The following is a 57671-nucleotide window of genomic DNA, read 5'->3' on the forward strand; positions in this document are numbered from 1 at the left end:
AACAGAGAAGTTAAGCCCGGCTGCGCCGATGGTACTGGGGTCACACCCGGGAGAGTAGGTGGCCGCCAACCCCAACAACAGGACGGCCCCCGTTTCGCAAGAGACGGGGGCCGTTCCGCGTTTAAGCCCAACCCAACCGCCGCCTAACCGCCGCACCAAGGCAGCCGGCCGAACCGGCAAACAGGGCTGGGCAGCGTGCGCCATCTGCTGGGTCTCCCAGGCGGCGCATGACCCAAAGCAGGCGGCATGGCTAGAACACAGCAAAGAAACCTAACCGGGCCGCGGCAATATAATAGGGCGAGCGACAGTCGGAACAGGCAATGGACGGAATCGTCAGGCTTTGTATGCAGAAGTGAAGTTAATTCTAGCCGGTTTTTAACCAAAAAAATATGAACAAAAAGAAAGGGGCTCATCCATCTATGAGCCCCTTTCATTTTGAATTATAGTTTTACTTACTTTTCTTCCCAGCTACAGCAATTTTCAGTTCTTCAATGTTGAGGTATTGCTGTGCAAGTTCTTTAATTTCTTTCGAAGTCACTCCTCTTATAGCTGTAATATAATTATTGTAGTGCTCCATAGGCAAATCTTGCAGGACAATGCGTTTATACCTATCACATTGTTCAAATATGGTAGCTATGTCATTTAAGAACTTCCCAAGCATATAGTTTTTAACGACGTTTAGTTCGTCATCTGGTACCTCTTCTGTCTGGAGAATCTTGATCTCTTTCTTAATCTCGTCTATTGTATTATTTGTAACCTCGTAATTTACATCTGTACCGATGTAAAAGAGACTATCATGTTCTTTAGGAGATATGGCGGAGAAAATTCCGTAGGTATAGCCTTTGTCTTCTCGTATGTTACGCATCAACCTTGAACCGAAATACCCTCCTAAGATTTCGTTTAATACAACTAATTTATGGTAGTCAGCATGGTGAATTGTTGGAAATTGTTTACCAACCCTAATGGACGACTGTAGACTGTCTGGCATATCCACAAAGTCATAGCTCTCCTTGCCCAAAAGCAGTTTCTTATGGCCTTCGTTGGTATCACCTGCAAGAGTCAGTATTTCAATTTCGCGCTCTAATAGTTGTTGCAAGGAATCATCAATGCTTCCACAGGCAAATACATCCAGGTTTTTTGTGCTAAACCTTGCCTTATAGAAGTTAACAAGCTCTTCCTTTGTTACACCATCCAAACCATTTTCATCCAACCCAAATATATAGGGATGGTTAGCGCCATATACCAGTTTGGTAAAGCTATGTGTTGCCAGGTAACTATTCTTCTGTCGCTGAACTTTCAGGTTTTGCTGATTTCGCTTCTTGAGTAGGTTGAACTCCTCATCCGGGAAAGTAGGGTTCTGAATAACATCCAGTACCAAGGGCAGGAGCTCGGGTACATACTTGCTCAGGCAATACAAAGTAAACTCTGAACGATCATACCCTTGATTGTTTTCAAAAGAAGCCCCATAGAAAGCAACTATTTCAGCGATTTGCTTTGCTGAATAGTTTAGCGTGCCTTCAAAGAGCATTTTGCCTGTCAGGTCCGATATACCCGCTTGAGGCTCGTACCACTTACCGGCCTTAAAAACAAAATCCAGCCTGATCACAGGCTGGGTTTCGCTTTTGATATAATGCAGTTTTGCTCCGTTGCTTAGGTGTGTAACTTCTGCGATCTGTAGTGTTACTGCTTCTATTTCGTGTATTTCTGGTGCTTTGTTTCTATCAAGCATTTGTAAATTGTAGATAGTATTTTTAATCTAAGTTAAGCGCTATGCTAAAACGCATTGTTTCTGCCAGTGGGTTGCCTTGTTCGCTTGGTATTAGGTAAGCAGCATCAATACCAAATTTCTGATAGCGGAGGCCAAGGCCTACCGAGATGTACTTACGGTTTCCCTTGTCTGGGTTTTCGTAGAAGTAACCTGCTCTGGCAGCAAATAGGTTGTTATACCAATACTCTATACCTCCTGAAAAGTTTATCTCTTTCAGCTCTTCGCTAAAGCCGCCTTCTGCATCGCCGAACGAAGTGAAGATACCACTTAATACAGTTTGAGTACTGTCTGCACCAGGAGAAGGAACCAATAGCTTGTTGGCGTCAAGCACAAAAGTAAGTGTATTGTACTGATCCAGATTGTAAGTGATGGCAGTACCCAGTTTTAGGTTGGTTGGGAGAAAATCTTTCTGATCACCGTTGGTATAGGCGATTTTGCCACCAATGTTAGAGATGTTAGCACCCAGACCCAAGTTAAGGGTTTGCGTTATATCACGGTTGTAATACACGCCTACATCCACTGCGGCTGTATTGCCTGGCTTCGATTCAAATGGCTGAGCACCGCCGCCAATAGTCACGTTACCAGCTAAGTTGGAGCGTATAAAGCGTGCGCCTATACCTAGGCTGAAGTACTCGCTAAGTGCTTGGCCATAAGCCAATGAAACGGCATACTCCTTTGGAGAGAACTCTGTGATATCATTGCCATTAGCGTCTATAAACTGGATGTCGCCCAGATCAAAGTAAAGCAGTGACGCAGAAATGGCTGAAGTTTCCGTCAGTTTTTTGTAACCAGACAGGTAACTCAGAGACATATCATCAACGATATTGCGGAGCCATGGCGAATAAGAAAAGCTTACGCTCATGTCGTTTTGCACAAAACCCAATTTAGCTGGGTTCCAATGTGGTGTATTGGCGTCGGGGCTTAAAGCAACGCCGGCGTCGCCTAAGGCGGCGGAGCGGGCATCGGGTGCCACTGTGAGGATCGGTACAGCGGTTGTCACGGTTCGGGAGTCCTGCCCGATAGTGCTCGTCTGTGCCGACGCAACATACACGGAAAAGAATGTAGCCACAAAAGCTGCGGCTTTCACAAGTAAAGTTTTCTTATACATATAAAGGGTGTTGATGCAAAATCAAATATAGAAATATTAGAGGATTTTACTAATTCAATAGAACAAGTTTCTCAATTTTAGCTGTTGAAGCACCATCATATTGAGAACGTACAATGATTCTGTAAACGTATACTCCACGCGCCAGCGTGTCGTTAAATTCATCTTTCCCATTCCAGCTTAGCCCTGCCACATGCGATTGACTCGCATAGCTTGTTGTGTGCAGGGTCTTCACTAATTTTCCTGATACGGTAAATATTTGTATCTGGATATCTAAATTCTCGCCAGCACGGTTGTGATCAAAATGAAACGTAGTGCTGGTAGAGAAAGGATTAGGATAATTTAATATGTGGGATAACGCCAATTTTTCATTATTTGATACAATGAATTCCAAATATTCTTCTGCTGAATTATTGTGTGTATCCCAGGCTTTAAGTCTCAGGGAATGAGGACCAGCCGGTAAGTCCTTGAAAGGGTAGCGTATGCGGCCTGACTGGTAGTTATCCCGTTCTGAGGTGTAGTAATCATTCAAAACGATCGCGTTAGCTGTTCCTTCATCCAGCACGGCAATTATCTCATGGCCCGACCCGATTCCTGAAGTATTAACCCCGTTTTCATCGAAAAGTTTGGCCAGTAGCACGGGGTGTTGGCTGGTGTTGCCGCCAAATATGAAGGACTCATCATCCATAAACAGCCTGATGGTCGGAGGGGTATTATCAGCCAGTATACCTTGGGTTGTTCCGCCAATAACGATGGTTGTATCAGCTCCCAAGGCATCATGTGTATTGTTGCTGGCATACAGGCTGATCTTGCCTGCGCCATACCTGTTATCAATGTCTTTGGGTACGACAAAGTTCAACTCAAACTGACCGGACTTTACCGTAGCTTGCCCATCAAATACAATATTTTCGCGAAGCTTCACAGGAACAGGATTACTGCCTGGGGGCGGTGGACTCTTAGGGTCAACTACAAATTCGGGGGTTTTGTCGCCAAACGTCTGGCGTATCAGTTCTTTTTCATACACCGTCACATGCAGGTTCCCATTAAAGCCGCTTTCAGTAATCCCAGCAAGATTGGTTACTATACCTTTCAACGATACTTTGCCAAGTGCGCCCAGTGTGTCTTTGGCCGTTGCATGCCCATTGATATGGGTAATTCTGGTTTGAAGCTTGGGATAGGCAAGTTGTTGAGAAGGATCTGCTAGCAAGGTGAAATTGCGATTGTACACGCCTCTTGAGCTACTGACATTGTCTGTCAGGCTGTTGTTTTTGGTGAGCTGTACCAAGTCGCCTAAACGGGGCATGCGACCATTCACAGGCGTAAAGGCTGTGCGGAAGAAGTTTCGGTTAAGTATACGGTTATCGCTCGAAAAGACAGGACGAGTGGTTGTGAGCATACCGATAGCACCACCTTGTGGACTTAGTAGCAATAGCTCGGCACCAGAAGAGCGGTTTGGGTTGTCGTAACGGCCAAACTCACAGGTAGCTGTCAGCAAAAAGGTCAGCCGGTCTTTGTTGCGCCAACTGTTCATCTGTGTGGTAGTGAGAATCTGCTCCCAGGCCCAACTCACCTCGTTGCCATGCCCGGTATAGTTTACAATCAGGGAACCCTGCTCCACGGCTTTGTCAATAGCGGCAACAGCTTCCGGGGAGCGTTGCCCGTTTGGCACGGTCTCTTGCCGATACAGATCCAGGTATACCTTATTGGGATTGTAGTTAGGCTGATTTCTCTCTAGATATTTAGCCAGAAACTCTGCGTCCTGCAGGTGCTCATTGTTATCGCCATCATCAGCTACAAACGTGACCTGACTGCGCCATTTGCCAAAGTGGTTCGGGCTGTCATAGGCTATAATTTTATCCACGACTGTTGCTGCTTCCATTGGTGTCTTGACAGGCAAGCGGCCTATACCTATGTCCAGCAACTGGTCTCCGGATATGTTCTCGGTCCACTCACCCTCATGGTCATCCAGAAAGCCATAGTAATCTTCAGAGGAATAGCTGGAAATGGGATGCAGGGATTGGCGTGACTGGTAAACCGGGACAAAATTGGTATTGCCGGGCAGGCGGTTTTTATAGTCGTAGGAAGCGTCGCCCAAAAGCAGCAGGTATAGCACATCGCCACCACTTTTAGCGCTTCGCCTGTAAAGCATGCGCATGTAGTCGCGTATAGCGGTCACGTCCTGTGCACCGGATGAAAACTCATTGTATACCTGTCTGGTCGTGATGACGATGGTGTTGAGGTTGCTGTGTTGCCGGCGGTGCGTTGCCAGCCGGTTCGCCTCGTTAAGAAAATTGGGGTGGGTGAGCACGACCAGATCCAAACGCCCGTCCAGGTTATGGCTATGCAGGTCCTGGTTCGCGACTTTGCCAAATGGCACAGGCTTCAAGCCGGCAGTGTTGCGAAACACGACGAACTCACGCAACACATCGGTGGGTGCGCTAAAGCTGATGTCGGTATCAACAACTGTTTGCTGCACCACAGGACGCAGCGGATTCGTCACGTCCCATACCTGCGCGGTGGGCGGAGCACCTGCGATGCGGAAAGTACTGACCGGAGTGGCCAGGCTAGTAATGGCGCGGAAACTGGTTTGATCGCCGTAAAGTTTAAGCTGGCGGACATAATGAAGTTCCAGGTAGTTAAGGTAGCCTATCGCTGTTGAATTGCCCCCTGTATTAAAATTAAAAGTGGCCTTTAGTTCTGTCGGCTGCCCAACTACCAGCTGGTTCAAGGTGTAGGTTTTCAGGCTATTAACTCCTTCGGGATGATAGGCGTAAGTACCGCGGCCGCTAATAGTTTGGGTACCGAGCAATTGGTTGTTGAGCCTGATAGCAAAGGAACTCTCTGTCGCCGAGTTAGCCATCAGGAAAGCAGATAACCGGATGTCCGAGCCCGGCACAATGTCGGAAACCGGAAAACTGACCTCCCGCGAAGTATTGAAAATGCTGAAGTCTTCGCCATACCATTCACGGCCTGAGTAGACCATATTCCGAAGGTCACGCTCATGGTATAGCCGCTCATTATAACTTGTAAGGGTTTGCCCACTGCTACCTGCCTGACTACGTGCGTGCATGCGGACACCGTTTTCGGTACCTACTCTTATAAAGTAATAAGCTGTGTCGGAGTAGATATTATGCTGGTGCTGGAACCCTTGCGTACCGCCGGTATACTGCCAAGTATGCGGACCTTGTGCATAGAACAAGACATAATCGCCGTCATCGAAACGACCATCTGCTTCGCCTGCCACCCAGATAGCATTCTCGATCAGATCATCCGGACGAGGAGCGCTGATGGCTTGCGGCAGTATTCCGCCGCCATTGCCGAACAACTGCAGCGTGCGTGGGTCCAACTGCTGTGTGTTCATGCCGAGTGATTGCAGCAAAGCTTTGTCAATGCGATGAATGCCTGTATTGGTTACCCCTATTTTGTACCAGTTGCCAGTGCTCAGCACAGAAGCCGTGGCGAGGCCAGCCTGTGTGTTTTCAGTGCTCTGGGTAGCGGCGCTATGGGAGGTATAGGTATAGGAGAAACTGATGAGTTTCTCCAGTTGCCCTGTCTGTGGGTTCAGCCGGATGGGCAGAATCGTGACGATGCTCTGCGGCAGCTTGTTTTGCGTGGCGTTGTTGAGATGGATGGTAGGCTCCTGTCCGATGTCCTGTTTGCGGAACAGCCGCTGGTCCTCCGGCGAGAATGCTTCGTAGCGGGTATCCCGGAGCTGAAAACTGCCCATGTGTGTACCCTGCAATTGTAAGCGGAAGTAAGGAAGCCGCTCAGTATAATCCACTGCAGCACCCGAGAAGACAGGAATCTTGTCTGGAAGGCCGTGTAAGGGAAGCGCTTTTTCATGCCCCTGCCACTGCAGGGTTACAGCCGCTGTTTGTGCCCATGCTCTTCCTGCAGGCAAGCCAAAACCTGATAGCAGGCAGGTATAGAGGAGCAGAGAAAACCGCATAGACAGGCAGGTATAAAAGTAAAGGATAAAGTGCTGTATAAATTTACAGAACAATATCCTTCCAACTAAATAAAAATGCGATTAAGTGCTGAGTCCGATCATGGGGCTTGGGTATCAACATCCTGCGTTTCGTCTACCGGGCCGCCAGTAGGCGCAGGTAGCGAACTTCAGGAAATAGAAGTTCGCTTGACGATGGACAATAAGATGTACAGCACGATGATGAGCGGTATAGCGGCAAATTTGACAAGAGCCAGTAGTATAACCGAAATCCCGAGGAAGATAAAGCGGGTGGCATTGTCCTTCCAGGTCAGGTTCTTGAATTTGAGCGCAAACAAGGGCAGTTCGGCCACCAGCAGGTATGAAAATATTGCCGTAACCGCCAGGAGGAAATAGGGATTCAGGATGATATTGTCGTACAAATTGCCCGATGTAGCCAGGATAAGGGGCAGTGAGCCGATGAACATAGAGCAGGCCGGTGTCGGGACGCCTATAAACGACTCCGCCTGCCGTGTGTCGATGTTGAATTTGGCCAGTCGCAAGGCTGAGAAAATCGTGAGTAGAAAACCAGCGAACGGGAGGATGTCGGCAGGTATACCCAGCACGGAGGCTTCAGCCTGCGAGAGCATGGCAAACATGATCGCCCCTGGCACGGCCCCAAAAGAAACCATATCGGCCAGCGAGTCCAGCTGTTTTCCAATCTCAGAGTAGGCCTGGAGCACGCGGGCCAGCATACCGTCCAGAAAATCGAAGATAGCCGCTATACCTATCAGATAGGCCGCATACTCCAATCGGAAGTTGAAAGCGAAATACAACGCCAGGCAACCGCAGAATAGGTTGAGGCATGTGATGGCGTTAGGTATGTGTTTTTTCATCCGGTTGGCTTAGCGCAGGAAAGGGTTATACTGCTTCTCATAACGGATGGTGGTTTCGGGTCCGTGTCCCGGGTATACCACCGTTTCGTCTGGCAGCGTGAAAAGCTTGGTTCTGATACTGTTGATAAGGGTGTCGAAGTCGCCGCCGGGCAGGTCAGTACGGCCGATGCTGCCTTTGAAAAGCACATCGCCCCCAATGCATACCTTGTCTGGTTCGCTGTAAAATACCACATGGCCCGGTGCATGGCCCGGAGTAAAGCGTACCTGTAGCTCGGTGTTGCCGAATTTAACGGTATCGCCTTCTTTCAGGTAGTTGGCCGAGGCCTCCATGCCGCTATACATCGGGAAGCCATAGTTTGAGGCGTATACCGGCACCGACCGCAGGGTCTGCAAATCGGCTTCGTGTATCTCGAGCTCCACACCATAGGTATCGGCCACAAATTTGTTGCCCAGTACGTGGTCGATGTGGCAGTGGGTGTTGAGCAGGCGCATCACTTTCAGGCTGTTTTTCTCGATGTAGCGCTTCAGCTCTTGCTGTTCGGCCTGGTCATAGCAGCCAGGGTCCACTACCACGCACTCTTTGGTGTCGTCGTGCAGCAGGTAAGTGTTTTCCTGGAAAGGGTTAAATGTAAGACAGGTAACGTTCATGGTGTTTTCGTTCACAGGGTAAGGCGCCACAATTTCGGCTTCTAAGTTACGAACTTCAGGCGTAAGTCGTAAATTGCCTGTATGAATTATGATTACATCGTAGTGGGGCACGGCATTGCAGGCGCCATACTTGCCTATACCTTACGCAAACAAGGCCAGCAGGTGCTGGTGATCGACGAGCCCCGAGCAAATTCCGCCTCCCGTGTGGCAGCTGGCCTCATCAACCCGGTGGCTGGTAAGCGTTTTGCAAAGTCCTGGCTAGTGGATACGCTGCTACCCTTTGCCGATAGCTTCTATGATGAGCTGGAGGACCGTTTCCAGAAAAAGCTTTTTCACCATAAGCCGATCTACAAGATATTCTCTACCATAGAGGAGCAGAACAATTGGATGGCTAAGAGCGCCGGTGACAACTGGAGTGCTTACATTGGGGCTACCCATACCCAGAGCACAGGAGTGGAATCGGTACAGGACCGGTTTGGCGGCATCATGATCAGACAGGGGGGCTACCTGCTCGTGGCCGATACCCTGGACCTACTCACCAACGAACTGTTGGAGGCGGGGCTTCTTTTGCCAGAGCGATTTGACGTGTCGCAACTGCAGTTGACAGAACAGGGGGTATCCTACAAAAACATCAGGGCCGGCCACCTGGTTTTCTGCGAGGGGTGGCAGGTCGTGCATAATCCCTATTTCAGGTGGTTGCCGTTGCAGCCTACCAAAGGGGAGGTGCTGGAGGTGGAGACACAGGATTTTAACCCGGAATGTATCTATAATAAAGCCGTTTACGTTGTTCCGGTAGGTGAGGGCCGCTTCAAAATTGGCGCAACCTACAATTGGCGCCAGGCCGACGAGTTGCCTACCCCCGAAGGGAAAGCAGAACTGACGGAACGATTTGAGCAGATCACTTCCCAGCCGTATCACGTAAAGAAGCATTGGGCCGGCATTCGACCTGCTGTCCGCGACCGTCGTCCGCTCATGGGGCGGCACCCGGAGCATGCCCAGCTGAGTGTCTTCAACGGGATGGGCTCCAAAGGAGTGCTGATGGCGCCATACCTGGCTGATATGTTTGGCAATGCGTTGATGGGCAAGGGGGAGGTGCTGCCGGATGTACAGATTTCAAGATATTATTCGTTATATTACGACTACTTAAAACACCAGAACCACGAACTCTAAGCGCATGCGTTTTACTATAAGGTTATTGTTGCTGTTGCTGCTCAGCGCCCTGGCACGCGAGACGGCTTACGCCCAGCCCAACGTGCAGACTTTTGGCAGAAGCCGGATACAATACAAGGACTTCGACTGGAAGCTGTACAGCACACAGAACTTCAACATTTACTTTTATGAAGGCGGCGACGCGGCCGCCAAAAACGCTGCCGAGTATGCCGAGCGTGAACTGAAGCGCATCACCAGTTTCATCGGGTACTATCCCTACTCCAAAATCACGCTTATTGTCTACAACTCAGTTACCGATCTCAAGCAAAGCAACATCGGTATGCAGCGCGACCAGTTTCAGACTGGCGGCGAAACCCTCTTCCTGAAAAACAAACTGGAACTGGCCTTCGACGGCACCCAAACCAGTTTCAAGCGCGACCTCAGTTACCAGCTCACCGAGCTGCTGCTCAACGACATGATGTATGGTGGTAGTCTGAAGGAGGCCCTGCAAAGCAGTTACCTGCTGCGCCTGCCCGACTGGTTTGTCAGCGGCGTGGCGGCCTACACGGCAGAGGGCTGGAGCATGCGGATGGACAATTACATGCGCGATATGCTGCTAGTAAACAACCAGCCGCGCATGGAAGACCTGCTGGCCCGAAACCAGGAGCTTGGAGGGCAGGCCATCTGGAATTACATTGCCGAGCGCTATGGCTATACCTCCATTCAGAACATCCTCAACCTGACCCGCATAACCCGCGACACCGAGGTTGGCATCACGAGCAGCCTTAACATCCCATACAAACGGTTTCTGCAGGATTGCCACAACTACTACACCCAGATAAACACCCGTGCCGAAAACCCTTTGGTAAACCTGCCTGCCGAGCGAAAGCTTTTTACGAAGAATAAAAAGGGAATTCAGTATACCGAGCCCGTGCTCAACCCAGCCGGCACCTTGTTGGCTTATGCCGAGAATGAGAATGGCAACTATCAGATTGTGGTGAAGGAGGTGGGCAGCAACCGAAGCCGCGTAGTCTGGAAAAGTGGCTACAGAACCGTGGATCAGCGTGTAGACTACAAGCTGCCGGTGCTGGCATGGCGTACCAACACGCAACTGGGCTTTGTGGAGGCACGGCGCGGCGAGATGACCTTGCGCCAGATCGACGCAAGCCGGCGACGTTCCCGCATTCCGTTCTTCGACGACATCAGGACAGCAGCCGTTACGCTTAGCCAATTCTCGCAGGTACTCGCCATGAGCTATTCGGAAGACGGTAATGCGATTGTAATGAGCGCGGTGCAAAACGGACAGACCGACCTATACCTGCTCTCGAGTGGAGGCCGGGTACAGCAACAGCTCACCAACGATATTTACGACGATACAAGCCCTGTTTTCCTGAAAGGAAGCGGTATCATTGCCTTCAGTTCTAACCGTTTTGTAGAAACGACTGGCGAGGCGGCCTCAGGCACCTTCTCCAGCGTTGTGAACAACTATGACATCTTCCTGCTGCCGCGTGATGGCAGCGGTGCCAATGCCCGACAGATCACTTTTTCAATTGCGAGCGAGACGCGCCCAAGGGCTACAGCAGATGGTAACCTGGTATACCTGAGCGAAGAGACCGGGGTTAGGAGCCTATACCATTATGATGTGGCATCGGGTACCAGACGCCCCATCACCAACTTCATCCAGGATATTGAAAACTATGACTACAAAGGAGCCTCCAACACCCTGGCGCTAACGGCAGATGATGGTGCGCGCAGCTTTGTGTACTTGCTCCCGGCGTATACCTCATCAGTGCCAGACTCGCTTCCTAAGACCTCACGGCAGATTATACTGGAGGCACGCTCCCGCACACCTGTAACAACTTCCGCCTCCAGCCGAAATCTGATAGAAGGGGCGGCCCGGAAAAAGACGCAGCGGCAAGGCGAGGTGGACATAGAGAACTACCAGTTTGAGAGTGACCAGCAAGAGCAGCAACAGGCTGATACCAAGGTGCCGGCCCAGCGTGCCCGCACCACAGCAGGTGGCGTGCCCATTGCCGGCCCCGTGGGATATGATTTGCGCTTCAGTATGCAGGAACTCATTACATCGGTGTACTCCGATCCGCAATTGGGCTTCGGGATAGTGGCCGGTGTGAATATGAGCGACCTGTTTGAGAATCACCACATACGGGGGAGCGCCTTCCTGCGCACCGATCTGGAGACGAGTCGTATGTTTGCTGAGTACATGAACCTGAAGAATCGTTTCGACATAGGCATGCAGTACCGCCGCGACGTGATAGTGGGGGAAGTGCCTGAGGTGCCCGGTTCGGTCGTGCGTTTCGGGAAGCATGAGTTTTCGCCTACATTGGTATACCCGCTTAGCTACAGCACCAGCATCCGGATGCAGCCTAAGTTTGTCAACACAAGATTTACGTATGTAAACAGCTTCGTTACGCCTGATAGTGTGACGAATTTTGGCGGGGGCAACGTAGAGATCGTGTTTGACAACTCTGTGGTGCGTGGCGTGAATATGCTGGAGGGCACTCGCATGAAAGCGGGTTTGCTCACCCTGAAAAGCTTTGGCAGTGGCGCGGGTAACTTCAATAAGTTTTATGTTGACCTGCGCCATTATCAGAAAGTGCATCGGCAGATCATTCTGGCTGCCCGTTTAGGGTATGGCGCTTTCTTTGGCAATGCTCCCAAAAACTTTCTCATCGGGGGTATGGATAACTGGCTCTTCGCCTCTGAAGATGACCCGACTGACCGCAATGCGGTGACCATTCGCGCCCCTGCTGACCTTTTTTACTTGGATTATGTGACTCCTTTGCGGGGCTTTAACTTCAATACGCGTCGTGGGTCCAAGCACCTGCTGGCTAACGTGGAGCTGCGTGTGCCCATCGTGCAGTACCTGTACAATGCGCCAATACCGTCGGGTTTCTTCCGTAACCTGCAGTTTACAGCCTTCGCAGATGCCGGGTCGGCCTACAACGGTTCTAACCCTTTCACGGGCAACAACTCCATTAACACGCGCGTGATCGGTGGACGTATCGACCAGACTTCTACCAGTCCGTTTGAGATCACCGTGATTAACTATCGTAATCCTTTCCTGCTGGGCTATGGCTTTGGTGCCCGCACCACCCTGTTTGGGGTATACGGCAAGGTCGATCTGGCCTGGAGCGAGGAGGACGATGCGCGCAGAGGGCCTAAGTTCTACATAACATTAGGCTACGACTTCTAAACAAATAAATGAACCGGAAAACAAAACGCTTCGGTCTGGGGACGGTGCTTGTTTTGGCGTTGCTGGCTGCCTGGCTGCATATGGCCGACAAAAACTACGTTTACAAGGCCGTTTACCACAACTTCGCTGACATAGACGATCATCTCATCTTTCACCAGCGTAAAATCAAAGCGTCTGAAAAGCCTATACCTTGGGCTAAATCAAAGCAATACAACCAGCTGGAACTGCCGGCAGCATTGCAGCAGCTCCACCAGGATCTTCAATCGGTCGCATTTTTGGTCGTAAAGAACGACTCCCTGCTGTATGAGCAATACTGGGATGGTTACTCAGAAGAGTCGCTGAGCAATTCTTTTTCGATGGCCAAGAGTATCGTGAGTGTACTGATAGGTATAGCCATAAAAGACGGCGACATCCGGAGCGTGGACCAGCCTGTAGGCGACTTTCTGCCGGAGTTCCGGGAAGGGGCCAAGGCCAAAATCACACTACGGCATTTGCTGTGGATGAGCTCCGGGCTGAACTGGGACGAGTCCTACAGCAATCCGCTTTCCATGACCACAGAGGCTTACTATGGCTCCAATCTTAAAAAAGTGATCGGCAGGCTGGAGGCGGTGGAAGAGCCGGGGCAGAAGTTCGAATACAAAAGCGGTGACACGCAGGTGCTGGGCTTTGTACTGGAGGCTGCCACGGGCATGAACCTAGCCGATTACGCAGAACAAAAGCTGTGGCGCCCTTTGGGAGCCGAGCAAAAGGCAGAATGGAGTGTAGACCATCTGCGGGGAAATGAGAAAGCTTACTGCTGCTTTTTCTCTAACGCACGGGACTTCGCCCGTATCGGAAAGCTATACCTCAACCAAGGCATCTGGAACAGTGACACGCTGGTGGCACCGGATTACGTGAGGGCCTCCCTCACACCCAGCGGGTTGCCATCCGCTACCACGGGCGAAACTACTGATCACTCTGGTTACCAATGGTGGTTGCTCCCTAACTATAAAGGCCAGTTCATCTTCTATGCACGCGGCATACTGGGCCAATACATCATCGTTATACCTGAAAAAGAACTGGTAATAGTGCGACTTGGCAAAAAAAGGGGCGAGCGCATCAACAACCACCCCAGCGAGGTCATGGCCATAATCGATGCTGTCAATACAATGGTTCCTTAGGGTACATGCTGTTGTTCGTGCTTTCATGGATGGTCGCAGTTGAACTCCGGGAAGACCATCATTTCAAATCAAATGACTCAAGCTCAAAATTGAATAAACTTTGCATTCCCGCTGCATAGGTATCTTTCGGGAGCTTTTGCAGGCATGGCTGCGTATAAGTGAGGAATTATACCTAATTTGCAGGAACACCATACATACAAGTGCTTATGTTGCAGTCCATGACAGGCTACGGCAGTGCCCGCCTCGATACTGACCAGTATTCTATTAACGTCGAAATACGATCGCTCAACTCTAAAGGGATGGACCTTAGCGTGCGCCTGCCGCGCTTTCTGTCGGAGCGGGAGTATGAGATCCGAACCATGCTCACCAAGGCACTTGTTCGTGGCAAGGTAAGCATCTGTGTAGACTACTCGAGAAATAAAACCCAAAAAGCTAAGAGCAATATTAATAAGGAGCTGCTGAAGGCTTACTATGAGGAGCTGAATGAGGCAGCCGATTTAGTGGGAGGGGCTAAGAACGACCTTTTCCGCCTGGCCTTGCACATGCCGGACGTGCTGCAGCAGGATCAGGGCGACGAAGAGTCCGGAGAAGCCGACTGGGAGGTGGTACAACCACTGGTACAGCAGGCACTCGACAACATCAATTCTTTCCGTGCCGACGAAGGTAAAGCCCTCACAGCCGAAATCATGTCTTATATCGACCGCATCCGTATTCTTTTGGCTGAGGTGGAGAAGCATGACCCGGTGCGTATGGAGCTTATCCGCAACCGTATCAAAAACCATATCATCGAAGTGTCAAGCTCGGAGCATTACGATCAGAACCGTTATGAGCAGGAGATGATCTATTATATGGAGAAACTCGATATAGCTGAAGAAAAGGTTCGCCTGATCAACCACCTGCATTACTTCACCGAAACGGTATACCTGCCAGAGCCGACAGGGAAGAAGCTTGGCTTTATATCTCAGGAGATAGGGCGTGAGATCAATACGATCGGCTCGAAGGCGAATGACGCTACCATACAGCATCATGTGGTGGAAATGAAGGAAGAACTGGAGAAGATCAAAGAACAGATCAACAATATACTCTAGTATACTGAAATCTGAATTGTGAAATGCCTGCCGTTCCAAAAGAGCGGCAGGCATTTTTTGTCTGTATATAAGTAGCTGATAGTCAGTGTGGTGAATTTTGTTTAAACACTGATGTGCGGGAAGACAAAACTTGAAAAAAAATTAAAAATTTTTCAGAGAAATTTTTTGCCCGTTTTTGCAACTGAGTTTCTTAAACATGTCAAAATTCTTATATAAGTTACATTTAATGTTTTTATTGAACAGAACTTTTAAAGAGATGAATTTATGTAGTTAAAACATTGATTTTTAGCAAAGTAAGTGTGTTGCGTGTAATATAGTTTTGTTATATATTTCAGCATGTTTAACTTAAAATTATTATTAATGAAAACAACACGTTTACTTGCTCTCATAGCTTTTGTAGCTATGTTCGTTTTCTCCTCTTGCCAGAAAGAAGAAGGAGAAGTAACAGCCAATGAGGTTTCGGCCATGACCCTTGCCAAAATCTCCAACTTAGGTTTCAATACAGATAATGTGCAGCGCGTTGACGGAGGCTACTTGGTCGAAGGTGACATCATGCTCTCTGACAGTGACCTGAATGTATCGGCTAAGACCCAAGCCCTACGCGTAGGTGACGCGGAGCAGTACCGCACCACTAACCTGGTGAGCGTAGGCTCAAGCCGTACTGTACGCGTTGCCATCACCACTAGCCTTCCTTCTGCCTATGTGTCGGCGCTGGACGAGGCTATCCGCCGTTACAATGCTGAGAACCTGCTCATCAAGTTCCAGCGTGTGTCTTCTAACTACGAGGTGCTTTTCTCTAAGGCACCAGCTGGGTCTTCTTACCTGGCCTCTGCTGGTTTCCCTTCAGGCGGCAATCCTTACAACAGTGTGAAGGTAAACTCTGACTACCTGGGTTCTAACCCTGGCACGAACTACCTGGCCACTATTCTGGCGCACGAACTGGGCCACTGCATCGGTTTCCGTCACACCGACTACATGGACAGAAGCTACAGCTGCGGCGGTGCTTACTACAACGAGGGTGCCTCTACTGTGGGTGCTATCCACATCCCGGGTACACCGACAAGTGCTGACCCTAACTCATGGATGCTGGCCTGTATTGGTACTGGCGTAAACCGTCCGTTTAACTCCAATGACAAAACAGCCCTGAATTACATCTACTAGTCATTAAATTTTTTAGGGAAATTTACTGAAAAAAGAAGCCCTTGCAGTTCGCTGCAAGGGCTTCTTTTTTTATTGTCATATACCAGACCCAAGACTGTCGCCGGCGTGGTATGGCGATAGGCATTTATAAACAAAAAAATATAGTTGATCGGTAATGTTTTGGCTGGTAACTGGTTGTGAGTTGTGTAAGGTGCAGGTATTCAGTGCTATAACCCTGCGCAGGGGTTGGCCTATAGTGAACTGTCGGCGTATACGTGTAGCATGTCTAACTTAATTTTCTGAGTCCTATGTTTACAAAACGCTTACTGTTCTTCGCTCTGGCAGTTTTTGCCATCAGCTTTACTTCCTGCCAGCAGGAGGAAGACATCGCGACTAAAAATGAGGTTTCACCCATGACACTGGCTAAGATTGCCAAGCTTGGTTTCAATACCCAGCAAGTAGAGCAAGTAGATGGGGGCTATGTGGTGGAAGGCGACATTTTCCTGTCAAATGCCGATCTGAACACTTCTTTCAAAGAGATGGCGCTACGTGTAGGCGAATCGGAGCAGTATCGTACCAGTAATTTGGTATCGGCCCCAAGGACCATAAGTATCAGTATCTCCAATCAATTACCGGGTTCTTATGTGGCGGCGCTGGACGAGGCTATCAATCGCTACAATGCCCAGGGGCTGGAACTCAGCTTTCAAAGGGTCTCTTCAAAGGGAGACATCAGCCTGACAAAAGCACCTCGGACGGCAAATTACCTGGCTTCTGCCGGCTTTCCATCGGGTGGCAAGCCTTATAATTCAGTAAAGATCAACTCAAACTACCTGGGCTCTAACCCGGGTACCAATTACCTGGCTACCATCATCGCGCATGAAATCGGCCATTGCATTGGTTTCCGCCACACCGACTACATGGACAGAAGCTACAGCTGCGGCGGCTCTTACTACAACGAGGGTGCCTCTACTGTGGGCGCTATCCACATCCCGGGCACGCCAACCGGTCCGGATGCGAATTCCTGGATGCTGGCCTGTATTGCCAATGGCGTGAACCGGCCATTTAATAACAACGACAAAACAGCTTTGGGTTATCTGTACTAGCAAGAATAGGTATAGTAAACAGCAACGCATCGCTTCTGTCGTGGCAGGAGCGATGCGTTGCTGTTTTAGGTATAGGCAAGGCTATCGGTTGAGTTTGCAATTAGAGCACCAGCACTTTTCCTGTCAGGTATGTGCCTGATTCGGATTTCACCTTTACAATGTAAAGGCCGCGCTTAAGGCCATTGGTGCGTACCTCTTTGAGCACCCCAGCCTCGGTGGTTTCGAGCACAAGTCTTCCCATTTGGTCATATAGTTGTATTTGGGCCGAGTCACTTGCTACTGCTATGTAGAATGGCTGCCCCGCTGTAACCGGGTTCGGGTATACCTGCACGAAGTTTTCACTCGCATAGATCACTTCCTCTTGCTGGCTGTAAAAGGTTTTCCCGTCCGTGGTGCTTACCTTGACCCGGTAGATGTTACGTCCATTTTCTGGTTGGCTGTCAGTAAGCACATGGCTGAGTTGCGAGACCGGGTTTAGGGTCTGGATGGTGGTGAAGCCGCTCGTTTTTCCTTTCCTTTCCAAACTGATGGATGCAAGCTGGTAAAGAGTGCCGATCGCAAGGTCAAGCTTAACTGTGTCCATCACTAATTGGCGGGCCAGGAAGCTGGTAACGTAGCATCCGGCGTCAGCACTTTCTAAAGCAACAGACGGACTGTTTTGCGCATTCAAGCCCTGCACGATGGGGCTTATGGCTACAAAATCGCTTTGCAAAGCCCGCTTGTCAAACACGGCCAGTGTGTCTGTAGTCGTGAGCAAGGGTTGCAGGTGGGTGTCGCCCAGATAGTATAGTTGGTACTGCTGCACATTAGGAAGCGCCGGCCACTGGAACATGACTTGCTCGTCGCAGTTGAACCCTACCTGCAAACTGAGTGGCCGGGCAACCACGAATTCCTCTGATACGGCAACTTTGTTTCCTGCCGTCAATCGGAGTTGTGCTATTGCCATGGTATCGGGTGTTTGCCAGGTATAGCCGGGACCGTCCAGTGCTACGTTGGGGTCAATCAAGTGCCAGGCTTCGCTCCCGGACAAACGGTACTCCAGGCGGCCCAAACCAGCTTGGGCGACACCCTGCCAGGCGAGGCGGTTTGCCTGACCTGCCACAAGTGAACTTCCGGCCGCAGGGTATAGCCACTCCATGCCTTGCTCAAACTCATAGACCAGGCTAAACTCCTGTGGCCCCTTTGCTACCTGATGGCCTGATACCGTTAAGGTATAGACACCTGCCGATGGTGTGAGGAGTGTGATCTGCTCGACGTTGTTAAGCCTGTCTGTGCCGCGTCTGGCTGGCAGCCGCAAGGAGTCAGGATGGGGATGTGAGCTGAGAACCCAAGGCTGCCACGTTTTGCCGGTAGCCTTGTGTCGCAGGGTCAGGTCGAGGTCATGCAGGAGGGCCTTCTCCGCATTGGGCTCGGCCTCCGGATCGTGCCAAGCAATGGTGGCCTTGACTAAGTGCGTGCCGGCAGGTATAGTCAGCTGGTATGTTTTTGTCTCGCCTTGCGCCACTGCGCCTAAAACAAAATGGTTATTTTCAACAATCCTGATTGCGCCCAGTGCGTCTGCATTTCCAAAACCGGATTCAAAGTCAGGCCCGGGCCTGCCAGTGTCTTCTGCGCTATTGATCAGGGCGGCTTTCACAAGCGAGGCGGGCGGCAGGTTGCCATGTTTTTCTTTGTAAGCCTGTTGCACCAGCAGGGCTATACCTGACACTACGGCTGCAGCCTCAGACGTGCCGCCCACACCGTGTGCAACCAACTCCGGCTTGATGCGCCCATCGTAGGCCGGCCCCCTGGAGCTGCGTATGCCTACCTGCCCGTTGGGCTCCAAGGCGCCCACGCTTATCGTGTTTTTGGATGTCTTGAACTGGCCGGTGAGGTTGGCTATACCTGGGAGGTTGGCATACGTGCCGGTTGTGTCGGACTTGTCGCCACTGTTGCCGGATGAGAAAACATGCAGCAATTGCGGGTTCTGAAAAGCTTGCCGATCGTACGCCTGCGACTCTAGTCCGTAATAATTTTCCACGCCCACGCCATACGAGTGGTTTTGCACGCTTATACCTTGGCTCAGGAGCAATTCGCTATCATCGGGGTATAGGTCTGCAAAATCGGAATGCGCCAGCATACTTTTCCAGGTAACGCCCTTGCCGGCGGGGCCCGTGTTGCCTGCGCCGGCAATCAGGGTAGCCATGGTGGTGGCATGCACGCTGTGCTCATTGCCTACTGCTCCCAGCACGCGCCCCTGCAGGTCCGGGTCCTGTGGGTTAAACGGGTTTTCCTTGACTGACACCGTCATCCCTTCGCCGGTAAGGTCCGGAAACCGTGCCTGCGCTGCATAAATGTTGTTAGCGACAAAGTCTGCGTCTTTCAGCTCCAGCTCTTCCTGTGCTTGACGGCTGGCTCTGTCCACGTAAATAACGGAAGGCGAAGAAAGGAGCAGCAGGAGTTGTGAACGGCTTATACCTGACACCACCATGATATTGCGATAGCCGGCCACCTCTGTAAGCTGTGCTTTCCATTGCTTATTTTGAAGCCAGGCACGGAAGTCAGCTGTGTCTTTTACCTGCACACTGTAGCTGGCAAGGGAACTGCCTGCTGCGGCATGGCGCAGGGTTGGGGCCAGTTTTTGGTCAAGCTCTTTCTGGAACACAGGATTTTCGGTCTGCTGTGCCTGAATTCCAAGTGGGAGTAACAGCGCCAGAAGCCAAAGCGCAGGTACCCAATGCGTATGTTTAAGTTTGTAGAGTGGCGGCATACAATAACGCTAAAATAAAGGGTAAATCTCATCCGATAACCTGGACAGAGACGCACTAAAGCTAAACAATAGCCAGCACATTGGCAAGCAGGATAGGAGGCTTGTTCGCTGGAATTCAGACGGATAAGGTAAATCCGTGCCGCTCTAATTTAAACACCAGCTGAAGGGAGGGTTATACCTCTCAATTGCCAAATTGGAATCTGCTACCGGGCATTAAATTGGGGAAGCACCCGGTATAGAAAAGCGGGGTATATGGGAATGAATATGGCTGACCGAACTGATATTTATTGCTGATAGATCCACTTGAAAAGCAGAATACCGATGAGGCAACCAATGGTATTGCTGAGCACATCGATGATGTCGCCCTGGCGGCCCAGGATGAAGAAATGCTGCATCAACTCTATTGAAACTCCAAACAGCGTGCTGACAACAAGGGAGGTGCGGATGGCGAAGTGCTTGACCCGGGGAAAGGTATACTGTTTTTTAAGGCCCACGATCATGAGGTAGGTGAGCACGGCAAACAGAAAGGCGTGGGCAAAAGAGTCGAAAGAGAAGAGCTCCCAAATGGAGAGCGACGGCATAGAAGAGGAGGGCAGCAGCGTCGTAACCATGATCACTGCTGCCCACAATAGGGTAAAGAAGTTATACCTTAATATCAAACCTGCTTCTGTAAGGAAATTTACTGACCGATCAGTTCGCGGTAAGCTTCAGCAGAAAGAAGGCTTTCTACTTCGCTCTGGTCGTCGATAGACATTTTGATGATCCAGCCGTCGCCGTAAGGATCAGAGTTTACCAGTTCCGGGCTGCCGTCCAGCTTGTCGTTAAATTCCTGCACGGTGCCGCTCAGTGGACTGAACAGGTCAGAAACCGTTTTCACCGCTTCCACAGTGCCGAACACCTCATTCTGGCCAATCTGCTTGTCCACCGTGTCGATGTCCACATACACGATATCGCCCAGCTCGCTCTGTGCGAAATCAGTGATTCCTACATAGGCTACATCGCCTTCCACGCGTACCCACTCGTGGTCTTTTGTATACTTTAGGTTCTCAGGTAGATTCATTTTTCGCTTGTTTTTAATGAAGTCCAAAAATACAGTGTTTTTCGCAATGCCAAAATATTATTGCAAACTAACTCGTAACTGTACTCCTCCTTCCGACACACTGTTACGGAACGAGGTCGAAATTTTTGGATCGGACACGGTGCGCAGCAGGTAGAACTGGATATTCACGCGCTGGCTCAGCACATAGTCCACGGTTGGGCGCAACTGCAGTTGCATGGTGCCGTTCGTGATCTGGTTCTGGCTTATCTCGTTGCCCTGCTCGTCCCGTGCAATGGCCCGCTGCACCGTTTGGTTGTCTCTTACCGACATGTCCAGACGCATGGTCATCTCATTCTCCAGCGTGCGTCGCTCCCCGCCAATCCGGAAAGGTATGCGGAAGTTGGTAGTGCTATACCCGAAACCGAAGGTATAGTCCTTCACGTTGGTTTCGGTTACCTGGGCGTTGGTCAGGTTAAGCGACAGGTTACGCTCCAGTTTGTAACCCAGTCGGCCAGTCAGGTTGGTGTTGGTTCGGAAGTTCACACCCAATAGCTCCAACCTTTCTGATACGGTGAGTTGGTTGACGATGTAGTAAGGTATAAGCTGCCCGAACTCATTCTTTTGGGTCGGGAAATCGCCCGGATTGTTCTCGTACGCCAGCGAGGTCGTGAAGCTCGTCACGTTATAGCTGGAGTTGTACGAATGCGTGAGGTTTACCTGGCTAAACCATTGCTTGAAGAAGGCGAGTTGCGACAGGCCATTGTAATCCACGCGCCAGTTAGGTATAGGCAGGCGCTTGAACGGGTTGCCGCCCTTCGCCTCGAAGCCACTGGCATCCCGGCCCTGGTATGCATACAGGAACGACTGCAGCAATACGTCCTGCGAGTTTAGGGTATAGCCCGAGTCGCCGGCGGCGGCATTTGCGTTGGTCAGTCGCTGTCGTATCTCATAGCGGTTCCGGATAAAGTTGTCGAAAGCGGCCGAGGTGCCCTGTGACATTGACTCAAACATGGTGTTCAGGGCGAAGAACGAGGTGCTGAACGAACCGGTGTTGATTGGGTTCTGGCGTTCGTTCACCGTGCCTATATTTCCGAAATCATCAAACTCCTTGCGGTAGAACACTTCCTCGATCTCTGACAGGTTTCGGCGTGCATCCAGCTGCAGGTTGAAGCTACGGAAAGGCTCCAGGTTGGCCCGTGCCGTAAAGGTCTCGGTCTCGATACCGCTGAATGGCGTGTTCAGGTACTGGCTGCTGTCGGTATACCAGCCATTGGTAAAGGCGCGGTTATACAGTTCATCCAAAGGATACTGGCGACCCAGTATGAATGGCAGGCCCGGTGCATCGAAGCCCTCATCAAAACCGAACATTTTGGTGCGCGGCAGGTAGCCCGGCAGCATGGTGCCCTGGTTCTCCAAGTAGGTGAAGTTGATCGAACGCGTCATCATCAGGAAGCGGGCTATACCTTTGGCAAACTTCATTTCAGACCGCTTCTGTATCACCGTATCACCTGGGGGCGGTACCGGCGGGCGTCCTTGCGAGGCTGCTGCCGGACTGTTGACGTCCTTCAGGAACTTCACCTTGTTGTAGAGCTTCACCATGTCTATGCGTCCGTTCACGCTGAACTCCGTGTTGTTCTCGGCAGTGTTACCCAAGCGGAAATTAGCATCCTGGTTCAGGGCGGTGGAGCCTGCCGTCCAGATATAGGTCACGGCATAGCGGGTCTCGGCGCCCAGCCAGTCGGTGAGCGGAAACTTGTCTAAAGGTAACTTGTAGTTGGCGGCTACCAGTTGGTTGAAGTTGGTGTTACGGCCGAATCGGCGCAGGTTGTCCCAGATCACCTCATTCTTATACCTGAGTGAGTCCACGTCGCGGTTAATGCGGTAGTCCGGCTCGTCCACCACGGCACGGTTGGTGGCGGTGTAGTCCAGCGACAGGCTTTTGCTGACGTCCCACTTCAGGTCGTAGATGCGGTTGAAGAAGAAGTATTTTTGGAACGTCGGCTCTATGCCTCTGCTTGTGATCAGGCCCGTGCTTGGGTCGCGGCGCTGCAGGAACGTCTCGTTATACCTTCTGTCCAGGTCGGCGCGGAAGGCGAAGCGGCTTGGCAGCGGTGTAAAGTTCAGGTCTTTGATCAGGCGCATGTATGGCGACTTGAGCGACTCGCTTTTGGCGAAAAACTCGTAGTTGCGCGGGGTGTTGGTATAGGTATAGGCCACCGCACCTGTGTAGGAGCGGGTGAAGTCGCGGTCGGTCTCGATGTTGGTGAACAGGCGCTCGGCATAGGAGTAAGAGAAGGAGAGGTTCTCCACGTCGTATGGCCGTACCTTGGCCTCCGGGTTGGTCCGTTCCTTGCGTACGTTCAGCAGACTCACACTCTTGCGGGTCTCACGGGTACTCACTTCCTGCCTGTATTCCCGTTGCGCCTCGGTTGTCTCATATCTGGTCAGGGATTGCTCCAGCGGTACATCCTTGTCAAGCGGGTCAAATTGCGGGGCGCTGTTCAGGGTGCCGTACTGCACCGATACCGGTACTTTTATACCTAGCTTCTCAGGCAGGAACTTGTCGGCCACAATGTTGGCGCTCACATCAAACACAGCCGTGTTCTCACGGGCCCGCTGCGCGATTTTCTGTTGCAGTGCTCCGAAGCCGATGGTCGTGTAGCTACCCGTGGCCGTGATGTTGGCGAAGTCAGCCAGTTTAGTGTTCAGGCGCGCATTGGAGGCCCAACCCGAGTTGTTGCGGAAATCCGTCACACGCAGCTCATTCACCCACATGCAGACAGATTGTGGCCGGGCATCCTCGCCAGGCTTGGCAGGATTACGGAGACCGATCATCACGCTCTGCACTTCACTGAAATCCGGGTTACCTACCACACGAATGAGTTTGCCATCGGCCAGCGCCACTTCCCAGGGACGGCGGTTGTCATAGCCGGCTATTTTGTTTCGGTCTACCTTGGCGTTCACAAAATCTTCCAGGGCGATGTCAATCTGGTTCTCGGCTAGCCAAATACCATCGCGGCTGGTGGTGCCCGGCGGTGTAAGCTTAAGCGGCACCACGTATTCGTAATAGTTTTGGGTGTAGTCTGTACCAATTCTGATGAATGCCTGCACATCGCCATCGCGGGTGTTCGGGTCGCTGCTTTGGGCGTGCAGGAACAGCTTCAGGCGCTTGTAGATGAGCATGTCGATGGACAGGTTCTTGTACACCGCCTTCGAGAAGGAGTCTTTCAGATCTTCCACGCAAAGCTGCAGTGACTGTTCATTCTGGCGTCGGTTGTTGGTGGCGGCATAATCGCGGAGGCGCTCTATACCTGGAGGCATTACGTATGGTATAGTCGTCTCGCTTCCCTGTCCGTTCTCCTCGATGTTCACAGTAGATACCGTGAAAGCTCTCGCGTCGTCGGTACAGTTCAAGCACGGGTTGCCGTCGGTGATGGGTTGCAGGAAGGTACGCCACTGGTTGGCCACAAACTGGAACTGCACAAAGCGCAGCACCACCGGGTCGGCAAACTCGGTCATGTACATACGCATGAAACGGATAGACTTAAAACCGTTGATATTGCCCACATTGCCCGTCGGCTGGCGTACCGGCACCCGGAACTGGTACCAGGTCACGCGGTCACCGTTGATGTCTGGCTGCACGATCTGGTCCACGATATAGTTTTGGCCCACGTTCAACTCACCTGGCTGCAGTCTGATCTTATACTCATAGTACTGCTCCAGGTCGCTGATCACGTTGTCGCGGTTCAGGTCTTCCTTGTCCGGGAAGGCGTAGTTGGAGAAGCGGCTTTGCTCCGGCGAGTTGTTCTCCATGCCATTGAAGCGCTTGTAACGAGCCAGTATACCTGCGTTCTGAGAGTCGTAGGTAGCGTCCAGGTGGTGCAGGAAATTGTCAGCCGACGGGTCAGATAACACAGAGGCGGGTGGCCCGCCAAGTATACGCCCCAGGAAAGCGTTCTGGAAAAATTCACGTTCAGCCACATCACCCAGACCGTCCAGGCCAATATCCTGGAAAGAACGGGCACCCGGTACAGCCGAGAAGGCATCGGTCAGGAACTGCTGTGTGGTCACGCGACCCCAAGGGGTGGTCTGCAGATTTTGATTGTCGGTAGCCGAAGTAGGAAGTCCGTTCTCGAAAGCGTAACGGTTGTCCTTCAGGATATCTTCCGACACATTGCCCAGGTTCAGCACCAGCTCACCTCCCTCGTTGCTCACAATTTGGTTGCCGAACTCATCTTTACGGCCGTTTGGCCCTGCAATGAAGGGGTCCATCAACCAAAATTCCACATACTCGATGTTGGCATTGTCGAAGTCCGTGTCGAAGGTAATCTCACGGCTTATGCCACCCCAGTTTTTGCGCGGATCGCTCTGCAGCCTGCCTTGTGCATCCAGGTTCGGGTTGTAGTTATACTGCCCGCGCTCGCGTGGATAATAGGCCATATCGAAGGTATACTCGAAGGCGTTGGCCACCTCTCGGTCGCGTCCCGGGAATACCTCATACCTCGGAATGCCGCGCACATAGTGGTTTGCAAGGTCTTCTTTTGTGATATTGTTTGGTTTGAGGCCCTCGCTGTCGCGATAGAAGATCTGATCGATGGTGTACCAGGCCACACGGGCACGGTTGTAAGCATACTCCAGGCCATTGCCCCTTGCCAGCGGTGCCGGTGTGGCGGCCAGTCGCCAGGTTGTGTTGTTGAAACCACCCAAACTGAAAGGTGTCTCGGCTCCTTCGAAATCATCCAGGTAAGACGTGCCGTCTTCATTCACCGGTGACTTGGAATTGGCTGGCACCAGATGCGCAAACTCCCCGTTGAAAGTAATGCTGGAAGGCACTTTGGTCTGTATGAACGGAATCATGTCCGTCATTTTAGTCAGAAAGCGTGACTCCCGGTTGAAGTTCACGTCCAGGCCGTAAATCGTGTTATTGGTAGGCTCGTCGCCAATGCTCACCCGGTTGATGTAAGGCCGCTCATTCAGGTGCAACACCGTACCGCCCAGGTTCAGGTCGTTGTTCACGCGGTAGTCGAAGCGGGCACCCAACAGGGAGCGGGGCTGAATGTTCAGTAGCTCTGCCTTTTCGTACGTTACACGTAGGTCGCTGGCCGAGGCAATGTAGCTCGGATTCAGAATTTTGATACGGCCAAGGTCATAGAACACCTGGTAGTCGCTGCCTTCCTCCAGGCGCGTGCCGCCAGAGTATACCGCCACCGAGCCCTCGGCAATCCTGAAACCCGGTAATAGGATTTCATCGGTCGAACTAGCCTGGAAACGCCCTTTCAGGTAAAATTTGGCTTTTAGGGTATTCTGCTGCGCGTCTGTTTGGGTCTGTTCGTAGAGTTCCTGGAATACGTAGCGGTCTATGAGATCCTGCCGCCCTTCGAACTTACTGGCCAGGTAGGAACCAAAAGGCTCAACCACCGGGAAGAAAATGCGACCAGTCTCAGGATCAATGGTGATGCCCTGCAGGAAGTCAAAGTTACCGTCCCGGGGCTTGTCGTTGTTAGTATTGACGTTGTCCAGGTTCAGCACCTCGATCAGAGGTACATTCTGGATTGGGCTTGGCTCTTTCAGGCTGGTGATGTCCACGCCGGTTTCATCGTCTTTGTAAACGATCTGCATCTGGAAATTCTGACGGTTGACCTGCGTGGCGTCCAGGCTGTACACGTTCTTCATCATCAGGTCCCAGGTGGGGTAGTCCAGCGCCGGGTTGGTCGCCTTCAGCAATTTCATGTGGATCACCTGTTCGTCGCGCAGGTTTTGATAATCCTCCATGAGTTCCCCCACCTTATAGGTACGGCCGTTAAAGGTATACTCAAAGGCTACACCCAGCACCTGGTCTGGCAGCAGGGATGTAGTTAGGGAAATATAGCCTAGCTGCGGGTTGAACTTGTACTCGCGCGGATCCAGCCTACGGGCACGCACGTGTTCAAAATCCACGGCTTTCTGCAGGCCCAGGCTATTCAGGTAGGCGTCTACCTGATCGTTGTTGCGGGCAGTGGGGTTGTTGGCGATCAGGCCGTACAGGGTGTTGGCATCATTGGCAGCCGGGGCCATCGGGTTGCGCTCAAACTGATTACGGAACGGGTCGGCCTCACCCAAATCCATGTAGGCTACCATATTACGCAGGTTCTCGGTGCTGCGGTTGTTGTTGGTCACATAAAGCTCCAAGCGGCGAATCACTATACCTGAGTTGACAAGCGGCAGGTTCTGGAGCGTGCGGTTGTAACGATCCCGGAAGAACTGCGACAGGAAGAAGTGGCGATCCCGGTCATATTTGTCAGCCCTGATCTCGAATGGTTTGTTCTGGGCTCCGTTCTGGATCACGATCTCGTCGTTGCGGCCACGCACGTTGGCGGCGATGGTCGTAACTCCCAGGCGGCCAAACTGCAGCTGCGTTTTGATGCCAAACAGGTTTTGGGCTCCGGTGATGAGGGAGTTGTTGAGCGGCAAGCTCACGTTGCCGGCCTCCACCTTGCGAATGATCTCTTCCTCGAAACCGGTATAGTCCAGCTTCATGTTGTTCTCAAACTCGAAGTTGGCGTTGTTATCCCAATTGAAATTAAGCCGCATTTTCTCCCCGATCTTGCCTACCAGGTTCAGCGAGATGTTCTGGTCGAAGTCGAAGTCGCCGGTGCGCTGCTGACGAAGTGGTATAGATGGATTCTCGTTGCGGTTAAAACGGGCCCCGAATTTCAGATTTACGTTGCCATTTGGCTGTATGTCCACAAAATTGCCCCCGAAAATCCGGTCGAACATCGGACTGATGTAGATCTTCGGCACCAAGCGGCGGCCACTTACCACACTCTCCCCATCCAAACCGGCTGACTTGCTGCGCCAATAGTCGCGGATGGCCTGTTGGCGTTGGTAACGGGAATACTCTTCCCAGGTCATGGTAGAGGGCAGGCGGTAGTCTATACCTCCTATGCGTTCGTTAATGTTGTACTGCTTCAGGCTGTCGTCCAGTTGTATCTCCAGTTCAATGTTGGAGGGCTGGCCAAGCAGGAGCGGAGAGGAGCTGGAGCGGGTACCAAAAGGACTCCCGAGCCGGTCGCTTGGCTTAAATGTTGGGCGTCGGCTCGGGATGTAGGGTTGGAGTCTGGCAGAGTCCCGTGGAATGGTATCCTGCGGGAACAGACCTGGAAGAATGATGTTACGGAATCGGCTGTGCGAACGCAATTCTTCAGCCTGCGTCCACCATGCCAGCATAGTGATAGCAGCAACCGTTGCAAACAGCAGGCTGTTTTTTTTACTTTTCCAGATCAAGGTGGGCTCTACCGATTAAGAAGACTTTAAGGCGAATTTTATGAGTTCCTCTACACTAAGGCTTCGATCCTCCCGTTTGATGATCGCATCAAGGGTTTTCTCTGCCACATTCTTGGCAAAGCCCAGTGTAACTAATGCTGATAACGCTTCTGCACGTGCTGTATTGTGCGCAGAAACAGGAACTACGGTGCTACCAGCAATCATTGTTTCTTTCTTTATTTTGTCTTTCAACTCCAGTATAATGCGCTGGGCAGTTTTGGCTCCTATACCTTTCACGTTTTGTATGGTGCGCACATCTTCGCGCACAATTGCCTGCTGAATCTCATCCACCGAAAGCGAAGACAAGATCATCAGTCCGGTATTGGGGCCTACACCCGAAATAGAGATCAGGTGCAGAAACGCGTCCTTTTCTGCCGCCGTCGTGAAGCCGTACAAGGTATGGGCATCCTCCTTGATGTGCAGGAAAGTATGCAGCTTGCAGCGCTCCCCGTCAGGCAGCGACGAATACGTGCTCAGCGAAATCCGGATCTGGTAACCTATGCCATTGACATCTACAATGACATAGGTCGGATCCTTCACGACTAGCTTACCGTCAATATATGCGATCATCTATATATGTTGGTTATTATAGTTTTGAGCATCTACGACAGCAATGGCCACCATGTTAACAATTTCACGGATAGAACTTCCAAGTTGCAGAATATGCACCGGCTTGCGCATACCCATCAGTACTGGCCCGATCGCTTCGGCCCCGCCAATCTCCTGCAGGAGCTTGTAGGCAATGTTACCGGATGTCAGGGTAGGGAAAATGAGCGTGTTGGCACCTTTCTCAGCCAGTTCACTGAACGGATAGTGCTCGCGCAGAAGGTTCTTGTTCATGGCGGTGTTAGCCTGCATCTCGCCGTCTATCAGCAGGTTAGGGTAGCGCTGCTTCGCTATGCGCACAGCCTCTGCTCCTTTGTTAGGTATATCGCCCCGCACCGAACCGAAGTTGGAGTAGGAGAGTACCGCCATGCGTGGCTCGGTGTCGAAAAAGCGAACGGCACGGGCTGTCAGTCCGATAATGTCCACCAATTCCTCCGCTGTCGGGTTTACGTTAACCGTGGTATCGGCAAAGAAATAAGGCTCTTTCTTGTTCAGGATAATGTACATACCCGCTACCTTGTTTATACCGTCTTCCACCCCGATCACCTGTAGCGATGGCAAAATGGTTTTGGAGTAATCACGGGTAAGACCAGAGATAAGGGCGTTTGCTTCGCCAGTCTCCAGCATCATGCTGCCGAAGTAGTTGCGGTCGCGCATCAGACGGCGGCTATCGAACAGGGTAAGGCCTTTGCGTTGGCGTTTCTTATAGAAAAGCTGCGCAAACTCCTCGCGTTTCTCATCTTCTTCATATGGGTCGATGATGGTGCAGTCCTGCAGGTCCAGGTTCGTTTCTTCGATGATCGCCGCAATTTTGGCTTTATTGCCCAACAGGATCGGGTTGGCTATACGCTGGTCCTTGACAATCTGCACCGCCTTTAGAATCTTGTAATGGTCTGCTTCCGCAAATACCACCGTCTTCGGGTTCTTCTTGGCTTGGTTGGTGATACGGGTCATCAGCTTCTGGTCAATGCCGATGCGCTCCTGCAGTTCCTGCTCATAAGCTTCCCAATTGGTGATCGGGTGCTTCGCTACACCACTTTCGATGGCAGCCTTCGCCACAGCCGGCGACACGGTTGTAATCAGTCGTGGGTCCAGCGGTTTCGGGATGAGGTAGGTACGGCCGAAAGCGATGGTGTTGTCGCCGTAGGCCTTGTGCACGATATCAGGCACAGGCTCTTTGGCTAGCTTGGCCAAGGCGCGAACGGCGGCCAGTTTCATGGCCTCGTTGATTTCCGTGGCGCGCACATCAAGGGCTCCTCTGAAAATGTAAGGGAAGCCGAGAACGTTGTTCACCTGGTTAGGATGATCCGAGCGACCGGTTGCCATAATCAGGTCTTCGCGCGTTTCCATGGCCACCGCATAAGGAATTTCCGGATCTGGGTTAGCCAGTGCGAAAATGATCGGGTCGTGTGCCATTAACTTCACCAATTCCGGAGCGAGTACGTTACCAGCTGAAAGTCCGATAAACACATCAGCACCTTCCATTGCGTCGGCCAGGGTGTTGATCTTGCGCATGGTCACAAACTGCGCTTTGTAAATATCCAGGTCGTTGCGCTCCGGACGGATGATGCCCTCTTTGTCGAACATCACGATGTTATCCATCTTGGCACCCAGGGCCACATAGAGTTTCGCACAGGCAATGGCGGCAGCACCGGCACCGTTCATCACGATCTGCACATTCTCTATCTGCTTGTTTGTGATTTCCAGTGCGTTAAGCAGGGCGGCAGCCGATATGATGGCCGTGCCATGCTGGTCGTCATGCATGAGCGGAATGTTCATCTGCTCCTTGAGAGCGTTCTCTATTTTGAAGCTCTCCGGTGCCTTAATGTCTTCCAGGTTAATACCGCCAAAGGTGGGCTCCAATGACTTTACGATGCGGATAAACTCTTCCGGGTCGGTGCAGTCGATCTCAATGTCGAATACGTCTATACCTGCGAATTTCTTGAAGAGGACACCCTTGCCTTCCATTACCGGCTTCGAAGCGTCCGGACCGATGTTTCCAAGTCCAAGCACGGCGGTTCCGTTTGAGATAACGCCTACCAGATTTCCTTTGGCGGTGTATTTATAAACGTTCTCTTTGTCAGCGGCTATTTCTTTGCAAGGCTCAGCAACTCCAGGAGAGTATGCCAGTGCCAGGTCATGCTGGGTGCTCAGCATTTTGGTCGGCACTACTTCAATCTTGCCGGGCTGCCCCTGCATGTGATAGTTAAGTGCGTCTTCTTTGTTTACCTTAATCATTGTATGCGTTGTTGTGTTGAATCGGATCAGTGTCTGATACCAGCTTTAAAAGACAGTGCGCCTGCCTGAGGCTAACAGCCAATTTGATAAGATTTTATGGTTTATCAAAGCTGGAACCGACAAAGATACATGCTGAAAATACTTTATGTAACAGAATGTTGCGTTTTTTATTTAGCGGGCGATGCTTGTTAAAAGGCTACAGTCTAATATAGTAATAATCTTATAATTTAAATCGCCTTAAAATGAAAGAAGCACCCTTCTGGAAAAGGGTGCTTCTTTCTTGCTATACCTGACTGGTTAACCCAGAATCAGCTGCTGACCTGGTTTGATGGCGCTATCCTTGAGTTTATTCAGTTTCTTGATCTGCTCCACTGTCACACCGTCGTGGCGCTGGGAGATGGTCCAAAGCGTATCGCCGGGCTGGACATGGTATATGCGTTCCCGAAGCGCTTTGCTGGTCGGGGTTTTGCTAGCTGCAGGCTTGGCTTTGTCGTTTGCTAGTGCCTTTGCTGAGGCAAGCATAACAGGCGCTGCTTCTTTAGCAGGCTGCCATACCAGTAGTTTCTGTTGGGCCATGATGGTAGCTCCCTCCAACTGGTTCCACTCTTTCAGCTCAGCAACTGTCACGCCATGTACTCGCGCAATCTGGGTGAGGTTATCTCCTGGACGCACGATGTAGGTCTTTTGCTCCAAGCTGTCTTTCCTTGAGTTTTCTGCTGAAGCAAGCAGAATAGGAGACTCAGTGATTAATTGCTGCTTGGCGGGAAGTGGGGTGGGAGCTGCAGCCAGTAAAATGCAGCTTTGGTCTAATGCTAATAATTTTGCCGCTTGTGCCGGTACCCGGAGCTTGTACTTGCGTGTGGTTTCCGGAAGACTGGCTTTCTTGATCTCAGGGTTCAGGGCAAGCAGCGCTAAGGTATCCACGTGCAGTTCTGCCGCCAGCTTATTCAGGTCAATGGCCTGGTTTACCTCCAAATGGGTATAGTCTGCAGCGTATAAGATAGAGTCAGAGAAGATGTTATGCTCCGGGGCGTACTTCATCGCGTAAATCACGGCCGTCATGGACGGTACATAGCTGCGGGTTTCCTTTGGCAGGTATGGGAAAATTTCCCAGAAGCCCTTTTGGCCACCGCCCGCTTTTCTGATAGCCTTGTTCACATTGCCCGGGCCACAATTGTAAGCCGCCATGGCCAGTTCCCAATCACCATAGATACGGTATAGTCTGCTCAGGAAGCGCATAGCCGCATCTGTAGACTTCTCTACGTCCATGCGCTCATCTATATGCTGGTCCTGGTTCAGGCCATACTCTTTGCCGGTTGTCTTAATGAACTGCCAGGGGCCAACGGCGCCAGCCCAGGATGCCGCCTTTGGGTTCAAGCCCGACTCTACAATAGAGAGGTACTTGATGTCCTGCGGCATGTTGTATTTTTTAAGATACTTCTCATAAATGGGGAAGTATACATTCTCACGCGAGATCATGGTGCGCGTATACTTTCTGTTGCGCACCGTGAAGTAATCGATGTGGTTGCGAACGAACTTATTGAAAACCAGTGGGATATCCGCTTCAATGCAGTTTAGCCTGTCCTGTATAACCTCATCGGGCTCATAAGGAATATGCTCTACGAGTAAGGCAAGCTCATCGTCCGTAAGGAAAGCGGGGTTAGGCTTGGGCTTCTTGAGCGAGTCTTCGGCTGCGGACCTTTCGAACCTGACATTATTGGCAGAAGCCTGGGCATGGATTGCCCACATACTCCCAACCAATGCTGCCAGTACTGTAAAGAATTTGAACTGCGTCATTATGATTTATGCTTCAACGGTTAGCTTGTCCAGTATGTAATTCGAGAAAGCGAGCAGTTGCGGCTCCTCGAATGAGCGGGTCATAAGTTGCAACCCGATGGAAAGGCCATTTGAATCGCGACCAACCGGTATAGAGATAGCTGGTACGCCTGCAAGCGAGGCCTGAACCGTAAAGATGTCAGCCAAATACATGGCCAATGGATTTGCTGTATTCTCTCCTATTTTGAAAGCGGTGGTAGGAGCAGTAGGCAATATAAGAAAATCATAATGCTGCAGCAACTCATCCGTCTTCTCTTTTATAAGTCGGCGCACACGTTGAGCCTTGGTATAGTAGGCGTCGTAATAGTCGGCGCTCAGCACAAAAGTACCGAGCATGATACGACGCTGTACCTCCTGGCCAAAGCCCTCTGCCCTTGTTTTCTTGTAGAGCGAAGTCAGGTCAGTTGCGTTTTCGCTCCTAAAACCATATTTCACGCCGTCGAAGCGACCCAGGTTAGAGCTGGCCTCTGCTGTGGTTAGAATGTAATAGGTCGGCACCATGTAGTCCAGGTATGGGAATTCCACGGCTTCTACCTGGTGGCCTGCATCTTTGAGCATGTCTTTCACACCCAATATGCTATTTTTGACTTCGCTGTCCAGCCCTTCGCTCTCAAAGCAATCGCGGATATAGCCTATTTTATATTTTTTGTCGCTCTGCAGCATGTCGCTGTAGGCTGGCACAGGGCGGTGACTCACGGTACTGTCGTACTCGTCGCTGCCGGCCATCACCTCCAGTAACAAGGCGGCGTCTTCCACACTTTTAGATATAATGCCGATCTGGTCGAAAGATGATGCATAGGCGATCAGGCCATAGCGGGAAATGCGGGAATATGTAGGCTTTAGACCCACCACACCACAAAAAGAAGCTGGCTGCCGTACGGATCCTCCTGTATCGGAGCCAATGGAAGCCAGGCACAGATCCGCCTGTACTGCTACAGCAGAGCCTCCTGAGGAGCCACCGGGTACACGAGTATGGTCATCGGCGTTGAGGGCCGGACCAAAAGAAGAGTTCTCATTAGAGGCACCCATGGCAAACTCATCGCAGTTCTGACGACCGATCAAAATCGCGTCTTCTGCGAGCAGGCGCTGTACGGCCGTGGCGTTATAAAGGGATTTGAAACCATTTAGAATCTGGCTGGAAGCCTGCAGGCTGTGTCCTTCATAGGCCAAAACATCTTTCAGTCCGATCACCATACCTGCCAGTTTACCGGCCGTGCCAGTGGCCAGTTTCTTGTCTACCGCATCGGCCTGCGCCAGCGCCTCTTCTTCGAAAATTTCGAGGAAGGCGTTCAACGTTGGCTGCTGTTTGATGTTATGCAGGTAGTGTTCTACCAATTGTCTGCACGAAAGCTGCCCGGAGGCAATGTCGGTGCGAATATCACGTAGTGTAGTGTATGGTTTCAAACTATTCAGGCTTATTAATGTCCTTGATGGAGCGCTCGATCTCGTCCTTGATCTGTTTCTTGGCGTCATTGAAGCCGCGCATTCCCCGTCCTGCGGAGCGGGCCATACTCGGGAGCTTGTCAGCGCCAAACAAGAGAAGTATTGCTGTTAGTACAACAAGCATTTCTCCTCCCCCCAGGTCTGCCAGGAAGAGGAGAATTGTACTAAAAATCATAAATGCTTATGCTGGAAGAACTACTTTGCGCGGTTGTCGTCTTTAACGGAGTTCTCAATGTCGGTCTTGATTTCCTTGGTGGCATCTTTGAACTCGCGGATACCACGGCCCAGGCCTTTAGCCAGCTCAGGTATACGCTTAGCGCCGAATAACAACAGGATAGCAAACAAAATCAGGACTACCTCTGTGCCTCCTAAACCTCCGATCAATGCAAAAATGTTGGTAATTACCATGGTCTTAAAATTTTAAGATGAATCGCTGCAAAAATAAAGCTTATATTTTAATAAAACCCACAAAAGGATACATTAGTTTAACTCCCAACTATTCTGTTAGTGCGACTTATGTAAAAAGGCGGGTAGAGCAGTTATGGGAGATTGCCTGATACTAGAGGAGCTATCTATCGTAACTTAGCAACTACTCGTATACCTGAGCGTATAAAAGGGCACTGTCTCTCTGCATGCTTTCGTAGGAAGGGCCGACAAGATCTTGCTTTTTGGCGTGATTTTTCCCAAAATGACAATTTTCCTTCCAGTATGTGGAATTTTCGTCTCTATGCCAATTTGTTTAGTGCTGATTACCAGCTGATTGAGTGAATCATGTTTTTTGGCAGGCTAGTTGTAATATACCTTTTGCAACTGAGGCAAAAGGATATAACACTCCAAAAGTCAAATGTCCCCCAGCCGGTTTATGCAGGTCTCAATATTAAGTTTTTTTAATTAGATCTTTGTGAATCTGGTAATTAAGTTGTAATTTAATTGTAGAATTTTAACACGGCCCTCCTGCTTAGGAGCAAGTGCTTAAATATAATTTTAAGTTTGTTTTCATAGCTTGGAAAGGCACCCTGCTTTGTAGGGTGTTTTTTCTTTTTGGGGTATTGGGTAATATTCTATACGCTAAAAAGTCAAATCACCCCCAATAGGTATAGCAAATCAAAAAGCGCAGGTTCTTCCCATTGAGGAAAAACCTGCGCTTTTTTTATGAATTTACAGGTAGCTTATTTAGATCTGATCCAGCTCTCGGGATTCAGGTTAGAGTTGTTTTTCCAGATTTGGAACTGCAATTCGGTGGTGCCGTTGGCATCCGTATACACAGTGCCGATCACATCCTTTGCCTTCACAGTCTGGCCCTCGGTAACACTCACCGTTCGTAGCTTGGCATATACGGCAAAGTACTCGCCATGCTGCACCATCACAATGTTGTTCATACCCGGCACACTGGCCACGGTAAGCACCTTGCCTTCAAAAATAGCGCGTGCCGCTTCTCCCTGGCTGGTCTGTATGTCAATGCCCCTGTTCTCAATCACGACTCCTTTCAGCACCGGATGGTTGTGGCGCCCGAACTTCTGGGAAATAAAGCCACGGTCGACTGGCCAGGCGAGGCGTCCTTTGTTACCGGCAAATGAAGACGATATCAGGGCTGCCTCTGGAGTAAGCGTGATTTTGCTGGAGCTTCCACTGGTGGCGCGACCTTCCTCGCGGGCGGCACGGGCTGCACGGGCCATCTCCTCCCGCACGATATCCGCAATCAGGTTATCCAGTTTCTTGATAGCCTGCTGCCGTTGCGCCACTTCCTGCTTGAGCGTTTCTTCCTGCTTGCTCAGTTTCTGGATCATGCTGTCCTGCTGGGATCGGAGACTCAACAGGTTTTTGTTTTCCTGCATCTGCTTATCCAATAGATTCCGTTTTTCCTGACGCTGGGATTCCAGCATGCGTAGCTGGTCGGATAGGGCGGTCTGTACCTTGTTAATCTGCTCCACTTGCTTTTTGCGAGCCTCCGAATATTGCTGCAGGTAGCGCAGGCGGCGTACCATTTGGTTAAAAGAGTCGGCTGCGAAAACAAACATGAGTTTGTTATAACTGTTGGCTGTTTTGGACGCGGCATAGACCATGGTCGCGTATTCCTCCTTCAGGTTGTCGAGGTCACTTTGCAGTTCGCCTACTATACCTTCGGTTTCCCTTACGCCAGACTCCAGTAATTTTATTTCACGCGAAATGGTGCTGATAACGCCTTTCTGAACGGATATCTTTTCCTGAATTACATTGAGTTGACCAATAGATGCCTCTTTCTGCACCTTGGTCTGCTGCAGAATGCGGTTTGCTTCTTTAATACGGTTCAGGTTCTCTTTCTTTTCTTTCTCAAGCTGCGCCTTCGACTTCTGTTTCTGGGCATGGGAGACCAGCGGCAAAAGGAGCATCAAAAAGAAAAAGGCGGATTTGTAAAGGGCCTTCATCAAAAATGGGTTCGTCTACTCTTAGCTTACAAATATGGCAAAACTAAACGGCAGGAACCAGTGCCACAGGGATTTTATTCATTTAAAGGCGTTTGTAACCAGAGGGTATGCTGAACGGGAACTCCAGCACTTCGTCTGTCACGGTTACCTTGCTGTGGTTAAGGCTGAAATCGGAAACCTGACCGGATTGCAGCACTTGGGCAGCCAAAGCGTGCGCAAAGGGAACGGTGCCTATCGGCTGGAAACTGTCGTACTGTACCGTAATTGTGTTGCCCGTACCCTGATCCTTTACATTGAGCTGCTGTAGTTTTAAATTGCTCCCGTTAATGAAGTAATCGAAAAGCAGGTTTTCACGGAGCTGTTGCACATGTTGCATCTGGCCTTGGTTCATGGCTTTTTCGGAGCCGTTTGCCTGGTAATTTCCCAACAGTATGGCTTGGACCACGCTGAAGTCCAGGTCCACGTTAAAGCGCTTGCTCAGGAAATCGTAGCTGGTGGCTGTGTACTCTTTGTGAATGCGGTTCATCACGTACACGGAGTCGCGGGTCATTTTGAAACGAGCGGCCTCTATTCCCATACCCGGCAACACAGATACCCATATAATGCTGTCCTTCTTCATACGGAGTGCATAACCCGAGGAGGTGGTTTCGCCTTTGTCCTCCAGTTTGAGTTGCCCCCTTGCATTGAGGTACGTGAATTCCAAATTCTGGACAGATACATTGTCGACAGTTTCGGTGGAAGCGGTGACCGCAGCAGGTATGGTTTCTTTTTTGCAGGCAGAAAACAGGAGCATGCCGAGAAGGCAAAGCAGAAGCTGTTTATTCATAGAGTTTTTTTTCTTTTATCTTTCTGTCAATGAAGGCGGAAGCCTCACCTTTTAGCTTCGCTTTTTCCCACTGCCTGACGGCTTCATCCCGCTTGCCGAGCTTGAAGAGCACATCGCCGTAGTGCTCCACAATGGCGGCGTCTTCTGAGTAGGCGATGGCCTGCTCGAGGTACTTCAGGGCGCCATTGTAGTCTTCCATTTTGTAGAGCACCCAGGCGTAGGTGTCCAGGTAGGTGGGGTTAGCGGGATGCTTTTGAACCAGGCGCTGGGCCATGGCTTTGGCTTTGGGCAGCTGTTCGCCACGGAGCGACAGAAAGTAGCTGTAGTTGTTGAGCACATGCTCGTTATCAGGGTCATGGGTGAGCACGGCCTCGTAAGCTTCATCTGATTTCTTGTATTCTTTCAGGGAGTTGTAGCCATCGCCCAGCTGGGCATTAAACTGGGCCGCCAATTCAGGTTCGCTGGCTGACAGGCGCTTGCCATGCTCCAGCGACTTCACCGCTTTCGCAAAGTTCTTCTCGATCAAATGACCGGTGCCATTGTAAAACCAGAATACGGCTTGGTTCGGGAACAGTTCCAGTGCCTTCTCCGAGTGAATAACCAGCGAGTCGGACTGGGCCAGCTCTGCGTCAAGTAGCACGATTTGCTGCCATATCTTGAAATGGGAATCATCCAGTTTCACGGCTTTCAGGTAGTTTCCGCGTGCCATTTCCTTCTTGCCGGCAATGGTTTGCAGGTCGCCGGCCACGGCATAGGCTTTTGCCTCTTCCGGGTGGGACGCAATAGTCAGGTCCACCAGTTGCAGGGCCACACCCTCTATCTCAGGGTTAGGAAGCTGCCGGATAAAATCCACCAGGATGCGCACCTTGGTATCAATATCGAGGTCAGTACTCGCGAAGGCCTGTTTTACCTGCTTCTCTGATTCGGCCAGGCTTCCCTTCTGGCGGTAAAGGTCTGCCAGCATGAGGTGCGCAAATGGGTTACCAGGCTCCAAGCGCAATGCCTGGTTCAGCGTCTCAATGGCGATATCAGTTTTTTTGCTGGCGTTGTACAATTCGGCCTGGGCAAGCAAATAGCGAATTTCGGTTGGGTTGGCGGCAATCAGTTTTTCGCCTTCTGCTATCGCCTTGCCTACGTTCTTTTGGCGCAGGTATATCTGCTGCCGGTTCATGGAGAGTTGCTCCAGCGCGCCATACCTTTTCTCGATGCGGTCGTAGGTCTTGAGCGCGTCGTCATATTTGGACTGCGACAGGTATAGCTCGGCCAGGTTAAAGAGGTACTGCTCCGTATCCGGCACGTTGCGCATCAGGTCGTTGTAAGCCTGGGCAGCCTCGGTGTACTGTTTTTGTTCGGTGTGCAGCTGCGCGAGCAGCAGATAATAGTAAGTATTCTTCGGGTTCTGGGTGGTGGCAGACTGGGCAAAGGGCAGGCCGGCTTTGGGGTTATCGAGCAGCAGGTATGTCTCGGCCAATTTATAGTTCAGGGCCGCATTGTTGGGGGTAACCGCGTACGCCTTCTGGAAAAAGCCGAGGGCCTGCTTGTAGTCCTCCAGCATAAAGTATTTGAGCCCATCCAGAAACAGTGCTTCGCTCAGTTGTTGCTCCTGCTCACTGGGCTGGGGCTGCGTGGCTGGCACAGTAGCTTGTGCCGCCTCTTTTTTCGCCTTCGCTCTCTTTTTCTTAGACTGCGCCTGGCTTTCGCCGGTGGCAACCAAGGCAAGGCAGCAAATAGCGAGAACAATGTTTCTGAATCGGGTCATAAAAATGGGTATGCTATTCTGTAAGCGTATTGTAGTCGCCAAGGCTCAGGTCCGACTGGCGTCCTTCATAGGAAACAAAATTACCTATCATTGAGTTTGCTATGTTCCCGTTTTTGATGGTTGAATCCTTCTGAACGATGGAGTTGCTCACAATAGAGTCGTGTACGCTTGTATTGTCTCCTACTGAAACGTGCGGGCCTACCACCGAATTGTGGATAACAGCATTCTCTCCGATATACACCGGCGGGATAATCACGGAGTTCTGGATATCGGCCGAGGCTGCAACCAGATCTTTTTCATCTTTGATATACTCTAAATAGCGTTGATTCGTGAAAACAGTTGCGTTTTTGTTGCCACAATCGAGCCATTCTGAGATAACGGCAGGTATAAATTTCGTGCCTTTGTTTTTCATGTTCTCCAGCGCGTTCGTCAGCTGGTACTCGCCCTTGTCTTTGATGTCGTTGTCGAGCAGGTATTGCAGTTCGCTGCGCAGGTAAGCACCGTCCTTGAAGTAGTAAATGCCAATAATTGCCATGTCCGAAACAAACTCCTGTGGCTTCTCCACAAAGTCGGTGATTTCGTTGTTGTCGTTGAGTTTAATCACACCAAACGGACGCGGGTCTTCCACACGCTGCACCCAGATGGTACCGTCGGCGTTGGTGTCGAGTTGGAAGTCAGCTTTGAAAAGCGTGTCTGCAAAAGCGACTACTACTTTGCCTTCGAGGGAATCCTGTGCGCACATAATGGCGTGCGCCGTGCCCAGTGCCTCCTCCTGATAATAGATACTGCCTTTGGCACCCACTGATTCGGCAATGGCCTTCAGGTCGCTCTCAACGGCCTCCCCGAAATGACCGATAATGAAAGCCACCTCTTCTATAGGCTCGTGGCATACTTTGGCGATGTCCTCTACCAGGCGTTGCACGATTGGCTTGCCTGCGATAGGTATAAGTGGTTTAGGAACAGTGAGTGTGTGCGGGCGCATACGCTTGCCCATACCTGCCATAGGTACAATAATCCTCATAGCTATTGATTTATTGATTGAAAAATGCTGCCAGACTTGTTGCCCGCCAACTTTTGGTTTTGGTTAATACTTGATTTCGGATGTTAGGTTTAAGCACACCTGAAATAGAAGGGAACAGGTATGCTGTACTTTACAAAAAGAAGGTTACTTCGTGCCGGTGCTGCCGTAGCCGCCTGCCCCGCGCTCAGTATCAGTCAGTGCCTGTGCCTCCGACCATTCCACGCGCTCGTACCGGGCTACTACCATCTGGGCCACGCGTTCCCCATCTTCCACCACAAAGTCCTGATCCGACAAGTTTACCAGTAGCACTTTGATCTCGCCGCGGTAGTCGGCATCGATGGTGCCCGGGCTGTTTACAATGGAAATACCATGTTTATAAGCCAGGCCGCTGCGGGGCCTGATCTGCGCCTCGTGGCCTTCGGGAAGCTCAATAAAGAGGCCGGTAGGTATAAGGGTGCGTTGCAGCGGCTTAAGTGTAACGGGTGCCTCTAGATTTGCGCGCAGGTCCATACCTGCCGAGTGCGCTGTCTGATATGACGGGAGCGCATGCTTGGATTGGTTAATGACATTAACCGGTAAATTCGTCGTGTTCATCTATTAAAGATAAAAATTATTTCTTAGAAAGGAAGTAGGCCCGCTCCCTGAACCAGACTACCACCAGGAAAACGCCGCTAAGCACCAGATGGTATACATGGCGTAGCCAGAAGTTCTCGATCGGAACATAAAGCGCAGCCAGTACCAAGCCGGTTGCCAGCAGCACATAGCCTAAGATGGTTTTGACAGGGTAGGGGATCGGGTAGTGCACATTGCCCAGCAGGTAAGTTGCCAGCGCCATGGCCAGGTAACAGATAAGCGTAGCAATGGCCGAGCCCATATACCCGAGCACAGGTATAAGCAGCAGATTGAAGACAATGGTGATAGCCGCTCCGCCAAAGCTGATGTATGTGCCGAAATGCGTTTTGTCCGTTAGCTTAAACCATACCGTCAGGTTATAATACACGCCCAGAAACAAGTTTGCCAGCAGCAGGATGGGCACTACCATCAGTCCATCATGGTACTCCGGGCCGATCAGGAGCGCAAAATCCTCCAGGTTGGCCGAGATGAAAAGGAAAATGAAGGCGCAGCAGATCACAAACCATTTCATGACAGTCGCGAAGGCCAAGGGGGAGTCTTTCTCATTCGCTTGTGAGAAGAAGAAAGGCTCGGCCGCATACCGGAAAGCCTGTATGGTGAGCGTCATGAAAATGGCGAGCTTGTAGCAGGCGCTGTAGATGCCTACTGCGGCCATGTTGCTGGTACCAGGATAGAAGCCTTCGGGTAAATAGCGCTCCAGCAGAATACGGTCGATCACCTCGTTCACCATACCTGCCAGCCCCATAAAAAGCAGCGGCCAGGCATAAGCCAACATGGGTTTAAGCTGTGATACATCCAGCCTGAAGCGGAAAATGCGCAGTTCTTTCCAAAGCATTGGAATAAGCAGCGCATTGGCTACCAGGTTGATCAGAAAGATATAGCCTACCCCGAAATCGGGATCGTACAGGGAGTTAACCAAGGGTTGTAGGCTTTGAAAGTACCGCCCCTCATAAATGTGCCGGAACAACACCAGGAAAAGCAGGTTGGCACCAACCGTGATCAGGATGTTGGCGAGCTTGATGGAAGCGAACTTGATGGCCTTGTTCTGGTGGCGCAACCAGGCAAAAGGTATAGCCACAACGGCATCGATTGCCAAAATGATCGCCAGCCAAATGATATACTCTTTTTGCTCAGGATAGCCGACGTAGCGGGCAATGTTGTCTGCAAAAAGCAGGAGTATACCTGTGAAAACCGTACTGCTGACGAGAATAGAACTCAGTACGCGGTTGTAAACTGCCTTAGGGTCTGTGTCCGGCTTGTTTGCAAACCTGAAAAAAGCCGTCTCCATACCATAGGTATACACAATGTTGAAGAAAGCCACAAAAGCATACAGGTAGGATACCACCCCATATTCCTCAGGCAGGAAAACCCGGGTATAGACCGGTACGAGCAGGTAGTTGAGCGCACGGCCCACGATACTGCTCAACCCATAGGCAGCCGTTTGCCCGACCAGTTTTTTGGCTATGCTCATGTGTTTGTTTTAAGAGCAGGAAGGTATAGGTATAAGCTGAAAAACACAGAACGCGCTATACCTGCCTTTTATGTTAGGTATAGCGCGTAGTTGCAGGTATAATGTTAAGCCCCCTTAAAAGCAGGCTTGCGCTTTTCCAGGAACGCATTGGTACCTTCCACAAAATCCTGGGAAGAGCAGCAACGCGCAAAGGAGTTGGCCTCTGTCTGGTAGCCATCCTCATCTTTGTCGTACACGGCGTTCACGCAATCGATCACCAGGCCAATCGCCAGTGGGGCTTTTGACAGGATCTTGTTCATGATTTCCAGGGATTTTGGCATCAGTTCCACAGCCGGCACTACATGATTTACCAGACCCAGGGCCTTTGCTTCGCCGGCGCCAATCATATCGGCGGTCATCATCAGTTCCATGGCCTTGCCTTTGCCGACTAGTTGCGTGAGGCGCTGCGTGCCACCGTAGCCCGGTATCAAACCCAGGTTCACTTCCGGCTGTCCGAAACGGGCACCTTCGCTGGCTACGCGCATGTGGCAGGCCATGGCCAGTTCGCAGCCACCGCCCAGTGCAAAGCCGTTCACGGCTGCGATCACCGGCTTCGTGCAGCGTTCGATCATGCTGAAAACCTCCTGTCCGCGCTCTGCAAAGCTACGGGCATTCACCTCGCTCAACTCCGCGATTTCGGCAATGTCGGCACCCGCTACAAATGCTTTATCACCGGCACCGGTAAAGATAGCGCCCTTCACAGCCGGGTCGTCATATACCTGCTGTATGGCGGCTTTGATTTCCCTTATGGTGTCAATGTTTAGCGCGTTGAGCTTGTCGGCACGGTTAATGGTAATCACCAGGATTCCATTCTTGAGTTGCAGCAGCAGGTTTTCGTATATAGACATAGTTTATTGGGCTCTGTGTTGATGTTTTTTCAGGAGCAAATATAACAGTGATTTAGTTAAATCCCTAAAGTGCAATCCTACAGTGATCCTGTTCAACAGGTATGGCAATGGCCGACTGTTTAGCTTTTGCTATCTTTGCGACCAGTTCTTTTTCAAACCCCGTTTACGTTTCCTTGCCATGAAGAGAGTATTTTGGTGCCCCTTATTTTTATTTGTCTGCTTCTTCTATTGTGGAGGGTTTTGCGCCACCGCCCAAGATTTGCCAGTCGATACCGTAGCCAACCGCAATAGCTGGAATTTTGGAGGAACCGGGACGGTCAACTTCAGCCAGGTTGGTTTGAGCAACTGGGCAGCAGGGGGGCAGAACTCCATGTCGGTGCTGGGAATACTTAATTTGTACGGTAATTACAAGAAGGGTAAAAATACCTGGAACAATACGCTGGACCTGACTTACGGTAGCGTGAAACTGGAGGAGCAGCGCCTCCGGAAAAGCGATGACCGCCTGGAGCTGAACCTGAAGTACGGCCGGCAGGCATCGAGCAAGTGGTTCTATACCGGTCAGCTGAACACGCGCACGCAGGTTAGCCCAACCTACTCGCCTGCCCGCGACTCCGTCCTTTCCAATTTTATGTCACCGGCCTTCATTCTGGCGTCTATAGGTATGGACTATAAACCGAACCCAAAGTTATCTGTCTTTCTCTCCCCTTTCACGGGGAAGTTTACGGCTGTGCTAAGCCAACGCATGGCAGATCTGGGCGCTTTCGGTGTTCAGGCGGCTGACCGCGACATAGAGGGAAACCTGATCCCAGGAACAGGGGAGCGACTCCGCAAAGAGTTTGGTGGGTTTGTGAATGTTCGCTTTCGACATGAGATATTTAAGAATGTAACCTTACAGTCTAAGGCCGATTTGTTTTCCAACTACCTGCACAACGCCAAGAACATTGACGTGAACTGGGAAAACCTGCTTGATTTGAAGGTAAATAAATTTCTGTCAGCCAGTCTCTTTCTCCACATGGTCTACGACGATGACATCCTGATTGATGTGGATCGCAACGGCGATGGTACTGTAGACGGAAAAGGCCCCAGATTACAGCTTAAAGAGACGATGGGAATAGGATTTTCCTATAAATTCGAATAGTAAACTTTTGGATTGTTTTTCTTGTTATTCGCTAAAAATGTATACTTTAGCATAAGGTGTACGTTTTATACTTACATCAATAAAAGTGGATTCATGAAGAAAGTCATATTTTCTATATTTTGTCTCGGATTTGTCCTATTTTTATCTGAAGCCATGGCCCAGAATTCGACTTCGAGCTCTACCCTGAATTCGGGAAAAGATGAATTTTGGGGCACAGCGAAGGCGCAGGATAAAGGGAGCACTACGGATGCCGTAGGAGTACGGGCCTCTGGTCTGGATACACGCTGGAATGCTTATGAAAACTCGAATCGCTCCCGCTTTACAAAAAATCGTGTGAAGGGCAGTAAGCGGATGGAAGCTATTTTGAAAAAGGAAAAGGCAATGCATAAAAAACACAAGCGTGACAAACGCCGCCTGGCCCGGATGTCCTATTAAGACTTCCCAAAACTTTAGATATAGGCCCCGTCTGTTCAAACAGGCGGGGCTTTTTCATGTCTGCTTGGTGGCTTACCACTACATTTTGTGCCATTTCTGTCTCTAATCATTCCCTGTTCAGAAACTATACCTACAGGCTCCGCTACTTGTCTATTGGAACTGGCTATACCTGGGTCGCCTTATGTGAGATAAGCATACCGTAAAGCAAGAAAGGCTCCCACGTTAGCAGGAGCCTTTCTTGTTTTGTGAAATCAGAAGGTACTACAGGGTACGCTTCACTTCTTTCTCTTCGTAAGCTTCGATGATATCACCTACTTCTATGTCGTTATAGCCTTTCAGACTGATACCACACTCGTAGCCTTGTCTTACTTCTGCGACATCGTCTTTGAAGCGTTTCAGTGCCAGGATTACGCCATCGTGAACGACAATACCATCACGTACCAAGCGTACCTTCGCATTACGGTGTATGTTGCCATCTGTTACCATACAGCCTGCAATTGTACCCACTTTGGTAATCTTGAACACGTCACGTACTTCGGCGTTGCCTGTGATCTCCTCCTTCATGGTAGGAGCAAGCATGCCTTCCATGGCGTCTTTCACTTCATTGATGGCATCGTAGATGATCGAGTACAGACGAACATCGATTTGTTCCTGCTCGGCCAACTTACGTGCATTCTGCGAAGGACGAACCTGGAAGCCAATGATAATCGCGTCAGAAGCCGAGGCCAGCAACACGTCTGATTCTGAGATGGCACCTACGCCTTTGCTGATAATGTTCACCTGCACCTCGGCAGTAGACAGTCTCAGCAAGGAGTCAGAAAGTGCTTCCACGGAACCATCCACGTCACCTTTCACGATCACGTTAAGCTCCTTGAAGGTACCGATTGCCAGACGACGACCGATCTCATCCAGCGTGATGTGCTTGCGTGTACGCAGGCTTTGCTCACGCTGTACCTGTGCTCGGTTGGTAGCGATTTCACGAGCCTCGCGTTCTGTCTCCATTACCTGGAACTTGTCGCCGGCTTGCGGTGCGCCGTCAAGACCGAGTAGCTGTACCGGGGTTGATGGGCCTGCTACTTTCATTTTGCGGCCACGGTGATCTGTCATGGCTTTTACTCTACCGTAGTGAGAGCCTGCTAATACTACATCACCTATGTGCAATGTACCTGTTTGTACCAGCATAGTGGCTACATAACCTCGGCCTTTGTCCAGAGACGCTTCTATCACGGTGCCCACTGCATTTCTGCTTGGGTTCGCTTTAAGTTCGAGGAGTTCAGCCTCCAGCAATACTTTCTCCAGTAGGTCAGGTATACCTGAGCCTGTTTTGGCAGATACTTCCTGTGCCTGATACTTGCCACCCCATTCTTCCACGAGGATGTTCATCTGAGCAAGTTCTTCACGCACCTTGTCCGGGTTAGCACCTGGCTTGTCAATCTTGTTCAGGGCGATAATAATTGGTACGCCCGCTGCCTGTGCGTGATTGATTGCTTCTTTTGTCTGAGGCATCACTGAGTCGTCAGCTGCCACTACAATAATGACAACGTCTGTTACTTTGGCACCACGGGCACGCATGGCCGTAAAGGCTTCGTGACCCGGCGTGTCCAGGAAGGTAACGGTACGGCCGCTTTCAGTCTGTACCTTGTAGGCACCGATGTGCTGGGTAATACCACCCGCCTCACCGGCTGTTACATTGGCATTGCGTATATAATCCAGGAGGGAAGTTTTACCGTGGTCAACGTGACCCATGATGGTCACGATTGGGGCACGCTCTTCCAAGTCCTCCTCGTTTTCTTCTATTACTTCTTCCAGAGCTTGCTCATCCTCAGACGTGATGAACTCCACTGAATAGCCAAACTCATCTGCAATGATGGTGATCGCCTCCGCATCCAGTCGCTGGTTGATGGAAACGAACATGCCAAGCTGCATGCAGACCTTGATGACTTCGTTCACGCTTACGTTCATAAGAGCTGCCAGGTCATTGGCAGATACGAACTCGGTTACACGCAGTGTCTTCGACTCTGCCTGTTCCATGAGACGACGCTCTTCGGTAGCATCTGCTATAGCTGAGCGCTTCTCACGGCGATACTTGGCGCGATTTCCACCACCACTTTTGCCACCACTTAGTTTGGCAAGCGTAGCTTTGATCTGCTCCTGAATTTCTTTGTCAGTAACCTCCGCTTTTTCTGCGCGAGGAGCTGGTGCATTACGAGGGCCACGACCACCAGGTCCGCCACCAGGACGCTGTCCCGGGCGATTGCCTTGATAGCCACCACCTCCGCCGCCAGCATGCTGTATCGGGCGTGACTGTGGGTTAGCTGTACCTTGTTGTCCTTGCGTACCGCTCTGTTCTGTACCGGCTACGATAATGCGCTTGCGCTTTTTCTTTTTACCGGCCTTCCTGTCATCGGAAGACGCTACCGGCTTAGTACCTTTTCTACGTGTACTGTCTGGCAATTCAATCTTGCCAAGTACCGTAAGGCCTTTCAGCTGGTCGGCTTTTGCTGTAATTGTTTCTATTGGTTCTGATCCTTTTTCAGCAGGCGTTGTAACCGGTTGGTCCGGAGCCTGTGGTGCCGCCGCTTGCGCAGGAGCTTTTTCTGTTTCTATTGTCTTTTTTTCCGCAGCAGGGGCAGGAGGCGTTGCCGGCTGCTGTGGTTTTTCTTCAGCTTTGGGAGTCTCCGGCTTTGGAGTCTCAGCTATTGGCATTGCAGGAGCTTTTTCAACTTCGGCAGGCTTCTGCTCAGCAGTAGGTTTCTCCACCGGGGCCGGAGCGGCAGGTTGCGCTGGCGCTTTAGGCGCAGGGGTAGCTACTGGCTGCTCCGCGGCTGGTGCTTCTTTGGGTTCTTCCGGTTTAGGAGCTGGCTTAGGCACCGGACGGCCTTTGGCGTCCAGCTCTATTTTGCCAAGCACTTTTATACCTGGCAGCTTTGCCTCAACGGGTGCTGCGGCCGGCTGTTCAGGTGCTTTCGGCTCCTCTGCCTTAGGCTTGTCCTCGGGCGTTTCCGTTTTCGGCTGATGCACGCTCTTGATCAGGATTTCCTGCTCAGGCTCAGCTGGTTTTTTCACCTCGTGGTGCGGCTCTGACTCGACAACCTGGTTGCTTTGAGGCTTCTTGCCGATATTGAGTTCCTCCGCCTCAATCTTGTCCTTCAAAGAGGACGCGAATTCTTTAGCCAGCATACTGAACTGCTCCGCCGTGATTTTGGTAGTGGGTTTGTTTTCCACGTCAAAGCCTTTAGCAGAGAGGTAATCTACAATGGTAGCTGTACCAATGTTTAAAGTAGTTGCAACCTGTTTAAGCCTCCTTATTTTGTCTTCTGCCATGTTCTGATATGCTGTCTTTATTATTCTTTAATATGAGTAATAGTTACCTGCCAGAGGTATGGAACTGAGCCCCGCTCCGAATTTTTTCAAAATTACAGGAACAGAGCTCAACTCACAACTATTGGTTATCTTCTTCTTCCAACTCTTCGCGCAGGATAGAGAGCACGCTCTCAATTGTCTCCTCTTCCAACTCTGTTCTGCGAAGCAGGTCTTCTTTCGAAATGGCCAGTACGCTCTTGGCCGTGTCCAGACCGATGCGACGCAGTTCTGCAATCACCCAATCCTCGATCTCGTCTGTGAATTCTTCCAGGCTGATGTCTTCTTCGTATACCTCTGACTCACGGAATACGTCGATTTCCATGTCCACAAGTTTGCTGGCCAGCTTAATGTTCTGTCCGCCTTTGCCGATCGCAAGCGATACCTGGTCAGGCTTCAGGAATACAGAAACTCTGCCGCTCTCCTGGTCAATCTTCATGCTGGTGATCTTAGCCGGGCTAAGCGCACGCTGAATATAGAGTTCCAAGTTGTCGGTGTAGTTGATCACGTCGATGTTCTCGTTTTCCAGCTCACGCACGATACTGTGTATACGCGAACCTTTCATGCCCACACAGGCACCCACTGGGTCAATGCGGTCGTCAAATGATTCTACGGCTACTTTGGCACGTTCGCCCGGCTCACGCACAATTTTTTTGATAGCGATCAGGCCATCGTAGATTTCCGGCACTTCGTTCTCGAACAAACGCTCCAGGAACGCAGGGGATGTACGGGAAAGAATGATCTTCGGGTTTCCGTTTACGATCTCAACACGCTGCACAACGGCACGTACCACGTCGCCTTTGCGGTAGCGGTCTTTCGGGATCTGCTCTCCTTTCGGGATCAGCAGTTCGTTTTCCTCCTGGTCAAGCAGCAGCACCTCGCGGTTCCATACCTGGTATACCTCACCGGAGATGATCTCGCCAACCAGGTCCTTGTATTTCTGGAACAGCAGTTCCTTTTCCATGTCTTTGATGCGCTGGATCAGGGTCTGGCGGGCAGTCAACACGGCGCGGCGACCGAAGTCCTCGAGCTGTATCTCCTCCGACACCTCTTCGCCTACCTCAAAGTCAGGCTCTATTTTGCGGGCCTCTGTGAGGCTGATCTTGTCATGGTCCCAGATGTCCTCCGAGTTGTCGTCTACGATTTCACGGTTGCGCCAGATCTCCAGGTCACCCTTCTCCACGTTCAGGATGATGTCAAAGTTCTCGTCGGTACCCCACTTCTTGCGGATCATGGTACGGAACACATCCTCGAGGATGCGCATCATAGTCGGGCGGTCTATGTTCTTGAATTTCGCAAATTCAGCGAACGACTCGATCAGGACTGAACTGTTCATTATTTTATCATTTAAAAGATATTACAACATTTGCTTTCACAATCTCCCCGAAAGGTATTTGCACAGGCTCATACGTTGCCTTCTTGCCTTTTTGTTTGATTTCCTCTGTCAGGTTTATACCCGCTTCGGTTACTTCCTCCAGCTTGCCGGTCTTCTCGGTGCCGTCCTGCATTTTCAGCTTCAGGTTGCGTCCGATGTTGCGTTTAAACTGCTGTGGTTGCGTGAGCGGGAAATCTACACCCGGTGAACTCACCTCCAGCACATAGGAAACCTCCTCGCCATATTCCTCCGCTATTCTCGCATTGACACGGCGGCTGATCGTGGCGCACTGGTCAATGGTGATGCCCTGCTCGCCGTCGGCCAGTATCGTAATCTTAGGTCGAACTGCCGAGTCAGACACTGCCACATCCACAAGGAATAGGTCGGTTTCCGGAAGGCTGGCTTCCGCCATAGCGCGTATAGATTGGGCCGTTATTACCATAGTCAAATTTAAGAAAATAAAGAAGGGGACCTCGCGTCCCCTCATCTCCCTGGAAATAATGTCACAAATTTACTATAAAAACATTATATAAACAACAATATGTGTTTAAGTGCGCTGTAAATATATCGTTTAGGAGATTTCGGGCGGCAAGTGCCGGCTACCGGTAGGGTGTTGTCCTGGTAACAGCGTGTCAGCCTTCAAAAGTTCTGCCGGACTGCCCTTAACTGGGGTTTCAGGAAAGATATTCTAAGCCGTGGGGTGATATTACTACACACATAATTTGTAAGTTTGCCACCGTGGCAGGTACATTCAAAGAAATACGCAAAAAAGTCTGGCTGATTCTGAACATCCTGGTGGTGCTCTGGCTGCTGTTGGGTGTGCTGTGCCTGCGTGTGCCCCCCTACGAATTCTGGCCGGCCGGATTCGTCGCCTTCTCGCTTCCCGGAGCTTTGGTGCTTAACTTTCTGTTCTTGATTTATTGGCTTTGGAAGCGTTCCTGGTATGTTTTTCTGCCCCTGGCCGTAATCGGATTAGGCTGGAATTACTACGGTCGTCTGGTAGCAGTTAACTGGGAAAAGGAGCTGCCGCAGGGGGCGAAAACCCTGCAGGTGCTGAGCTTCAATGTGCATATTTTCAATGCCTATGAGAAGATCGTGAAAGGTGTGCCGGAGGTGTCGGAAGAGATGGTGGATTGGGTAGCCACGCATCCGGCCGATGTGTTCTGTCTGCAGGAATTCTACAGCCGTGTCAACTCCACCGAGTTCAATAACTTTAACCGGATTGGTAAAAGGTATAACCGGCATGTGTTTGCCTCCACTTACAAAAGCGACCGAATCGTTTCTGATGTCGGTGTGGTGATCTTCTCAAAATACCCAATTATCAGGGGCAACACGATATACTTTGCCAATACATCCAAACGCAGCGCCAACCGGGCCGCATGGGTGGATCTGAATGTTAACGGCGATACGGTTCGGGTATATGCAGTGCATATGCAATCGATGAGCATAAAAGCGGAAGACATAGAAAACACGTACTCTGCCATCGGGGACGAGGCAAGTTTCAAGAAGGAGAGCCGCAACCTGGCCCGCCGTTTGCGCATGGGCTTCAAGGCGCGGGCCATGCAGGTGCAGCAGTTGCTGGAACATGTGCAAGCTTCGCCTTACCCGGTCATCGTGACGGGTGATTTCAATGACATTCCGTTCAGCTATACCTACAGCCAGCTATTGAAGGAGATGAACAATTCGTTTGAGGTGGCTGGCACAGGTATAGGAACAACTTATAACGGGGTACTCCCTTTCCTGCGTATTGATAACCAGTTCTACAGCAAAGGACTGGAAGCATATGACTTTACGACGCATTACGATATGCCCTTGTCTGACCACTTCCCGATTTCGGCCACTTATGTCATCAAGCCGAAGGGAGAAGAGTAGACTGGATAAGGCATAATTTTTTAGTTTTGAACTTCGGCCCGTCGCTTTGGAGCGGGGGTGCTATTTTAATCTTATAAAAGAAGGGATGCCCCGGCGGTATTCTGTGCATAGCCATACCATGCAACATAAACTGAATCTTTATAACACGCTCACTCGCAAAAAAGCCGTATTCGAACCCCTGCACGCTCCCTTTGTGGGCATGTATGTCTGCGGTCCGACGGTATATGGTGAGCCTCACCTGGGCCACGCCCGCAGTGCCGTGACTTTTGACGTGCTGTATCGCTACCTGAAATATCTGGGTTACAAGGTGCGCTACGTACGCAACATCACCGATGTGGGCCACCTGGAAAACGACGCCGACGAAGGCGAGGACAAAATCCAGAAAAGAGCCAAGCTGGAGCATCTCGAGCCCATGGAAGTAGTGCAGCACTATACCAATGTATACCAAAAGGACATGGCCACGCTCAATGCCATGTCACCTGATATTGAGCCACGCGCTTCCGGCCACATCATCGAGCAGATCCAGATGATCGAGGAGATACTGGCGAACGGGATGGCTTACGAGGTGAACGGATCGGTGTACTTTGATGTACCGGCCTATCACAAAGACAACAACTACGGCAAACTCTCCGGTCGCATTATAGAAGACCTGCTCAGCAACACCCGCGACACGGAAGGGCAGGGGGAGAAGCGCTCTCCGCTGGACTTCGCGTTGTGGAAAAAGGCGTCGCCGCAGCACATCATGCGCTGGCCTTCGCCGTGGAGCGATGGCTTCCCGGGCTGGCACCTCGAGTGCTCGGCCATGAGCCGTAAGTACCTGGGCGAAACCTTCGATATACACGGGGGCGGACTGGACCTGATGTTCCCGCACCACGAGTGCGAGATTGCGCAAAGCCAGGCCAGCAACAGCCACACCGATGCGGCCCGCTACTGGGTGCACAACAACATGATCACGGTGAACGGTCAGAAGATGGGCAAGTCCCTGGGTAACTTTATAAACCTGAGTGAGCTTTTCAGCGGCAATCATCAAATGTTGGAGCAGGCCTATAGTCCGATGGCCATCCGCTTCTTCATTCTGCAAGCGCACTACCGCAGCACGCTGGACTTTAGCAACGAGGCCTTGCAGGCAGCCCAGAAAGGGTATAGGAAGCTGATGAACGGCCTGCGCGTGCTGGAGAAGATGTCGTATCCGACAGAAGGTACAGGCACGCCGGACGAGAAGCTGAACGACGAACTGCTGAAACTGACTGAGGACTGCTTCCGGGGTATGGATGATGACCTGAACACGGCCCGCACCATTGCCTCCCTTTTCAACCTGCTCAAAAAGATCAATAGCCTGTACCTGGGGCAACTGCCCATCAGTTCGCTTACCCGTGGCACTTTCGATACTGTTCGCACTACCTATACCGCACTGGTAATGGATGTGCTTGGCCTGAAAGAGGAGCCAGCCGGCGACATGGAAGAAATGCTGGAACTGGTGCTCGGTTTCTACAAAGAAGCGAAGGAAACGAAAGCCTACGACAAAGTGGACGCCATCAGGGCAGAGCTGAAAAAGCAGGGCATTGTGATCAAAGACCTGAAAACCGGAATAGACTGGGCTTATGAAGAATAATATGAAGTTTCTGGCTATTCTGTTGCTCAGCGCCTTGGGCTTAAACAGCTGTGACTCTTCGGAGCGCAGTGGCAGCAGCGAAGCTGTCGGTGCTACGGAAGAGGAAGCCGCCGTTGTGCAGGCACCTAATTTCAACCCTGACTCTGCCTACTATTTTGTGGAGAAGCAGGTGGCTTTCGGGCCGCGTGTGCCGAACACGGCGGAGCATTATAAAACCGGAGAATGGCTGATTGAGACACTCCGTGGGTATGGCGCAGAGGTGCAGGTACAGAGCTTTCAGGCAAGAGCTTTCGATGGCAAAATGCTGAACCTGCGCAACATCATCGCCACCATCAACCCAAACGCTACGAAGCGGGTGTTGTTGGCAGCGCATTGGGACACGCGCCCATTTGCTGACAAAGACACCAAGGACCAGAACAAGCCGATTGATGGAGCCAACGATGGGGCCAGTGGAGTTGGTGTACTGCTAGAGATAGCTCGCACCATACACACAGCGCAGCAAAAACCAGGTATAGGTGTGGATATTATTCTGTTTGACGGCGAAGACTATGGTCAGCCTGATGAGAGCGAGTTCCCTTACCAAAATGACTCCTGGTGTCTGGGGTCGCAATACTGGAGCAAGAACAAACATGTGCCGAATTACAAGGCGCATTACGGTATTCTGCTGGACATGGTGGGAGCCGAAAACGCCAAGTTTGCTCGGGAGGGTAACTCCATGCAGTATGCCCGCAACATCGTGGACAAGGTATGGCGTGCCGGCAACAAGATCGGTTATTCCGATTATTTCAAATATGTCAACGCTCCGGCCATTACCGACGACCATTACTATGTGAATACCGTGGGCGGCATCCGCATGATCGATATCATTGAGTACAACATGGCCGACCCGGACGATTACTTCGGGCCATACCACCACCGCCACACCGACACCATGGACGTCATCAGCAAAACCACACTGAAGGCAGTGGGACAAACAGTGCTGCACGTGCTCTACAATGAGTAGGCTATACCTGCAACAAATAAAAAAAGGCGCTTTAACAAGCGCCTTTTTTTATTGTCTTATCTGTGCTGAAATTACATTGTCCTCGCTCATCTTCTGGACCGTGATCTCCGCAAACTTGGCGGCAGCCCGACGCAGACTGCCCGGGCTGTATGACCTGGATTGCGCTGCCCAGACCAACTTGTCGGTTTGAGCGTCATACAGGTTTGTTTCCAGATAGTATACTTTGTCTTCGGTGTAATAGCCCGGGTCGTACAGCGTCGGGTACCAATAGGTATAGTACCCCCTGAAGCTGCCATACCACATAAAACGGGTCATCGGACGATAGCCCACATTCCCGGGAACGTAGCGTGTCTCGGTTTTCTCATCTACCAGCGCCGCCGTCAGGATGGCGTCGTGGCCGTTCTCTTTTATCCTGTCCAATAGTAGGTTCACGTCAGGGCCTGTCTTTGCGCCCGCCGAAGGGGGGAACAGGTCGATGCTCTTGGACGCTTCGATTCCACGAAGCCGGAGTTGCGCCTGCAAATCGTTTTCCACCTCCTGCCGGGCCAGCACATTGTCCGTCAGTGCCGCCACCACGATGCGCTGATATTGTTGGGGAAGGGCTTCTGGGCTTTTCCAAGATCCGGTAATCTGGGTAGAGGAGGCACATCCGTAAAGGAATAGGCTTAGAATGGGCATAGCTGCTGCTAGTGCGATTCTTGTTATTGCTTTTGAAAGAGATAGTGTCATCGCTATAACATTTTGTATGTTACTTATAACGGTTTTGGGCACTTTAGGATTAGATGGAGAGGGTGTAAGTGATTCGGAGTGTGCTTATTAATGTTTAACCGCGTTCTTTTCTTTTTGCAATAATTTTATTTAAGTTAAGGGATTCATCTTCACTACACCTTTCCACAACTCATGAAAATCAATTCAAAGCTTTGGGTCACACTGGGGCTATCCTCCTTGCTGGGCGCTGTGCCGGCCCTGGCGCAGGACCAGCCGCATGTGTTTAGAGGCGCCCGGATAATCCCTGTCGCAGGTCAGCCCATCGAAAACGGCGTGCTGGTGGTACACCACGGAAAAATTACAGGTATAGGTGCCGCCAGTCAGGTCAAGGTGCCGACTGGCGCTAGGGAGTTCGATATGACGGGCAAAGTAGTCATGCCGGGGCTGGTGGATACCCACTCGCATCTGGGCGAAGGCTCGGGCGGAGATGCCTCAACGCCACTGCATCCGGATGTGCGCATCATCGACGGCATCAACCCGATCAGCGACTCCTTTAAACGGGCACTGGCCGGCGGTATCACAACCGTAAATGTTATGCCGGGCTCCGGACACCTGATGAGCGGCCAGACGGTATACCTGAAAATGCGTGAAGGAAAGACCATTGGGGATCTGACCTTTTGCGATGATGTGCAGAACGGTATTTGCGGAGGGATGAAAATGGCCAACGGCACCAACCCAATGAAAGCAGCGCCATTCCCCGGCACACGCGCCAAGTCAGCGGCGATGGCCCGGCAGCTCTTCCTTGATGCGCAGGCTTACAGCAACAAGATAAAGGCGGCCAAAGGCAAAGCAAGCAAGATGCCGGAGCGCAAGCCCAACCTGGAGCCGTTGGTAGAAATACTGGAAGGCAAGCGCGTGGTGCATTTCCATACACACCGCTACGACGACATCCTGACAGCACTCCGACTAAAAGAGGAGTTCGGTTTCAAAATGGTGCTGCACCACGTCAGCGAAGCCTGGAAAGCAGCCGACGAAATAGCCAAAGCCGGTGTGCCAGCATCCATTCTGACCCTAGACTCGCCGGGGGGCAAAGCAGAGTCTGTAGAACTGAGCAATACCAACGGTGCCGCTTTAGAGAAGGCCGGCGCAATTGTCGGGTTTCACACCGATGATGGTATTACTGACTCCAGACTGTTTTTACGCAATGCAGCCTTTGCCGTACGCTCGGGCATGAGCCCAGAAAAGGCAATTGAAGGACTTACCCTGGTGGGTGCCCGCATGCTGGAGCTGCAGGACAGGGTAGGGTCGCTGGAAATAGGCAAGGACGCTGACTTCGTGGTGCTTTCGGGCGAGCCTTTCAGTGTGTATACCCGCGTGGAGCAGACCTGGGTAGAAGGCCAGAAACGTTTCGACCTGGCTAATCCGGACGATAAAAAGTTTGCGGTGGGAGGCTACAACACCTACAATACAGAAGTGCACTACCACGCACATTAGAAAGTTAAGAGTGTAGAGTTACGAGTAGAGGAGTATAGCGCTATACCTTCTGCTTATACCTTTCAAATGTTTTTGAGCAACAACATGAAAAGAAATATAAAACTGGCTGGGCTTATACTGGCCGGAGCCATATTGGGGATACAGCAGGCCGAAGCCCAGATTGCCGTGCGTGGCGAAACCGTTTATACCATGGCCGGTACGCCCATCAAAAACGGCGTAGTGCTGATCAATGATGGCAAGATAGAGGCCGTCGGGGCAGCCAATGCGGTGCAGGTGCCACAGCACTACAAGAGCTATACAGCCAAAGTGGTCACCCCAGGCTTTGTGGATGCCCGCACCTCGGTGGGACTGGCAGGTATACAAAATGCCCCGGTTGACCAGCAGCAACTCGAAAAGACAATACCTGTTCAACCTGAGCTCCGTGCTATTGATGCCTACAATCCGCAGGAGGAACTGGTGAAATGGGTGCGCGACCATGGCGTGACCACCATCAACACGGGCCATGCGCCGGGCGCACTCGTGAGCGGTCAGACCATGACAATCAAAACTCTGCCAAGTATGGGCAACGGCACTTTGCTGGACACCACTACCATGGTGGCTTTTACCATTGGCGCTTCGGTGGGCGATAACTACAACTCTCCCAAAACATCAGCCAAGGGCGTGGCCATGCTGCGTTCCGAGCTGCAGGCAGCACAGGTATACGCCGGAAAGGCAGCCAACAAAGATGTGAGTAAGCGCCCTGATCGCAACCTGAAGCTAGAGTACCTGGCGGGCGTATTGAACGGCAGGTATAAAGCGGTGGTGACGGCCAACAAAGCCAACGACATCCTGACGGCGCTGCGGCTGGCAAAGGAGTTTAACCTCAACATTATCCTGGACGGTGCTTCAGAAGCGCATATGGTGGTAGAGGAGATCAAGGCGGCAGGCGTGCCTGTTATTCTGCACCCAACCATGGCCCGTGCGCATGGCGAGAACAAGAATATCTCTTTTGAAACAGCTGCTATTCTAACGAAGGAAGGTATACCGGTGGCCATACAGAGCGGGTTTGAGCCTTATGTACCCAGAGCCAGAGTGATTCTTTTTGAGGCGGGCGTAGCAGTTGCCAACGGACTGAGTACAGAGCAGGGCCTGGCGACCATCACGACCAATGCTGCCCGCATCATAGGGCAGGAGAAGCGCATTGGCTCTCTTGAAAAAGGCAAAGACGCCGATGTGGTACTGTTCGACGGAGACCCTTTTGAGTATACCTCTCATGTCTGCACA

At 51.1% G+C, this 57671-nt stretch carries 39 protein-coding genes (1 of these 39 running past the window's edge); 13 read left to right on the forward strand and 26 right to left on the reverse strand.

Annotated elements, in window-relative coordinates; all coding sequences use genetic code 11:
* Nucleotides 1–448: 448 nt before the first annotated feature.
* The 5 genes from H9Q13_RS05025 to H9Q13_RS05045 form a co-directional block, all read right to left on the reverse strand.
* Nucleotides 449–1729 (reverse strand): M16 family metallopeptidase, encoded by a 1281-nt coding sequence (locus H9Q13_RS05025; protein WP_191182694.1) that lies wholly within the window; start codon nucleotides 1727–1729, stop codon nucleotides 449–451.
* Between the two features lie 22 nt (nucleotides 1730–1751).
* Nucleotides 1752–2876, reverse strand: coding sequence for a type IX secretion system outer membrane channel protein PorV (gene porV / locus H9Q13_RS05030; RefSeq protein WP_191182695.1), 1125 nt, complete (start codon nucleotides 2874–2876; stop codon nucleotides 1752–1754).
* 49 nt (nucleotides 2877–2925) lie between these two features.
* Nucleotides 2926–6822: a type IX secretion system sortase PorU gene (porU, locus tag H9Q13_RS05035; protein ID WP_191182696.1), complete on the reverse strand. Its 3897-nt coding sequence runs from the start codon at nucleotides 6820–6822 to the stop codon at nucleotides 2926–2928.
* 167 nt (nucleotides 6823–6989) lie between these two features.
* The gene (locus H9Q13_RS05040; RefSeq protein ID WP_191182697.1) at nucleotides 6990–7694 is read right to left on the reverse strand and encodes a CDP-alcohol phosphatidyltransferase family protein; all 705 of its coding nucleotides are present in this window, start codon (nucleotides 7692–7694) and stop codon (nucleotides 6990–6992) included.
* Between the two features lie 9 nt (nucleotides 7695–7703).
* A complete protein-coding gene (locus H9Q13_RS05045) occupies nucleotides 7704–8342 on the reverse strand; it encodes an MBL fold metallo-hydrolase (protein ID WP_191183323.1) in 639 nt (212 codons plus the stop codon).
* 81 nt (nucleotides 8343–8423) lie between these two features.
* On the opposite strand from H9Q13_RS05045, the gene H9Q13_RS05050 reads away from it, so the two are divergent.
* The 6 genes from H9Q13_RS05050 to H9Q13_RS05075 all read left to right on the forward strand — a co-directional run bounded on the left by H9Q13_RS05050 (nucleotide 8424) and on the right by H9Q13_RS05075 (nucleotide 17196).
* Nucleotides 8424–9512, forward strand: a complete 1089-nt coding sequence (locus H9Q13_RS05050) for an NAD(P)/FAD-dependent oxidoreductase (RefSeq protein WP_191182698.1) — start codon at nucleotides 8424–8426, stop codon at nucleotides 9510–9512.
* A gap of 4 nt (nucleotides 9513–9516) precedes the next feature.
* The gene (locus H9Q13_RS05055; RefSeq protein ID WP_191182699.1) at nucleotides 9517–12705 is read left to right on the forward strand and encodes a TolB-like translocation protein; all 3189 of its coding nucleotides are present in this window, start codon (nucleotides 9517–9519) and stop codon (nucleotides 12703–12705) included.
* Between the two features lie 8 nt (nucleotides 12706–12713).
* Entirely contained in the window at nucleotides 12714–13865 is a 1152-nt protein-coding gene (locus tag H9Q13_RS05060) for a serine hydrolase domain-containing protein (RefSeq protein ID WP_191182700.1), read from the forward strand.
* Nucleotides 13866–14071: 206 nt separating this feature from the next.
* On the forward strand, nucleotides 14072–14953 hold the full coding sequence (locus H9Q13_RS05065; protein WP_191182701.1) for a YicC/YloC family endoribonuclease: 882 nt from the start codon (nucleotides 14072–14074) through the stop codon (nucleotides 14951–14953).
* 402 nt (nucleotides 14954–15355) lie between these two features.
* A complete protein-coding gene (locus H9Q13_RS05070) occupies nucleotides 15356–16114 on the forward strand; it encodes a M57 family metalloprotease (RefSeq protein WP_224744092.1) in 759 nt (252 codons plus the stop codon).
* 287 nt (nucleotides 16115–16401) lie between these two features.
* A complete protein-coding gene (locus tag H9Q13_RS05075; protein WP_191182703.1) occupies nucleotides 16402–17196 on the forward strand; it encodes a M57 family metalloprotease in 795 nt (264 codons plus the stop codon).
* A 100-nt stretch (nucleotides 17197–17296) separates the two neighbouring features.
* On the opposite strand, the gene H9Q13_RS05080 is transcribed toward H9Q13_RS05075, so the two are convergent.
* From H9Q13_RS05080 to H9Q13_RS05160, 17 genes are all read right to left on the reverse strand, one after another.
* A complete protein-coding gene (locus H9Q13_RS05080) occupies nucleotides 17297–19945 on the reverse strand; it encodes a S8 family serine peptidase (protein ID WP_191182704.1) in 2649 nt (882 codons plus the stop codon).
* Between the two features lie 284 nt (nucleotides 19946–20229).
* Nucleotides 20230–20604: a VanZ family protein gene (locus H9Q13_RS05085; protein WP_224744093.1), complete on the reverse strand. Its 375-nt coding sequence runs from the start codon at nucleotides 20602–20604 to the stop codon at nucleotides 20230–20232.
* A 20-nt stretch (nucleotides 20605–20624) separates the two neighbouring features.
* On the reverse strand, nucleotides 20625–21005 hold the full coding sequence (gene gcvH, locus H9Q13_RS05090; RefSeq protein ID WP_191182705.1) for a glycine cleavage system protein GcvH: 381 nt from the start codon (nucleotides 21003–21005) through the stop codon (nucleotides 20625–20627).
* A 57-nt stretch (nucleotides 21006–21062) separates the two neighbouring features.
* Complete coding sequence (gene sov / locus H9Q13_RS05095) at nucleotides 21063–28190, reverse strand: T9SS outer membrane translocon Sov/SprA (RefSeq protein ID WP_191182706.1); 7128 nt, start codon at nucleotides 28188–28190, stop codon at nucleotides 21063–21065.
* Nucleotides 28191–28262: 72 nt separating this feature from the next.
* Nucleotides 28263–28856, reverse strand: a complete 594-nt coding sequence (gene ruvA, locus H9Q13_RS05100; RefSeq protein ID WP_191182707.1) for a Holliday junction branch migration protein RuvA — start codon at nucleotides 28854–28856, stop codon at nucleotides 28263–28265.
* Nucleotides 28857–31130 (reverse strand): NADP-dependent malic enzyme, encoded by a 2274-nt coding sequence (locus H9Q13_RS05105; RefSeq protein ID WP_191182708.1) that lies wholly within the window; start codon nucleotides 31128–31130, stop codon nucleotides 28857–28859. It abuts the gene before it with no gap.
* A 297-nt stretch (nucleotides 31131–31427) separates the two neighbouring features.
* Nucleotides 31428–32927 (reverse strand): lytic transglycosylase domain-containing protein, encoded by a 1500-nt coding sequence (locus H9Q13_RS05110; protein WP_191182709.1) that lies wholly within the window; start codon nucleotides 32925–32927, stop codon nucleotides 31428–31430.
* Between the two features lie 6 nt (nucleotides 32928–32933).
* The gene (gatA, locus tag H9Q13_RS05115; RefSeq protein ID WP_191182710.1) at nucleotides 32934–34370 is read right to left on the reverse strand and encodes an Asp-tRNA(Asn)/Glu-tRNA(Gln) amidotransferase subunit GatA; all 1437 of its coding nucleotides are present in this window, start codon (nucleotides 34368–34370) and stop codon (nucleotides 32934–32936) included.
* A 1-nt stretch (nucleotide 34371) separates the two neighbouring features.
* Entirely contained in the window at nucleotides 34372–34584 is a 213-nt protein-coding gene (locus tag H9Q13_RS05120; protein ID WP_191182711.1) for a Sec-independent protein translocase subunit TatA/TatB, read from the reverse strand.
* A gap of 20 nt (nucleotides 34585–34604) precedes the next feature.
* Nucleotides 34605–34817 (reverse strand): twin-arginine translocase TatA/TatE family subunit, encoded by a 213-nt coding sequence (gene tatA, locus H9Q13_RS05125; RefSeq protein ID WP_191182712.1) that lies wholly within the window; start codon nucleotides 34815–34817, stop codon nucleotides 34605–34607.
* A 761-nt stretch (nucleotides 34818–35578) separates the two neighbouring features.
* Nucleotides 35579–36814, reverse strand: a complete 1236-nt coding sequence (locus H9Q13_RS05130; RefSeq protein WP_191182713.1) for a murein hydrolase activator EnvC family protein — start codon at nucleotides 36812–36814, stop codon at nucleotides 35579–35581.
* Between the two features lie 82 nt (nucleotides 36815–36896).
* Nucleotides 36897–37640 carry a DUF4292 domain-containing protein gene (locus H9Q13_RS05135; protein ID WP_191182714.1) on the reverse strand — a complete coding sequence of 248 codons (744 nt, stop codon included), beginning with the start codon at nucleotides 37638–37640 and terminating at the stop codon, nucleotides 36897–36899.
* On the reverse strand, nucleotides 37633–39399 hold the full coding sequence (locus H9Q13_RS05140; protein WP_224744094.1) for a tetratricopeptide repeat protein: 1767 nt from the start codon (nucleotides 39397–39399) through the stop codon (nucleotides 37633–37635). The genes H9Q13_RS05135 and H9Q13_RS05140 overlap by 8 nt, the downstream gene beginning before the upstream one ends.
* Nucleotides 39400–39412: 13 nt before the next feature.
* A complete protein-coding gene (locus H9Q13_RS05145; RefSeq protein ID WP_191182715.1) occupies nucleotides 39413–40420 on the reverse strand; it encodes a sugar phosphate nucleotidyltransferase in 1008 nt (335 codons plus the stop codon).
* Nucleotides 40421–40564: 144 nt separating this feature from the next.
* Nucleotides 40565–41014: a dUTP diphosphatase gene (dut, locus tag H9Q13_RS05150; RefSeq protein ID WP_191182716.1), complete on the reverse strand. Its 450-nt coding sequence runs from the start codon at nucleotides 41012–41014 to the stop codon at nucleotides 40565–40567.
* Between the two features lie 16 nt (nucleotides 41015–41030).
* On the reverse strand, nucleotides 41031–42524 hold the full coding sequence (locus tag H9Q13_RS05155; protein WP_191182717.1) for a lipopolysaccharide biosynthesis protein: 1494 nt from the start codon (nucleotides 42522–42524) through the stop codon (nucleotides 41031–41033).
* 104 nt (nucleotides 42525–42628) lie between these two features.
* A complete protein-coding gene (locus tag H9Q13_RS05160) occupies nucleotides 42629–43411 on the reverse strand; it encodes an enoyl-CoA hydratase/isomerase family protein (RefSeq protein ID WP_191182718.1) in 783 nt (260 codons plus the stop codon).
* A gap of 259 nt (nucleotides 43412–43670) precedes the next feature.
* Between H9Q13_RS05160 and H9Q13_RS05165 the strand changes: the two genes are divergently transcribed.
* Both H9Q13_RS05165 and H9Q13_RS05170 read left to right on the forward strand, forming a co-directional pair.
* Complete coding sequence (locus H9Q13_RS05165; protein WP_224744095.1) at nucleotides 43671–44549, forward strand: DUF3078 domain-containing protein; 879 nt, start codon at nucleotides 43671–43673, stop codon at nucleotides 44547–44549.
* 93 nt (nucleotides 44550–44642) lie between these two features.
* Nucleotides 44643–44984, forward strand: a complete 342-nt coding sequence (locus H9Q13_RS05170) for a hypothetical protein (protein ID WP_191182720.1) — start codon at nucleotides 44643–44645, stop codon at nucleotides 44982–44984.
* 261 nt (nucleotides 44985–45245) lie between these two features.
* Here the strand turns inward: H9Q13_RS05170 and infB are convergent, their stop codons facing one another.
* The 3 genes from infB to H9Q13_RS05185 form a co-directional block, all read right to left on the reverse strand.
* Nucleotides 45246–48308: a translation initiation factor IF-2 gene (gene infB, locus H9Q13_RS05175; RefSeq protein ID WP_191182721.1), complete on the reverse strand. Its 3063-nt coding sequence runs from the start codon at nucleotides 48306–48308 to the stop codon at nucleotides 45246–45248.
* Between the two features lie 118 nt (nucleotides 48309–48426).
* The gene (nusA, locus tag H9Q13_RS05180; protein WP_191182722.1) at nucleotides 48427–49680 is read right to left on the reverse strand and encodes a transcription termination factor NusA; all 1254 of its coding nucleotides are present in this window, start codon (nucleotides 49678–49680) and stop codon (nucleotides 48427–48429) included.
* 7 nt (nucleotides 49681–49687) lie between these two features.
* Entirely contained in the window at nucleotides 49688–50161 is a 474-nt protein-coding gene (locus H9Q13_RS05185) for a ribosome maturation factor RimP (protein WP_224744096.1), read from the reverse strand.
* Nucleotides 50162–50457: 296 nt separating this feature from the next.
* Here H9Q13_RS05185 and H9Q13_RS05190 point away from each other — a divergent pair, with 296 nt between their 5' ends.
* The 3 genes from H9Q13_RS05190 to H9Q13_RS05200 all read left to right on the forward strand — a co-directional run bounded on the left by H9Q13_RS05190 (nucleotide 50458) and on the right by H9Q13_RS05200 (nucleotide 54206).
* Entirely contained in the window at nucleotides 50458–51591 is a 1134-nt protein-coding gene (locus tag H9Q13_RS05190; RefSeq protein ID WP_191182724.1) for an endonuclease/exonuclease/phosphatase family protein, read from the forward strand.
* 118 nt (nucleotides 51592–51709) lie between these two features.
* Complete coding sequence (gene cysS / locus H9Q13_RS05195; RefSeq protein WP_191182725.1) at nucleotides 51710–53203, forward strand: cysteine--tRNA ligase; 1494 nt, start codon at nucleotides 51710–51712, stop codon at nucleotides 53201–53203.
* The gene (locus H9Q13_RS05200) at nucleotides 53193–54206 is read left to right on the forward strand and encodes a M28 family peptidase (protein WP_191182726.1); all 1014 of its coding nucleotides are present in this window, start codon (nucleotides 53193–53195) and stop codon (nucleotides 54204–54206) included. Before cysS ends, H9Q13_RS05200 begins: the two co-directional genes overlap by 11 nt.
* A 48-nt stretch (nucleotides 54207–54254) precedes the next feature.
* On the opposite strand, the gene H9Q13_RS05205 is transcribed toward H9Q13_RS05200, so the two are convergent.
* Nucleotides 54255–54884 carry a DUF4136 domain-containing protein gene (locus H9Q13_RS05205; protein ID WP_224744097.1) on the reverse strand — a complete coding sequence of 210 codons (630 nt, stop codon included), beginning with the start codon at nucleotides 54882–54884 and terminating at the stop codon, nucleotides 54255–54257.
* Between the two features lie 222 nt (nucleotides 54885–55106).
* Between H9Q13_RS05205 and H9Q13_RS05210 the strand changes: the two genes are divergently transcribed.
* Both H9Q13_RS05210 and H9Q13_RS05215 read left to right on the forward strand, forming a co-directional pair.
* Nucleotides 55107–56408 (forward strand): amidohydrolase family protein, encoded by a 1302-nt coding sequence (locus H9Q13_RS05210; protein WP_191182728.1) that lies wholly within the window; start codon nucleotides 55107–55109, stop codon nucleotides 56406–56408.
* A gap of 84 nt (nucleotides 56409–56492) precedes the next feature.
* Nucleotides 56493–57671, forward strand: partial view of an amidohydrolase family protein gene (locus H9Q13_RS05215; RefSeq protein ID WP_191182729.1) — the 5' portion only. Its footprint extends 42 nt past the window's final position; only the first 1179 of its 1221 coding nucleotides appear in the window; its start codon is at nucleotides 56493–56495; its stop codon lies beyond the right edge, outside the window.

This window comes from Pontibacter aquaedesilientis, from assembly GCF_014773225.1.
GTDB lineage: Bacteria > Bacteroidota > Bacteroidia > Cytophagales > Hymenobacteraceae > Pontibacter > Pontibacter aquaedesilientis.

Bases quoted from the DNA above. Each gene is read 5' to 3' on its own strand.
- H9Q13_RS05025 (WP_191182694.1), bottom strand. From the start codon at position 1,729: ATGCTTGATAGAAACAAAGCACCAGAAATACACGAAATAGAAGCAGTA.
- porV (WP_191182695.1), bottom strand. From the start codon at position 2,876: ATGTATAAGAAAACTTTACTTGTGAAAGCCGCAGCTTTTGTGGCTACA.
- porU (WP_191182696.1), bottom strand. From the start codon at position 6,822: ATGCGGTTTTCTCTGCTCCTCTATACCTGCCTGCTATCAGGTTTTGGC.
- H9Q13_RS05040 (WP_191182697.1), bottom strand. From the start codon at position 7,694: ATGAAAAAACACATACCTAACGCCATCACATGCCTCAACCTATTCTGC.
- H9Q13_RS05045 (WP_191183323.1), bottom strand. From the start codon at position 8,342: ATGAACGTTACCTGTCTTACATTTAACCCTTTCCAGGAAAACACTTAC.
- H9Q13_RS05050 (WP_191182698.1), top strand. From the start codon at position 8,424: ATGAATTATGATTACATCGTAGTGGGGCACGGCATTGCAGGCGCCATA.
- H9Q13_RS05055 (WP_191182699.1), top strand. From the start codon at position 9,517: ATGCGTTTTACTATAAGGTTATTGTTGCTGTTGCTGCTCAGCGCCCTG.
- H9Q13_RS05060 (WP_191182700.1), top strand. From the start codon at position 12,714: ATGAACCGGAAAACAAAACGCTTCGGTCTGGGGACGGTGCTTGTTTTG.
- H9Q13_RS05065 (WP_191182701.1), top strand. From the start codon at position 14,072: ATGTTGCAGTCCATGACAGGCTACGGCAGTGCCCGCCTCGATACTGAC.
- H9Q13_RS05070 (WP_224744092.1), top strand. From the start codon at position 15,356: ATGTTCGTTTTCTCCTCTTGCCAGAAAGAAGAAGGAGAAGTAACAGCC.
- H9Q13_RS05075 (WP_191182703.1), top strand. From the start codon at position 16,402: ATGTTTACAAAACGCTTACTGTTCTTCGCTCTGGCAGTTTTTGCCATC.
- H9Q13_RS05080 (WP_191182704.1), bottom strand. From the start codon at position 19,945: ATGCCGCCACTCTACAAACTTAAACATACGCATTGGGTACCTGCGCTT.
- gcvH (WP_191182705.1), bottom strand. From the start codon at position 21,005: ATGAATCTACCTGAGAACCTAAAGTATACAAAAGACCACGAGTGGGTA.
- sov (WP_191182706.1), bottom strand. From the start codon at position 28,190: ATGCTGGCATGGTGGACGCAGGCTGAAGAATTGCGTTCGCACAGCCGA.
- ruvA (WP_191182707.1), bottom strand. From the start codon at position 28,856: ATGATCGCATATATTGACGGTAAGCTAGTCGTGAAGGATCCGACCTAT.
- H9Q13_RS05105 (WP_191182708.1), bottom strand. From the start codon at position 31,130: ATGATTAAGGTAAACAAAGAAGACGCACTTAACTATCACATGCAGGGG.
- H9Q13_RS05110 (WP_191182709.1), bottom strand. From the start codon at position 32,927: ATGACGCAGTTCAAATTCTTTACAGTACTGGCAGCATTGGTTGGGAGT.
- H9Q13_RS05120 (WP_191182711.1), bottom strand. From the start codon at position 34,584: ATGATTTTTAGTACAATTCTCCTCTTCCTGGCAGACCTGGGGGGAGGA.
- tatA (WP_191182712.1), bottom strand. From the start codon at position 34,817: ATGGTAATTACCAACATTTTTGCATTGATCGGAGGTTTAGGAGGCACA.
- H9Q13_RS05130 (WP_191182713.1), bottom strand. From the start codon at position 36,814: ATGAAGGCCCTTTACAAATCCGCCTTTTTCTTTTTGATGCTCCTTTTG.
- H9Q13_RS05135 (WP_191182714.1), bottom strand. From the start codon at position 37,640: ATGAATAAACAGCTTCTGCTTTGCCTTCTCGGCATGCTCCTGTTTTCT.
- H9Q13_RS05140 (WP_224744094.1), bottom strand. From the start codon at position 39,399: ATGACCCGATTCAGAAACATTGTTCTCGCTATTTGCTGCCTTGCCTTG.
- H9Q13_RS05145 (WP_191182715.1), bottom strand. From the start codon at position 40,420: ATGAGGATTATTGTACCTATGGCAGGTATGGGCAAGCGTATGCGCCCG.
- dut (WP_191182716.1), bottom strand. From the start codon at position 41,014: ATGAACACGACGAATTTACCGGTTAATGTCATTAACCAATCCAAGCAT.
- H9Q13_RS05155 (WP_191182717.1), bottom strand. From the start codon at position 42,524: ATGAGCATAGCCAAAAAACTGGTCGGGCAAACGGCTGCCTATGGGTTG.
- H9Q13_RS05160 (WP_191182718.1), bottom strand. From the start codon at position 43,411: ATGTCTATATACGAAAACCTGCTGCTGCAACTCAAGAATGGAATCCTG.
- H9Q13_RS05170 (WP_191182720.1), top strand. From the start codon at position 44,643: ATGAAGAAAGTCATATTTTCTATATTTTGTCTCGGATTTGTCCTATTT.
- infB (WP_191182721.1), bottom strand. From the start codon at position 48,308: ATGGCAGAAGACAAAATAAGGAGGCTTAAACAGGTTGCAACTACTTTA.
- nusA (WP_191182722.1), bottom strand. From the start codon at position 49,680: ATGAACAGTTCAGTCCTGATCGAGTCGTTCGCTGAATTTGCGAAATTC.
- H9Q13_RS05185 (WP_224744096.1), bottom strand. From the start codon at position 50,161: ATGGTAATAACGGCCCAATCTATACGCGCTATGGCGGAAGCCAGCCTT.
- cysS (WP_191182725.1), top strand. From the start codon at position 51,710: ATGCAACATAAACTGAATCTTTATAACACGCTCACTCGCAAAAAAGCC.
- H9Q13_RS05200 (WP_191182726.1), top strand. From the start codon at position 53,193: ATGAAGAATAATATGAAGTTTCTGGCTATTCTGTTGCTCAGCGCCTTG.
- H9Q13_RS05205 (WP_224744097.1), bottom strand. From the start codon at position 54,884: ATGCCCATTCTAAGCCTATTCCTTTACGGATGTGCCTCCTCTACCCAG.
- H9Q13_RS05210 (WP_191182728.1), top strand. From the start codon at position 55,107: ATGAAAATCAATTCAAAGCTTTGGGTCACACTGGGGCTATCCTCCTTG.